Annotated in this window: 47 protein-coding genes and 1 pseudogene (1 of these 48 running past the window's edge); 42 read left to right on the top strand and 6 right to left on the bottom strand. The window is 39.6% G+C overall.

Annotation, left to right across the window (positions count from 1 at the left end; genetic code table 11):
* From AB2B50_RS07790 to AB2B50_RS07735, 12 genes are all read left to right on the top strand, one after another.
* Positions 1-358 carry the 3' portion of a shikimate kinase gene (locus tag AB2B50_RS07790; protein ID WP_320692913.1) on the top strand. It extends 119 nt beyond the left edge of the window, so the window shows 358 of its 477 coding nt (coding positions 120-477); its start codon lies beyond the left edge, outside the window; its stop codon occupies positions 356-358.
* Positions 355-1,203, top strand: coding sequence for a prephenate dehydratase (gene pheA / locus AB2B50_RS07785; protein WP_320692914.1), 849 nt, complete (start codon positions 355-357; stop codon positions 1,201-1,203). The genes AB2B50_RS07790 and pheA overlap by 4 nt, the downstream gene beginning before the upstream one ends.
* Entirely contained in the window at positions 1,200-2,519 is a 1,320-nt protein-coding gene (locus AB2B50_RS07780; protein ID WP_320692915.1) for an LCP family protein, read from the top strand. Before pheA ends, AB2B50_RS07780 begins: the two co-directional genes overlap by 4 nt.
* A 140-nt stretch (positions 2,520-2,659) precedes the next feature.
* Positions 2,660-3,496: a LicD family protein gene (locus AB2B50_RS07775; protein ID WP_320693316.1), complete on the top strand. Its 837-nt coding sequence runs from the start codon at positions 2,660-2,662 to the stop codon at positions 3,494-3,496.
* Positions 3,493-4,464 carry a glycosyltransferase family 2 protein gene (locus AB2B50_RS07770; RefSeq protein ID WP_320692917.1) on the top strand — a complete coding sequence of 324 codons (972 nt, stop codon included), beginning with the start codon at positions 3,493-3,495 and terminating at the stop codon, positions 4,462-4,464. Before AB2B50_RS07775 ends, AB2B50_RS07770 begins: the two co-directional genes overlap by 4 nt.
* Positions 4,465-4,485: 21 nt before the next feature.
* Entirely contained in the window at positions 4,486-6,642 is a 2,157-nt protein-coding gene (locus AB2B50_RS07765; RefSeq protein WP_320692918.1) for a LicD family protein, read from the top strand.
* A 43-nt stretch (positions 6,643-6,685) separates the two neighbouring features.
* Complete coding sequence (locus tag AB2B50_RS07760) at positions 6,686-7,498, top strand: LicD family protein (RefSeq protein WP_320693315.1); 813 nt, start codon at positions 6,686-6,688, stop codon at positions 7,496-7,498.
* Positions 7,499-7,537: 39 nt separating this feature from the next.
* Complete coding sequence (locus AB2B50_RS07755; protein ID WP_320693314.1) at positions 7,538-10,048, top strand: MBL fold metallo-hydrolase; 2,511 nt, start codon at positions 7,538-7,540, stop codon at positions 10,046-10,048.
* A gap of 295 nt (positions 10,049-10,343) precedes the next feature.
* A protein-coding gene (gene prfB, locus AB2B50_RS07750) for a peptide chain release factor 2 (RefSeq protein ID WP_320692921.1) occupies positions 10,344-11,439 on the top strand; the annotation gives its coding sequence in 2 pieces (ribosomal slippage) (positions 10,344-10,415 and positions 10,417-11,439; 1,095 coding nt in all).
* A gap of 15 nt (positions 11,440-11,454) precedes the next feature.
* A complete protein-coding gene (gene ftsE / locus AB2B50_RS07745; protein ID WP_000022259.1) occupies positions 11,455-12,147 on the top strand; it encodes a cell division ATP-binding protein FtsE in 693 nt (230 codons plus the stop codon).
* Positions 12,140-13,066, top strand: a complete 927-nt coding sequence (gene ftsX, locus AB2B50_RS07740; RefSeq protein ID WP_070459836.1) for a permease-like cell division protein FtsX — start codon at positions 12,140-12,142, stop codon at positions 13,064-13,066. Before ftsE ends, ftsX begins: the two co-directional genes overlap by 8 nt.
* A 398-nt stretch (positions 13,067-13,464) precedes the next feature.
* Positions 13,465-14,619: an MFS transporter gene (locus AB2B50_RS07735; protein WP_320692922.1), complete on the top strand. Its 1,155-nt coding sequence runs from the start codon at positions 13,465-13,467 to the stop codon at positions 14,617-14,619.
* A gap of 227 nt (positions 14,620-14,846) precedes the next feature.
* Here AB2B50_RS07735 and AB2B50_RS07730 read toward each other — a convergent pair whose 3' ends face one another.
* Positions 14,847-15,467: a TVP38/TMEM64 family protein gene (locus AB2B50_RS07730; RefSeq protein WP_045763499.1), complete on the bottom strand. Its 621-nt coding sequence runs from the start codon at positions 15,465-15,467 to the stop codon at positions 14,847-14,849.
* 136 nt (positions 15,468-15,603) lie between these two features.
* On the opposite strand from AB2B50_RS07730, the gene AB2B50_RS07725 reads away from it, so the two are divergent.
* The 24 genes and pseudogenes from AB2B50_RS07725 to dtd all read left to right on the top strand — a co-directional run bounded on the left by AB2B50_RS07725 (position 15,604) and on the right by dtd (position 44,613).
* Positions 15,604-18,258, top strand: a complete 2,655-nt coding sequence (locus AB2B50_RS07725) for a DEAD/DEAH box helicase family protein (protein ID WP_320692923.1) — start codon at positions 15,604-15,606, stop codon at positions 18,256-18,258.
* Positions 18,259-18,413: 155 nt separating this feature from the next.
* On the top strand, positions 18,414-21,476 hold the full coding sequence (locus AB2B50_RS07720; RefSeq protein ID WP_320692924.1) for a type I restriction endonuclease: 3,063 nt from the start codon (positions 18,414-18,416) through the stop codon (positions 21,474-21,476).
* Positions 21,476-23,079 (top strand): annotated as a pseudogene (locus tag AB2B50_RS07715) (HsdM family class I SAM-dependent methyltransferase). The gene AB2B50_RS07720 and the pseudogene AB2B50_RS07715 overlap by 1 nt, the downstream one beginning before the upstream one ends.
* Complete coding sequence (locus AB2B50_RS07710) at positions 23,072-24,367, top strand: restriction endonuclease subunit S (RefSeq protein ID WP_320692925.1); 1,296 nt, start codon at positions 23,072-23,074, stop codon at positions 24,365-24,367. Before AB2B50_RS07715 ends, AB2B50_RS07710 begins: the two are co-directional and overlap by 8 nt.
* Before the next feature lie 16 nt (positions 24,368-24,383).
* A complete protein-coding gene (locus tag AB2B50_RS07705) occupies positions 24,384-25,361 on the top strand; it encodes a hypothetical protein (protein WP_320692926.1) in 978 nt (325 codons plus the stop codon).
* Positions 25,361-25,936, top strand: coding sequence for a hypothetical protein (locus AB2B50_RS07700; RefSeq protein WP_320692927.1), 576 nt, complete (start codon positions 25,361-25,363; stop codon positions 25,934-25,936). The genes AB2B50_RS07705 and AB2B50_RS07700 overlap by 1 nt, the downstream gene beginning before the upstream one ends.
* A 127-nt stretch (positions 25,937-26,063) precedes the next feature.
* Entirely contained in the window at positions 26,064-26,402 is a 339-nt protein-coding gene (locus tag AB2B50_RS07695; RefSeq protein ID WP_320692928.1) for a type II toxin-antitoxin system RelE/ParE family toxin, read from the top strand.
* Positions 26,395-27,480, top strand: coding sequence for a HigA family addiction module antitoxin (locus AB2B50_RS07690; RefSeq protein WP_320692929.1), 1,086 nt, complete (start codon positions 26,395-26,397; stop codon positions 27,478-27,480). The genes AB2B50_RS07695 and AB2B50_RS07690 overlap by 8 nt, the downstream gene beginning before the upstream one ends.
* 151 nt (positions 27,481-27,631) lie before the next feature.
* On the top strand, positions 27,632-28,036 hold the full coding sequence (locus AB2B50_RS07685) for a YbgA family protein (protein WP_320692930.1): 405 nt from the start codon (positions 27,632-27,634) through the stop codon (positions 28,034-28,036).
* Positions 28,020-28,385, top strand: coding sequence for a TIGR02328 family protein (locus AB2B50_RS07680; RefSeq protein WP_320692931.1), 366 nt, complete (start codon positions 28,020-28,022; stop codon positions 28,383-28,385). The genes AB2B50_RS07685 and AB2B50_RS07680 overlap by 17 nt, the downstream gene beginning before the upstream one ends.
* 155 nt (positions 28,386-28,540) lie before the next feature.
* Entirely contained in the window at positions 28,541-28,906 is a 366-nt protein-coding gene (locus tag AB2B50_RS07675; RefSeq protein WP_320692932.1) for a type II toxin-antitoxin system RelE/ParE family toxin, read from the top strand.
* Positions 28,896-29,189, top strand: coding sequence for a helix-turn-helix domain-containing protein (locus tag AB2B50_RS07670; RefSeq protein ID WP_000797748.1), 294 nt, complete (start codon positions 28,896-28,898; stop codon positions 29,187-29,189). The genes AB2B50_RS07675 and AB2B50_RS07670 overlap by 11 nt, the downstream gene beginning before the upstream one ends.
* Before the next feature lie 259 nt (positions 29,190-29,448).
* The gene (gene metE, locus AB2B50_RS07665; protein ID WP_320692933.1) at positions 29,449-31,698 is read left to right on the top strand and encodes a 5-methyltetrahydropteroyltriglutamate--homocysteine S-methyltransferase; all 2,250 of its coding nucleotides are present in this window, start codon (positions 29,449-29,451) and stop codon (positions 31,696-31,698) included.
* A gap of 62 nt (positions 31,699-31,760) precedes the next feature.
* The gene (metF, locus tag AB2B50_RS07660; RefSeq protein WP_320692934.1) at positions 31,761-32,627 is read left to right on the top strand and encodes a methylenetetrahydrofolate reductase [NAD(P)H]; all 867 of its coding nucleotides are present in this window, start codon (positions 31,761-31,763) and stop codon (positions 32,625-32,627) included.
* A gap of 586 nt (positions 32,628-33,213) precedes the next feature.
* Positions 33,214-35,436 (top strand): polyribonucleotide nucleotidyltransferase, encoded by a 2,223-nt coding sequence (gene pnp / locus AB2B50_RS07655; protein WP_060955473.1) that lies wholly within the window; start codon positions 33,214-33,216, stop codon positions 35,434-35,436.
* Between the two features lie 15 nt (positions 35,437-35,451).
* A complete protein-coding gene (cysE, locus tag AB2B50_RS07650) occupies positions 35,452-36,069 on the top strand; it encodes a serine O-acetyltransferase (RefSeq protein ID WP_060955474.1) in 618 nt (205 codons plus the stop codon).
* A gap of 11 nt (positions 36,070-36,080) precedes the next feature.
* Positions 36,081-36,947 (top strand): GNAT family N-acetyltransferase, encoded by an 867-nt coding sequence (locus AB2B50_RS07645; protein WP_320692935.1) that lies wholly within the window; start codon positions 36,081-36,083, stop codon positions 36,945-36,947.
* 3 nt (positions 36,948-36,950) lie between these two features.
* Positions 36,951-37,712 carry a nucleoside phosphorylase gene (locus tag AB2B50_RS07640; protein ID WP_320692936.1) on the top strand — a complete coding sequence of 254 codons (762 nt, stop codon included), beginning with the start codon at positions 36,951-36,953 and terminating at the stop codon, positions 37,710-37,712.
* A 228-nt stretch (positions 37,713-37,940) separates the two neighbouring features.
* Complete coding sequence (gene cysS, locus AB2B50_RS07635; RefSeq protein WP_060956361.1) at positions 37,941-39,284, top strand: cysteine--tRNA ligase; 1,344 nt, start codon at positions 37,941-37,943, stop codon at positions 39,282-39,284.
* On the top strand, positions 39,277-39,663 hold the full coding sequence (locus AB2B50_RS07630; protein WP_060955477.1) for a Mini-ribonuclease 3: 387 nt from the start codon (positions 39,277-39,279) through the stop codon (positions 39,661-39,663). The genes cysS and AB2B50_RS07630 overlap by 8 nt, the downstream gene beginning before the upstream one ends.
* 2 nt (positions 39,664-39,665) lie before the next feature.
* Positions 39,666-40,535 (top strand): PucR family transcriptional regulator, encoded by an 870-nt coding sequence (locus AB2B50_RS07625; RefSeq protein ID WP_320692937.1) that lies wholly within the window; start codon positions 39,666-39,668, stop codon positions 40,533-40,535.
* A gap of 113 nt (positions 40,536-40,648) precedes the next feature.
* Positions 40,649-41,779, top strand: coding sequence for an ABC transporter ATP-binding protein (locus AB2B50_RS07620; RefSeq protein ID WP_320692938.1), 1,131 nt, complete (start codon positions 40,649-40,651; stop codon positions 41,777-41,779).
* Positions 41,780-41,923: 144 nt separating this feature from the next.
* Positions 41,924-44,140 carry a RelA/SpoT family protein gene (locus tag AB2B50_RS07615; RefSeq protein WP_320692939.1) on the top strand — a complete coding sequence of 739 codons (2,217 nt, stop codon included), beginning with the start codon at positions 41,924-41,926 and terminating at the stop codon, positions 44,138-44,140.
* Positions 44,141-44,169: 29 nt separating this feature from the next.
* A complete protein-coding gene (dtd, locus tag AB2B50_RS07610) occupies positions 44,170-44,613 on the top strand; it encodes a D-aminoacyl-tRNA deacylase (protein ID WP_320692940.1) in 444 nt (147 codons plus the stop codon).
* 43 nt (positions 44,614-44,656) lie between these two features.
* On the opposite strand, the gene AB2B50_RS07605 is transcribed toward dtd, so the two are convergent.
* The 5 genes from AB2B50_RS07605 to AB2B50_RS07585 form a co-directional block, all read right to left on the bottom strand.
* Positions 44,657-45,307: a metal-dependent transcriptional regulator gene (locus AB2B50_RS07605; protein WP_320692941.1), complete on the bottom strand. Its 651-nt coding sequence runs from the start codon at positions 45,305-45,307 to the stop codon at positions 44,657-44,659.
* Positions 45,308-45,396: 89 nt separating this feature from the next.
* Entirely contained in the window at positions 45,397-45,891 is a 495-nt protein-coding gene (gene tpx / locus AB2B50_RS07600) for a thiol peroxidase (RefSeq protein ID WP_061863530.1), read from the bottom strand.
* Positions 45,892-46,009: 118 nt separating this feature from the next.
* Positions 46,010-46,939 carry a metal ABC transporter substrate-binding protein gene (locus AB2B50_RS07595; RefSeq protein ID WP_126419902.1) on the bottom strand — a complete coding sequence of 310 codons (930 nt, stop codon included), beginning with the start codon at positions 46,937-46,939 and terminating at the stop codon, positions 46,010-46,012.
* 31 nt (positions 46,940-46,970) lie between these two features.
* Positions 46,971-47,819 (bottom strand): metal ABC transporter permease, encoded by an 849-nt coding sequence (locus AB2B50_RS07590; protein WP_000559796.1) that lies wholly within the window; start codon positions 47,817-47,819, stop codon positions 46,971-46,973.
* Positions 47,816-48,538: a metal ABC transporter ATP-binding protein gene (locus AB2B50_RS07585; protein ID WP_320692942.1), complete on the bottom strand. Its 723-nt coding sequence runs from the start codon at positions 48,536-48,538 to the stop codon at positions 47,816-47,818. Before AB2B50_RS07585 ends, AB2B50_RS07590 begins: the two co-directional genes overlap by 4 nt.
* Positions 48,539-48,717: 179 nt before the next feature.
* Here AB2B50_RS07585 and AB2B50_RS07580 point away from each other — a divergent pair, with 179 nt between their 5' ends.
* The 6 genes from AB2B50_RS07580 to AB2B50_RS07555 all read left to right on the top strand — a co-directional run bounded on the left by AB2B50_RS07580 (position 48,718) and on the right by AB2B50_RS07555 (position 57,542).
* Positions 48,718-50,610, top strand: coding sequence for a M13 family metallopeptidase (locus AB2B50_RS07580; RefSeq protein ID WP_320692943.1), 1,893 nt, complete (start codon positions 48,718-48,720; stop codon positions 50,608-50,610).
* Positions 50,611-51,047: 437 nt separating this feature from the next.
* Positions 51,048-51,926: a glycosyltransferase family 2 protein gene (locus tag AB2B50_RS07575; protein WP_320692944.1), complete on the top strand. Its 879-nt coding sequence runs from the start codon at positions 51,048-51,050 to the stop codon at positions 51,924-51,926.
* A gap of 18 nt (positions 51,927-51,944) precedes the next feature.
* Positions 51,945-52,937 (top strand): sugar transferase, encoded by a 993-nt coding sequence (locus AB2B50_RS07570; protein ID WP_320692945.1) that lies wholly within the window; start codon positions 51,945-51,947, stop codon positions 52,935-52,937.
* A 12-nt stretch (positions 52,938-52,949) separates the two neighbouring features.
* A complete protein-coding gene (locus AB2B50_RS07565) occupies positions 52,950-54,698 on the top strand; it encodes an SP_1767 family glycosyltransferase (protein ID WP_320692946.1) in 1,749 nt (582 codons plus the stop codon).
* Positions 54,698-55,585, top strand: coding sequence for a glycosyltransferase family 2 protein (locus AB2B50_RS07560; protein ID WP_320692947.1), 888 nt, complete (start codon positions 54,698-54,700; stop codon positions 55,583-55,585). Before AB2B50_RS07565 ends, AB2B50_RS07560 begins: the two co-directional genes overlap by 1 nt.
* A 64-nt stretch (positions 55,586-55,649) precedes the next feature.
* Entirely contained in the window at positions 55,650-57,542 is a 1,893-nt protein-coding gene (locus AB2B50_RS07555; RefSeq protein ID WP_414169914.1) for an accessory Sec-dependent serine-rich glycoprotein adhesin, read from the top strand.
* Positions 57,543-57,671 lie beyond the last annotated feature (129 nt).

Raw genomic sequence — 57,671 nt, 5'->3', positions numbered from 1 at the left:
TCGTTTCTTTGAAGTAAAAGGAGAAACAGCCTTCCGTCAGCTAGAAGAAGAAGTACTGGCTGAACTGCTGAAGACAGATAAAGTTATTTCCACAGGAGGAGGAGTAGTCATTTCTCCGCGTAATCGGGCCTTGCTCAAGCAAAATGCTGATAATATCTACCTAAAAGCAGGTTTTGAGACTCTTTACCAGCGAATTTCAGCCGATAAGGACAATCAACGTCCACTATTTTTAAAGAATAGCAAGGAAGATTTGGCTGAGATTTTTAAAGAAAGACAAGCTTGGTATGAGGAAGTAGCTAGTCGAGTTGTAGATGTGTCCAAGCTAAGCCCAGAAGAAATTATAGAGGAACTGAGATGAAAATTGCCTATCTAGGTCCCAAGGGATCTTTTTCGCACCATGTTGTGCAAACGGCTTTTCCTCATGAGGAACTGGAGCCATTTTCAAGTATTACAGACGTTATCAAGGCCTATGAACAAGGTTTGGTAGACTATTCAGTAGTGCCAGTTGAAAATTCTATTGAAGGTAGTGTTCATGAGACCTTAGACTATCTTTTCCATCAAGCTCGCATTCAAGCTGTGGCAGAGATTGTTCAACCAATCCATCAACAGCTGATGGCGGTACCAGGACAGTCTAAAATAGAGAAAATCTTTTCTCATCCGCAGGCATTAGCCCAAGGGAAGAAATTTATTGACGAGCATTTTCCAGATGCTCAACTAGAAGTCACTGCCAGTACAGCCTACGCTGCGCGCTATGTTTCCGAACACCCTGATCAACCATTTGCGGCCATTGCCCCAAGAAGTTCTGCAGAGGAATATGGTTTAGAACTGATTGCTCAAGATATTCAAGAGATGGAAGCCAATTTTACTCGTTTTTGGGTTTTGGGACCTAAATTACCACAAATCCCCTTGAGTCCAGGTTCTGAAAAGATGAGTCTAGCTTTGACCTTGCCAGATAATCTTCCAGGTGCATTATACAAAGCACTTTCTACCTTTGCATGGCGCGGGATTGACTTGACTAAAATTGAGAGTCGTCCCCTAAAAACAGCCTTGGGCGAATACTTTTTTATCATTGATGTCGCTTATACTGATAAAGAACTGGTCCACTTTGCTCAAAAAGAACTAGAAACGATTGGAATCCAGTATAAAGTACTAGGTGCTTATCCTATCTATACCATACAGGATAAAGGAAAGGAGAAGGAATGACTAGAGAGAATCCTTTGACACACCATGAAAAACTGAGATATGACTATCTTTTGAAAAATATTCATTATTTGAATGAAAAAGAAAAGAGAGAATTTGACTTTTTACATGCTAAGTTAGAAGGTCAAAAAGGTACAGAGGAAGTTTTCAATCCAGAAGCCAAAGAACAACTTCTTTCAGACTCTGGTATCGACCTGCCAACCTATGCTAATCGTAGCCGTTCTAGTCGCCGTAGTGGCGGGGCTCAACTGGAAACGAAGGTTCCAAAAGCTAAGAAGCAAAAGAAAAAAAGAGGTTTTCGTTTTAAACGCTTATTTGCTTGGTTAGGGATGTTATTCCTTTGTGTAGCAGTTGGAATGATCGTTATGTTCTTAAAGGGATTCCAATCGGCGAATCCTAATAGCTCAAATGGGCCCAAAGATGCCAAAGCTGCTCAGGTTGAAGTCTTCAATGGACAAGATACGCGTGATGGGGTTAATATTCTTATTTTGGGTACGGATGGACGTATCGGACAGAATAGTGCAGAAACACGGACAGATTCCATTATGGTTCTGAATGTAAGTGGCAAAGATAAAAAATTGAAGCTCGTTAGCTTTATGCGTGATAACTTGGTCTATATTGATGGATATAGCCAAGTCATCAATGGTCAAAAACAGACCGACCATAAATTAAACTTAGCCTACGAATTAGGGGAACAAGAAGGTAAACAAGGAGCTGAAATGGTCCGCAAGGTCCTCAAGGATAATTTTGATCTAGACATCAAATATTATGCCCTTGTCGATTTTCAAGCCTTTGCGACAGCCATTGATACGCTTTTCCCTGATGGTGTGACCATTGATGCTCAGTTTTCAACTCTAAACGGGGTCCCAGTTACAGAAGCGACTGTAGGAGATGACTTGCACGCAACGGAAACTGAGTCACCGACTCAAACCATTCGAGCTGGGAAACAACAGATGAATGGTTCGACTCTTCTCAACTATGCACGTTTCCGTGATGATGATGAAGGGGACTATGGCCGTACTCGTAGACAGCAACAAGTCATGACTGCTGTTTTACAACAAATTAAAGATCCGACAAAACTTTTCACTGGTTCGGAAGCTCTTGGTAAAGTATTCGCCATGACCTCTACAAACCTTCCATATACTTTCTTATTGACCAATGGCTTATCAGTCCTTGAAGGTGCGCAGAATGGTATTGAAAGATTGACAGTTCCAGAACTTGGAGACTGGGTAGACGACTTTGATGTATACGGTGGTCAATCCCTTCGAGTGGACCAAAAAGCTTATCAAAATAAATTGGCCCAGATGGGATTTAGATAAAATGTAAAATGAATCAGAGCTTGAGGCACCTATGAAAATAGGTATCTCAGGCTTTGATTTTTCACATGGTCAGATGGATTTATAAACTATTTTTATGGTATAATAGAATGATGTATTCTATAGAAGAGGAAGAGAATAAGATGAGTGATTTAAAGGCAATTCAAGCTCGTAGCCTAGAGATGGCTGAATATTTTGTCGCCTTTTGTAAAGAACACGATTTACTCTGTTATTTGTGTGGTGGAGGAGCTATTGGAGCTCTACGAAATAAAGGTTTTATTCCTTGGGATGATGATTTAGACTTCTTTATGCCCCGCAAGGATTATGAAAGATTAGCAGAGTTATGGCCTCGTTTCGCGGATGAGAGATATTTCCTATCAAAGAGTGATAAAAACTTTGTCGATCGCAATCTATTTATCACTATTCGAGACAAGGCAACAACTTGCATAAAGCCTTACCAGCAGGATTTGGATTTGCCACATGGATTGGCTCTGGATGTTCTTCCATTGGACTACTACCCTAAAAATCCAGCTGAACGTAAGAAACAGGTACGTTGGGCTTTGATTTATTCGCTCTTTTGTGCACAAACCATTCCAGAAAATCATGGAGCTCTCATGAAATGGGGCAGCACTATTTTATTAGGATTAACTCCTAAAGCCCTTCGTTATCGTATCTGGAAAAAGGCTGAGAAAGAAATGACCAAGTATGGTCCAGCTGAAAGTGATGGCATCACAGAGTTATGCTCAGGTCCAGGCTACATGAAGAAGAAGTATCCAATTCAGGCCTTTGAAGATAGCATTTTCTTACCATTCGAAGGAACAGAAATGCCTATTCCAGTTGATTATGATGCCTATCTCAGTACAGCATTTGGTGACTACATGACACCACCACCAGCTGACAAGCAAGTGCCTCACCACGATGCCCTTATAGCAGATATGGATAAGAGCTATACAGAATATAAGGGAGAATATGGGGCATGATGAAAGAAAAAATTAGCGTTATTGTTCCAGTTTATAATGTAGAAGCTTATTTGGAACGATGTGTTGAGTCGATTTTAAAGCAGACTTATACCAATTTTGAATTGCTTCTTATTAATGATGGTTCGACAGACCAGAGTGGTGACTTGTGTGATCAGTTGGCATCTAAAAATGAAAATATCAAAGTTTTTCATATTAAGAATGCTGGAGTTTCAAATGCTAGAAATGTAGGTATTCAACATTCAAGAGGAGAATGGATTACTTTTATTGATAGTGATGATTTTATTACACCAGATTATTTGGAAACTTTAATAAGTGTAGTTGATAGTGACGATTCTATCGGCTTTAGTATAGCGCGTCTCCATCATATAAAAAATGGTCAAATTACAGAATTACCAGTTTTTTCAGGAAAGAAAGAAAAGTGGTCGACAGAGGAGACAATGAGAGAATTATTGATAACAACCCGGACTTCTTTTTTCCCTGTTGCAAAATTGTTTAAAAGGGAGATTATTTCAGGTTTTATATTCAATACAGACTATCATTTGGCTGAGGATGCATTGTTTTTAACAGAAGTTTTACTAAAAACCAAATGTACAAGCGTATTTATTGATAAACCAATCTACTATTATGATCATCGACAGGGGAGTGCGACAACTTCTGTCAACAATCATGTATTTGATACCATAGAGGTCTATAAGATTATTATTTCTGAAGTTTTTCAAATATTTCCAAAACTCAGAACTGAATTAGTGAATAGAGAATGTTGGTCCTATATCACAGTGTATGATAAAATAATTTTTACAGATTCAAGCCAATATCGAACAGAAAAAGTTAAGTTGAGAAAGTGGATTATTAATCATTTATCTGAGATATTAAAAGACCCTTATTTTACTAACTTTCGGAAAATTGCCGTTTTGTCGCTCCTTGTTTCTCCATGGATCTATAGACAAATTGTCGGCTTGAATAAATAATGTCATTTAAAGGAGTTGAAGATGAATTTTTCAAAAACGAATGAATGCTTTGAAAAATCAAAATTTTGGATTTCATATCTGTTTGTTTTTATTTCGATTTTAAGCATGAGTTCACTAGTTTATAAAGTAACAAATCCGATTTATAAAGGGCTTTCAGCAATTGTTGTTCTTTCTATTTGTTTAACTTTATTTTTTAATTGGAAACGAATAGAGATAGATAAGAAGTTTCTTTCACTATTTGGTCTTTTAGTAGGCAGTCACTTTTTATCAGCACTCGTTAATCGTTCTGGACACCTGTTCGGAAATATGGTTGAAATTTTCTTTATGCTAACTTATGTTTTGTTATTTACCATGGTAAAACCAGAGCAGTTAAGGAAGTTATTAGGAATGATTGCAGGAACCATACAGATTGTCTCATTTACTTCGGCCTTATTTGCTTTTGGTTTATTACTTTCAAGAGTTTTAATATTATTTAAAATTGGAGAACAATCCTATTACTATGGTGTTATGAATGGACGCTTGTGGGGAATTGTTAATCCAAATGCAAGTGCTATTTTTTCTTATATCAGCATTGTTTTTGCTTTGTACCTCATTCATAAAGGAAGTAAATACTCAGTTTATCTAAAGATAAACAATCTGATTCAGTTAATCTATTTTGCAACCATGCAGAGTAGAGGAGCACTCTTATCAGTCATTTTGATGCTTGGGATTTATTGTCTTTTTATTTCTAGAGGAAAATTACTCAAAAAATGGCTTACTTTTCTAGTAGCTAGTATCTTACTCACAGGTAGTAATATTGGTATTAGTTATGTAACTTCGATATATATTTCAGCAGCCAAGGCAACTGTAATTGACTTAAATAAAGGCAAATCATATTCAGAGACAGATTCGGACGTAGCCAAGAAAAACGGGGAACTTCATTTAATTGAGACGACACCAAGTGGACGTACTTATATTTGGAGAAATGCTATTAAAATGGGAAGTGCAAAACCGTTATTTGGCTATGGTGTTCGAAATGTTACCGATTACTATACAGAGTACTTTAGTAAATTTGAAATTCAGAATTCGCTGATTGGTGGGAACTTCCACAATATCTTTGTTACCATTTTTGTGAGTTCTGGATTCTTAGGTCTCTCTTCTTTCATACTCATCATTGCTTATGTAAGTTTCCGCTTTGTTTCTTACTTGATTAAATCAAAGAGAAATAGTGAAAAACTAGTCATGATTCTATTCTTTGGAATATTATTTGGACAATTGTTTGAAAGTCAGATCATGTATTCGACAAACTTTATCAATATCATTTTCTGGTTAGTGGTAGGATATGGTCTAATGATCTGTGAAAAAGAAAAAAACATTCGTTACAAGGAAGTAACTGATATTTCTGAAATTCAACAGATGGAGTTAGGAATCATGGAGTATATCCATGAAGTGTGTCATAAAATTGGTGTCAAATATTTCTTGTCCTATGGTAGCTTAATTGGTGCAGTTCGTCACCAAGGTTTTATTCCATGGGATGATGATATGGACATTTGTATGTTACGAGACGATTATGAAAAATTACAAAATTATCTGATTGCACATCCAGACGAGCGATACGAAGTCATGTCTTATAAAAATAATGTCAATTATGTCTATCCTTTCATGAAGATTCAAGACAATCAGACTTACTTAGTTGAAGAGGATGTGCGAATTGATTCGAATATGGGTATCTATGTAGATATTTTCCCTGTAGATGGTTATGAAGATGATCAGGCGTTTAAGGATAAAATGACTAAAATCATCAAGAAACGCCAGTTAAGTTGTTATACTTTCAAAGGAATTACGAATACTAAAAGTGTAGTCAATTCAATGATCCGCTATATTTCTGTTATTATCTTTTATTTCACTAACACAAATAAGTATGTTTCTCAGATTGATGAATTAGCTAAATCCAGAAAAGTAGAAGATTATGAATTGGTGGACTATGTTGTCTATAAGGATATGAATAAGCCCGTTTGGAAACGTGAATGGTTAGAACAAGTTGAAGCTGGTAGCTTTGAAGGTAAGGAATTTATGATTCCAAAACATTATCATGAAATTTTAACTTCAGATTATGGAAATTATATGCAGTTACCACCAGTTGAGCAACAAGTTTCGCATCATGACTTCAAATTGTGGAAGATTACTGAAAACCAATAGATTATTATTTAAACAAAGAAGTAGAGATTAGGAGTGACAAATAATGTCTGAAAAAATCTTAAGCCTTGAAGAAATCAAGCAAATTGAGCTTGGAATTCTAGAATACTTACACCAAGTTTGTGAAAAACACGATATCAAATATTTTATCGATTTTGGAACCTTATTAGGAGCCGTTCGTCATAAGGGTTTTATTCCTTGGGATGATGATACAGACATTTCGTTAGCTAGAGATGAATTTGAAAAGTTATACGCTGTTCTAAAAAACGATAACCACCCATACTATAAGTTGATTTCTTTTAGAGAAACGAAGGGATATCCATATAGTTATATGCGTGTTTACGATATTCGAACAAGGAGAGACTCGAATCTTTTAGATCCAAGTGTTGTTCTTGGAACTTGTGTAGATGTCTTCCCGTACGATGGTCTTGTTACAGATGAACAAGATCGTAAGAAAATGAAGCTCTATAAGCAATTAATTCGTCTATCGTCGTTAAACTTTAAGGGAATTAAGTACGAAAACGGAGGGATTAAAAATCTTCCTCGTTATATTGCGTCAGCAATATTCAGATTTACATCTCCTCAATTCTGGAATCAAAAACTTGAACAACTTGCTTTAAAATACAGTGTTGAAAATTCTTCAGATTTAGTTTGTTCGACTTATGACTCTTACTATCCAGCTGGTATTAAGACAGAATGGTTGTATGATACAATTGATATGCCATATGAAAATTTAATCCTAAAAGTACCGAGAAGATATCATGAGATTCTTGTCTATGAGTTTGGTGAGGAGTATATGACTCCACCTCCTATTGACAAACAAATTCCAGGAAATGAAAAGAATTATTGGATTGATTAACAAAATAGTATAAAATTAATTAAGAAAGTTGAATGCCTTATGAAAAGTTTAAAAAAATCAATATTGCTTAGTGCCTTGATCTTATCGGCATCAATAATTCAAGCACAAACAGTGAATGCAGATACTATTTCAACAGGTTCAGGGAATCGTATCCACTTTATCAATACAAAAGCTAACTCTGGAAGTGATGCTATTTTACTAGAAAGTAATGGCCACTATGCTTTGATTGATATGGGAGAGGATTATGATTTTCCGGATGGAACGGATACACGTTATCCAAATCGATGGGGAATTTCTATTAACAATTATCAAGTTTTGGAAGATCGGTTGATTCGCCATCTTGATCAATTAGGTGTCAAGAAATTAGATTTTATATTAGGAACTCATGTTCATAGCGACCATATAGGTGGAGCAGATGAAATTATTAATCGCTACCAAGTCGATAAATTCTATTTGAAAAAATATTCGGACCAACGAATTACAAGTACTTGGGGATTGTGGGATAACCTCTTCAATTATGATAATGCTCTTCGTGCTGCACAGAATAAGGGTGTTACACTTATTCAAGACATAAAAGATGAAGATAGCAAGTTCAAATTTGGGGACATGGATATTCAGCTTTATAATTATAAAAATGAATATGATTCTGATGGGAACTTAAAAAGAGTTCTTGATGATAATTCCAATTCAATTGTTGCAGTAGTAACTGTAGCAGGAAAAAGAATTTATCTTGGTGGTGATTTGGATAATGCTGAGGGAGCTGAAGATAAATTAGGGCCTGTTATTGGAAAAGTAGATATGATGAAATGGAATCACCACTACGATGCCAAGATTTCTAATACAATTGGTTTCATAGATCACCTTTCTCCTAGTATGATTATCCAAACAACTGGAGGAGATATTAACCTCGCTTCAACGAGAGACTATCTAAAAAATAAAAATATTCAAGTGATTCATGCATCAAGTAAAACTCAGGATGCAACTGTATTTGATATTAGTGATAAAGGCTTTACAAATGTTTCAGGAGATTTTCCGAATATTCCTACTGTTGATGAGAAATGGTATCAAGAAGGTGGTTACTGGAAGTATCGTTTAAAAGATGGTCAGATGGCTATCGGTTGGCAAGATATTGCTGGTGCTACATATTTCTTTAACGGAAAAGGTCAAATGCAGAGTGGTCGTTGGCTCCGTATCACTGATGAATGGAATGGAGAACCAAAATTTAATGACTACTATCTAAACAATGATGGTAAAATGCAGACGGGTGGTTGGTTCTATCATGATAATACTTGGTACTACATCCAGTCAAACGGTGCAAGACGTTACAATGAACTAGCTGAAATAGGTGGCAAAAAGTACCTATTTGATAAGGATGGTAAAATGCTGACTGGCTTACAAGTCTTTAATGGCAAAAAGATGTTCTTTGCAAGTAGTGGTGCTTTACAGTCAGATGAGACAGGATCTGGTTGGCAAAAAATTGAATCAAATTGGTACTACTTTGATGAAGATGGAAAACACATAGTTGGTAAAAAGGAAATCAATGGAGTACACTACTACTTTGATAATAAGGGAATTATGCAAACAGGTTGGGCCTTGATTGAAGGGCATTGGAGCTATTTTGCAAGTTCCGGAGCAATGAAAATAGGTTGGATCAAGGATGGTAACACTTGGTATTACTTAGATAAAGAAGGAATAATGCTGACAGGCCTTCAAGAGATCGAAGGTACTCACTATTATCTAAATGCAAGTGGAGCCATGCAAACAGGTTGGAAGTGGTTCGATAATCATTATAGCTACTTCACAAGCAGTGGAGCAATGAAGACAGGTTGGCTCAAAGATAAGGGTCTTTGGTACTATTTAGATAAAGAAGGTATCATGCAAACTGGCCTACAAGAAATTGAAGGTGCTCACTATTATCTCAATGCAAGTGGTGCTATGCAGACCGGTTGGAAATGGTTTGATAATCATTATAGTTACTTCACAAGTAGTGGAGCAATGAAGACAGGCTGGCTCCAAGAAAACGATCTTTGGTATTATCTAGATAAAGAAGGTATCATGCAAACTGGCCTTCAAGAAATCGAAGGTACTCGCTACTATCTAAATGCAAGTGGCGCTATGCAAACTGGTTGGAAATGGCTGGACAATCATTACTACTACTTTGCAACTAGCGGAGCAATGAAGACAGGCTGGTTCAAAGATAAGGACACCTGGTACTATCTAGACAAGGAAGGCATCATGCTAACAGGTCTTCAAGAGATTGATGGCTCTCGTTATTATCTCAATACTAGTGGCGCAATGGAGACTGGTTGGAAACAGTTGAATGGCAACTGGTACTATTTCCAAGCAGATGGTTCACTTCTAAGAAATGGAACAACACCTGATGGCTACAAGGTCAATCAAGATGGTATTTGGAGCTTAAATCCTGTAAAAGAGGAAGAGGTTCAGGGAAATCAAGAAGATCCTAAGAAGGATTCTGATAAGTCAGTAGATAAGGAAGAAAAATCAGCAGATGCCCAAGAAACTTCGACTTTGAAGGCAGATAAAGAATAAGTGCTTTCTACCTCATACTAAGTCTTTGAGAAAGTTCCCTATGTGCTAGTATTTCAGTCATTACCTAGCTTTCTCATGAAATAGTATTTATATACATCTCAAAGAATTGATCAATGTTTTTAGGATGAGAATGTTGATCAGCTTTGGGATGTTTTTTGATTCTTTACCCCTAAATTGTTGAAAACATTCTCTTAGTCTTCAAATCGAAATATTTTGATAAGAAATTTTAAAAAACACCGATTAGATAAATAAGAAAAATTATGGTATAATAAAACGATACAAAAAAGGAGTATATATGGACATTTCAGAAATCCGTCAAAAAATTGCCGCCAATCGTGAAAAATTAGCTTCTTTTAGGGGGTCTCTTTGACCTCGAAGGGTTAGAAGAAGAAATTGCCATTTTGGAAAACAAAATGACAGAACCTGATTTTTGGAACGATAATATTGTGGCCCAAAAAACGTCGCAAGAATTAAACGAACTAAAAAATACCTACAATACCTTCCATACCATGGAAGAGTTGCAGGATGAGGTTGCAATCTTACTAGACTTTTTAGCAGAGGATGAGTCTGTTAAGGATGAGTTGGTGGAGAAGCTAGCTGAGCTAGATCAGATGATGACCAGCTACGAGATGACCTTGCTCTTATCAGAGCCTTATGATCATAATAATGCTATTTTAGAGATTCACCCAGGATCTGGTGGAACAGAAGCCCAAGACTGGGGCGATATGCTCCTTCGTATGTACACTCGTTATGGTAACGCTAAAGGCTTTAAGGTTGAAGTCTTGGACTATCAAGCTGGTGATGAAGCAGGAATTAAGTCGGTGACCTTGTCTTTTGAAGGGCCAAATGCTTATGGACTTCTCAAGTCAGAAATGGGAGTTCACCGTTTGGTACGTATCTCACCATTTGACTCAGCTAAGCGTCGTCACACCTCGTTTACTTCTGTAGAAGTTATGCCAGAGTTGGATGATACTATTGAAGTTGACATCCGAGAAGATGATATCAAGATGGATACTTTCCGCTCGGGTGGAGCAGGTGGACAAAACGTCAACAAGGTTTCAACAGGTGTCCGCTTGACCCACATTCCAACAGGGATTGTTGTTGCATCGACTGTTGACCGTACTCAGTATGGAAACCGTGACCGTGCGATGAAGATGCTTCAGGCAAAACTCTATCAGATGGAGCAGGAAAAGAAAGCTGCGGAGGTAGATGCCCTTAAGGGGGATAAGAAAGAAATCACATGGGGAAGCCAAATCCGTTCCTATGTATTTACCCCTTATACCATGGTGAAGGATCACCGTACCAGTTTTGAAGTTGCGCAGGTAGATAAGGTCATGGATGGAGACTTAGATGGTTTCATCGATGCCTATCTAAAATGGCGTATTAGTTAAAAGAAAGGAAGTCACATGTCGATCATTGAAATGAGAGATGTTGTCAAAAAGTATGACAACGGGACAACAGCCCTACGTGGCGTCTCTGTGAACATTGAACCAGGAGAGTTTGCCTATATCGTAGGTCCTTCAGGTGCAGGTAAGTCAACTTTTATCCGTGCCTTGTACCGTGAAGTTAAAGTTGAAAAAGGAAGTTTGCAGGTTGCAGGTTTTAATCTTGTTAAGATTAAAAAGAGAGATATTCCGCTTTTGCGTAGAAACGTAGGCGTCGTCTTTCAGGATTACAAACTTTTGCCAAAGAAAACCGTTTATGAGAACATTGCTTACGCAATGGAGGTTGTCGGTGAAAGCCGTCGCAATATCAAAAAACGTGTTATGGAAGTTTTGGATCTTGTTGGTTTAAAACACAAGGTTCGTTCATTCCCTAATGAATTGTCAGGTGGTGAGCAGCAACGTATCGCCATTGCTCGCGCTATCGTAAACAATCCTAAAGTTTTGATTGCGGATGAACCAACAGGTAACTTGGACCCAGATAATTCATGGGAAATCATGAACCTTTTGGAGCGCATCAATCTTCAAGGGACAACTGTTTTGATGGCCACTCACAACAGCCAAATCGTAAATACCTTGCGCCACCGTGTCATTGCCATCGAGAATGGTCGTGTGGTTCGTGACGAAGCGAAAGGAGAGTACGGATACGATGATTAGTAGATTTTTCCGCCACCTATTCGAAGCTTTAAAGAGTTTAAAACGTAATGGGTGGATGACCATTGCTGCTGTCAGTTCAGTAATGATTACCTTGACCTTGGTTGCTATTTTTGCCTCAGTTATCTTTAATACTGCAAAATTGGCAACGGATATCGAAAACAATGTACGTGTCATGGTTTATGTCCGTAAAGACGTTGAAGACAATAGTGAAACCATCGTCAAAGAAGGCCAGACAGTTACTAACAATGACTACCACAAGGTTTATGATGCCCTCAAGGCTATGCCAGCCGTTAAAAATGTAACCTTCTCAAGTAAAGAAGAGCAGTACCAAAAGTTGACTGAAACCATGGGTGACGAGTGGAAGGTTTTTGAAGGAGATGCCAATCCACTTCATGATGCCTACATTGTCGATACCAATTCACCAAGTGATGTGAAACCAGTCGCTGAAGAAGCTAAGAAAATCGAAGGAGTTTCTGAGGTTCAAGACGGTGGTGCCAATACGGAGCGTCTCTTCAAGTTGGCTTCCTTCATCCGTGTTTGGGGATTGGTCATTGCAGGACTCTTGATTTTCATCGCGGTCTTCTTGATTTCAAATACCATTCGTATCACTATCATTTCACGTAGTCGTGAAATTCAAATCATGCGTTTGGTTGGTGCCAAAAATAGCTACATTCGTGGTCCATTCTTGCTAGAAGGAGCCTTCATTGGGCTATTAGGAGCAACTATTCCATCAATCATGGTTTACTTTATCTATAACCGAGTCTACCAATCAGTTAACCCATCTTTGGTTGGACAAAATCTATCTCTGATTACCCCAGATGCTTTTATTCCATTGATGATCGGTCTCTTGTTTGTCATCGGAATCTGTATCGGTTCTCTTGGATCAGGAATCTCCATGCGTCGATTCTTGAAAATCTAAGTAAGATAGTTTACTAAAATCTATAAAAGTAGGATACCATCAGGCTTGACCGAGTCTGATGGTCCTACTTTTTATGTTGAACTTATAAATCATACTCTTCAAAAATCTCTTCAAACCACGTCAGCTTCCATCTGCAACCTCAAAATAGTATTTTGAGCTGACTTCGTCAGTTCTATCCACAACCTCAAAACAGTGTTGTGAGCAACCTGCGGCTCGCTTCCTAGTTTGCTCTTTGATTTTCATTGAGTATCAGTTGCTTGCCAATTTTTGGGAAACAGTGTATGATAGGAAAGGACCTTTTTGATAAAAGAGTGATAGGGACTAGATAAAAGATAACTTTTATCTCTACAGTAATATCTAGCTCTTTTGACTTAACATAAATAATGAATGAGGATAAAATGAAACAATTTTTGGAAAAAGTGAGTATACTTTCCCTGTCGTTAGTATTGATCACATCATTTTCAATATCAAGTGCCCTACCAGCCATGTTTGACTATTATCAGGGCTATTCGACCGGTCAGGTCGAGCTCTTGGTCAGCCTCCCTTCCTTTGGAATTATGGTCATGCTCCTCTTAAATGGAGTTTTAGAACGACTTTTTCCAGAACGTCTCCAATTAACCTTGGGACTCTTGATTTTATCAATCAGTGGAACAGCTCCTTTCTGGTATCAGGGTTATTACTTTGTTTTTGCGACACGCTTGCTATTTGGGATTGGTGTGGGGATGCTAAACGCCAAGGCTATCTCTATCATCAGTGAACGATACCACGGCAAAACTCGTATCCAGATGCTTGGTTTTCGTGGCTCAGCTGAGGTGGTGGGAGCCTCTATCTTGACCTTGGCAGTCGGTCAACTTTTGGCCTTTGGGTGGACCGCAACCTTCCTAGTCTATGCAGCAGGTCTAGTGGTTCTTGTACTCTTCCTTCTCTTTGTCCCTTATAACAAAGAAGAAGTTCATGAGTCCAAGCAAAAGACAGAAGAAGCAGCGAAACTAACTCGCTCTATGAAACAGTTGATTTTCTTTCTAGCCATCGGGGCTGCAGTCATTGTATGTACCAATACAGCCATTACCTTCCGTATTCCTAGTCTCATGATTGAGGCAGGCTTTGGAGATGCTCAATTGTCAAGCCTGGTACTCAGTGCCATGCAGTTGATTGGGATTCTGGCGGGAATTAGCTTTTCTTTCCTCATCTCTGCCTTTAAGGAAAAATTGTTATTGGTTACGGGTGTAACCTTTGGTATCGGGCAAATCATCATTGCTCTCTCACCTTCTCTCTGGGTAGTCGTTGCAGGTTCGGTCTTAGGAGGATTTGCCTACAGTATTGCTCTTACGACAGTCTTTCAATTGATATCTGAAAGAATCCCAGCAAAACTCCTCAACAAAGCAACTTCCTATACTGTTTTGGGATGTAGTTTTGGTGCGTCATTAACACCTTTTGTTCTTTCAGGGATTGGCTTGGTAACAACGAATGGTCGAATGACTTTTATCATTCTAGGAGCATGGATGATTGTGACATCAGTCCTTGTTTCTCTCCTATTGAAAAAAGAAGGTTAACAAAAAGTTATTACAATCAGAAAAACGCATAATATCAGGTGTTGAAAAGCCTTGATACTATGCGTTTTATTTTTTTCATTTTTTGATAATACTCTTCGAAAATCAAATTCAAACCACGTCAGCTTCGCCTTGCCGTACTCAAGTACAGCCTGCGGCTCGCTTTCTAGTTTGCTCTTTGATTTTCATTGAGTATAAAATTGAGGTTTTGATCAACCTTTTTTTAGTGGTCAGGCGAACATTTGCCAAAAGTAATCAATGATGTAGGTCAATCCATAAGTGTAAACAACCAGGGTAAAGGGCTTGGTCAAGATGATGATGGTCATGTAGCGCTTGAAGCTCATCTTGGTCAGAGCAGCCAGCATACAGAGAAAGTCCGCTGGGCTAACTGGCCAAATCATCATAAAAATAAAGAAACGGTCAAAACGATTGCCCTTATCCAACCAGCCAATGTACTTATCATAGGTGCGCTTGCTGACGACAGACTGAACAAAGGGGGCTCCGTAGAGACGTACCAAGTAAAAGATAATGGCGCAACCAATAACAATACCAATATAGTTGTAAATCGTCCCCACGATATGCCCGTAGATAAAGACACCGGCAACGGATGTCAGAGCACCAGGAATGATAGGAACAACCGTCTGCAAAATCTGTAAAAAGATAAAGAGTGGTGGCCCCCAGATACCGGCCTGTTGGATAAAGGCAGATAGGGTTTCCTTAGAATGCAAGACTCCAGCCTGATAGGCCCAGATACAGAAAATCAAAGTACCAACTCCACCGATGATGGAAGAAATATTGATTGCTTGCTGTAGAAGGGGAGAAACAGCTTTCATTTCTTTATCGTGTGACATGTAAACTCCTCTTGTGTAGTATGATTCTACTATACCATATTTTAAGGAGAAAGACTATATGGGAAACTTCGTGTGACTTAGTCTCAAGTATGGTAAAATGGGAATAAGAAAATGACAGCTTAGAATGAGGAAAATCATGTTAGGATTGAAGTTTAATGGTACTTGGCGCAACTATCAAAAGCAGGTCTTGGATAAGTTCCAAGAATACCAGGCAGATGGCCATGTCCACTTGGTAGCAGCACCAGGTTCTGGTAAAACAACCATTGGGATTGAGTTGATTGCCCGCTTTGATAAGCCTGCACTCGTTTTGGTACCGACGGTTACCATTCGGGAACAATGGGTGGATAGGATTCGCCAGGCCTTTTTAGAGGATGAGAACCAAGTCACAAATCTTGTGTCTCAAAATCTCAAGGACATGAAGCAAATCACCATCGCCACCTACCAAGCCTTTCACAGCGCTATGCAACAGGTACAATCTCAAGAGGATAATGGCGAGGTTGAGGACTATGTCGGATTTGACCTGCTTGCCAGACTCAAAGAAAGGGGTGTCGAAACCCTCTGTCTGGACGAATGTCATCACTTGAGAAATGAATGGTGGAAAAGTCTAGAAGACTTCCGTAAAAACTACCAGCAACTGCAAGTCATCTCTCTCACTGCGACACCGCCTTATGACAGTGAACCAGAACTCTGGGATCGCTATCTCCAGATGTGTGGCGAGATTGACCAAGAAATCACAGTGCCAGAACTGGTCAAGGAAGATACCCTCTGTCCTCATCAGGACTTTGTCTATATCTGTTTTCCGACTAAGGAAGAGGACAAACGCTTGGAAGAGTTTGAAGACACTAAGTGGCAGTATGTCAGCCAACTAGTCGTTGATCCTGACTTCCAAGAGTTGATTCGGACTTCCAAGGTTCTCAAAGGGGAAAATTCTGCGGATATGCTCCTTGAGGATCCCAAGTATCTCTCAGCTCTCCTCATTTATCTACAAGCACAAAAGCAGGAAATCCCCAAGCATCTACGAGATTTACTGGGAGCGAAAGGCTTGCCTGCCCTCAATTACTATTGGTTAGAAGTTCTCTTGCAAGGCCTTCTTTATCAGACACCTGACTGGTATGAGGATCCACAGGAGACAAAGAAAAAGATAGAAGCAGAACTGAAATCGAGAGGACTGATTGAAAAACGTCAGGTCTTCTTGGTCAAATCCAAGGCCAATGACCAAATCCTCAACCAATCATTGGGGAAATTATCTGGAATTGCTGATATCTTTGCGACCGAATATGCTAGCCTCGGAAAAGACTTGAGACAACTAGTCCTAGCTGACTATATTCGTAAGGACTTTGCTAACTATCTAGGGGATGATCAGGCACCCATCACCCAATTAGGTGTCCTCCCTTACTTTGAAACCATTCGCAGAAGTGCACAAAAGCAAGGTCTTTCTGTCCCTATAGCAGTCCTTTCTGGTAGTGTCGTGATCATACCTGCCAGTGTCAAGGCTGAACTCGAAGCACTCATCCCAAACACTAGCTTGACCTTCTCTACCATCGGAAAACTTGACCAAGGGACCTATCTCCAAGTAGGTTTTCCATCCAACTTTAAGGGGATGGTCGCAGCAGTGACCGAGCTTTTCCAACGTGGTTCTATCCAGGTCTTGGTCGGAACCAAGTCTCTCTTGGGAGAAGGATGGGATGCGCCTTGCGTCAACTCTCTCATCCTCGGAAGTTTTGTCGGAAGCTTTATGCTCAGCAATCAGATGCGTGGCCGTGCCATCCGTATCTGGCCAGGACATCCAGAAAAGACCAGCAATATCTGGCATCTGGTCGCTATCAAACCCTATACAAAAAATCTTTTCTTGAGGGAAAAGGAAAATGAAGAGGAAGTAGATCAGGATAATTCCTATCAAGATTTACTCAATCTAACTCGCCGGATGGAACACTTTCTAGGTTTATCCTATAAGGAAGATACCATTGAAACAGGTCTGGATCGCTTGAACTTTCCTAAAGCTCCTTTTAAGAAAAGTAAGATTAAAGCCTATAATCAGAAAATCAAGGAATTGTCCAAGGACCGTAGCTCCCTTCGCAAAAAATGGCAGGAGGCGTTAGTAGTTGCGGATAAACTAGAGATTGTCAATGAGGTAGCAACCGATCGCAAGCAAATCCCTCTCTTGACACTGGTTGATGCTGAAAAGTGGGTTCGCTATTCTTTCTTATTGATTGCAGTTAATCTCCTCCTCTATCTTTTTAAAACAAATGGTATTCGTCTTGCTTGGTTAACGACTATTAGTCTTGTCTTGCTTACTATTGCTTTGGTCCGTTATTTCTTTTACAAGAGTCCTTATGTACGCCTACGTCAGGTAGGTGAAGGTATTCGTAATGCCATGCTAAAGATGGGGCATCTTTCCGATGATCAGTCGCGCGTGCAGGTGGAAGAAGATAAGGATAGCTATTGCATTTTTGCCTATCTCAAGGGTGGCAGTATGCGAGACAAGGAACTCTTTTCTCAGACCTTAGGAGAATTCTTTACACCCGTGGATAATCAACGCTACCTCTTAGTAGCAAAAAAAGCACCAGCAGGTCAATCCAAGTATTTTGTAGTTCCTAGCCTCTTTGAAAAGCGCAAGGAAGAAGCTCAGCTCTTTCTAGACGCAGTCGCCCCTCAGCTAGGTGATTACCAGCTAGTCTACACCCGCAACGAAGCAGGCAGAAAAGTCTTACTCGAAGCCCGACTCAAATCCCTAGCTAACAAAAATGACCGCATCATCACCAAGAAGAAGGTCAAAAGTGCTTTGAAGTAGGGAGAAGCGAGCGTTTTCTACTAGGAATATGATATAATAATAGGGATAGTAACCTTTTATGAAAAGGGAAAATAGATATATTTGATAGTGATGACAGACAATCTGAAAATACTTGTGTGAATAGATGGTTCTGTATACAGAAAAAGGAAGGTTTTATGGCAAAGGGAAAAGATTTTTCTGAACTAACCAGGGTACAAATCCCAGCCGCTCTGCATCTCATGCGTATGGGCTATACCTATCTTCCACGCAATGGGAAGGAAATTGCAGAAAGAGATCCAGATACCAATATCCTCGTATCTGTTTTTAAGGAGCATTTTTTAAAATTTAACAACTACTTGACTGAGGATGATTTTGAGAGAGAACTGGCCAATATCAAGTTGGAACTAGATCAAAACGACTTGGGACGGGCATTTTACAAACGAATCAGTGGAGAAACAAGCACGACCTATATTGATTGGGAAAATCCTGAAGCCAATACCTTCCATCTGGCGCTTGAAGTTACTTGTCAAAATGGTCAGGATGAATTTCGCCCTGATATCGTTATTTTTGTCAATGGTCTGCCTCTTTCTTATATCGAAGTGAAACAGCCCAATGCGATTCGTGATGGCAAGACTGGAATTCAGTCAGAGCAGGACAGAACCAGATACCGTTTTGAAAACCGTAAGTTCCGTCGTTTTAACAATATCACCCAGTTGATATCCTTATCTGATAACTTAGCGTATATCAGTGGACAAGGTCAGCAAAAACAGGGTTCTTATTATGGTTCAAACGCCTATTCAAAAACTAAATTTAATGCTTTCAAGGAAGAAAGAGAAGAAGATTTCCTTCATTCCCTTGCCACGCTAACCGAGGACCAAATCGACTTTGTCCTAGAAGACATGAAGCGCTTTGCCCTCAAGTCCCAGCCAGAGTTTACAACAAACCTAAACCATGATACACCTTGCAATGCCTTCCTGTCTTCTTTGTACCAGAAGGAACGCTTGCTCTTTATGCTTCGTTTTGGTCTTGTCTATGTAGAAGAAGAAAGTAAGGACGGTCAGATGCAACTGCAGAAGCACGTCATGCGCTATCCTCAGTATTTTGCGACACGTGCTATCGAAGAAACAATTGCAAAAGGTGTCAAGAAAGGGGTTATCTGGCATACCCAAGGTTCAGGTAAGACTGCCTTGGCTTTCTTCAATATTCGCTATCTAACCAACTATTTCTCAAAAGAGGGAATCGTTCCTCAGTTTTACTTTGTCGTCGATCGTTTGGACTTGGCAGACCAGGCCTTTAAGGAATTCACCAAACGAGGCCTCAAGGTTAAGCGCATCAATAACCCACAAGAACTCAATCAAAAACAAGACGGCTATGATGTCGCTGTGGTTAATATACAGAAGTTTAAGGATGATTCAGATCTGACAGACCGCTCTGGCTATGATCTCAATCGTCAAAATATCTACTTTATCGATGAAGCCCACCGTTCTTACAATGAACGAGGTTCCTACCTGCCAAATCTCTATCAGGCAGATACCAAGGCCATTAAGATTGCCTTGACTGGAACCCCCTTGATCACATACAAGAAAGATGGCAAGACCAAGGAAAGTCATGCGACCACGCGTGATATCTTTGGGGATTACATCCACAAATACTACTACAACCAGTCTATCGATGACGGCTTTACCCTACGCCTGATGCGAGAGGATATCGAGACCTCCTATAAGGACAATCTCAGATCCATCAATGAAGAGATCCAACGAGGTGACCTGTCCAAGGAGGATATCTTTGCCCATCCTCACTATGTGGAGCCTATGCTAGACTTCATCATCGAGGACTTCAATCGTGCTCGTAATTTGGTCTTTGATGACCAGACCATTGGTGGCATGATTGTCTGTGACTCGTCCAAGCAGGCGCGTGAGCTTGAAAAGCAATTGGAAGAACGTCGTCAAGCCGGCTCAACCAAGTTGACTTCGGCTCTTATCCTCCATGACGAGGGAGACAAGGAAGAGAAGAAGGACAAAGTAGACGCCTACAAGGAAGGCAAGATTGACCTTATCATCGTCTATTCTATGCTCCTGACAGGTTTTGATGCACCTCGTCTCAAGCGCCTCTATCTAGGGCGCAAGATCAAGGCTCACAACCTATTACAAACACTAACCCGTGTCAATCGTCCTTACAAGGACTACCTCTTTGGCTATGTCATTGACTTTGCGGATATTTCCAAGGAGTTTGACAAGACCAATCGTGCCTATCTGGAAGAACTCAATCAAGAGTATGATACGACCCTGACTGGGGAAAATGGCGAGAATGTTTTTGGCTCCCTCTTTGTGTCAGCAGATGAGATTTCTCATGAGTTAAAGAAGACTGAGCATATCCTCATCGACTATCCAACGGATAATCTGGAGTTCTTCTCCCAAGCCATCAATGATATCAAGGATAAGAAGCAGTTAATTGATCTTCGTAAGGCCTTGGAGTCTATCAAGCAGTACTACAATATCGCCCGTCTCCTAGGCTACCAACACCTGCTCCAGCAAATTGATATCGCTCAGATTGCAACCCTGCTCAATGTCCTCTCTAGACGCATGCTGACACTGTCTCTGATCGATAAGCCAGACGACTTCTCTAGTCGGACGCTCTTAAATCTTGCCATGTCTGAGACTAGCTTTAGCTTTGTCAAGATTGCAGAGGAAGAACTCCGTCTAGCAGCCAATGACCTGGAAGATTTGAAACGTCGAGTTGCAAGTGGTATTAAGAACCAACGTGATGAGAAAGATCCTGAGTGGCTCTCTCTCTACGAAGAATTCCAGCGCATCATGAAAAAACACCTGATCCATGGCCAAGAAGGCTTTACCATGGAGAATATCAAAGAAACCCAAAAAGACTACGAAGAACTCTTTAAGTCCGTGGAGGACTATCATACTCGTATGAGACGTCTAACCATGAACTTTAATGGAGATGAGATGGCAGCTCGTTCCTACAAACACGTGACCAACTCAACCATGGTCAGCGAGTTTCCTGCTATTTACCATGTCATCAAGGGTTCTAAAGTTAGACTAGACCGTAAAATCGGTCAAAATCAAGGAGTACTCGATAACGAGGACTTTTTTAAGAAGATGATTCGAGAAGAAGCTCGGATTGAAATGAAAACCAACCAATCTGCAAGTAGTTTGACAAGAGAGGATTTTAATTATATCGTCGAGTCACTATTTGAAGGATATGAAGAGGAATACCAACACTAATGAATGAAACATACAAAGTCCAAGTCCAAGGCTTGGTAGATGATTTAAAAGCCGTCTTTACCCACGCGGGACTAGGAGGAGAAGCGGGTGAGTACAAACTCCTCACCCAGTCCTTCCTCTACAAATTTTTAAACGACAAGTTTTTGTATCAAGCCAAGGTCCTAGATGAGTCCAACACCTATGAAAACTTGTTGGCTATGAGTGAGGAAGATTATGACTGGCTCTTGGAGGATATCGGTACTAGCACGGCTTGGCTCAAGCCAGACCAGTTGATAGAAACCCTCCACCGTCAGCAAAATGAGCCGACTTTTTATGAGACTTTTGAGAACACTCTCAACCAAATCGCCATTGACAATAACGATATCTTCTCTGTCCATACGGAAGGAGATACGGCTATTCGTCTCTTTGATGAGCGTTTGATTACTGATACTATCTCGGATAGCAGTAAGCGTAATGAGGTCGCAAAGGCCATCATCAATCTTCTTGCTCGCGTCAAGTTTGATGAAACTATTTTTTCACAAGGTTTTGACTTTTCTCTACCCTTTTTGAGTATATAATCAAGGACTACAACAAAGACGGCGGTGGCAAGTACGCTGAGTACTACACGCCTCACTCTGTGGCCAAGATTATTGCGGATATCTTGGTGGGAGATGATAAACCTCAAAACGTGCGGATCTATGACCCGTCAGCAGGTTCTGGCACCTTGCTGATGAACCTGGCTAGTCGTATCGGTGTGGATAAGACTACAGTCTATAGTCAAGATATCTCACAAAAGTCATCGAATCTCCTCCGTCTGAATCTGATCTTGAACGGACTGCAGCATTCCATTCATAATATCGTACAGGGAAATACTATCATTGCTAACCGTCATCCAGAAAAGATGGACTATATCGTATCGAACCCTCCTTTCAAGCTGGACTTTTCAGAGTGGCGTGACCAAGTGGAGACCTTGCCAGAAGCCAGTGAACGTTTCTTTGCAGGTGTGCCAAAGGTTCCAGCCAAGTCTAAGGACAAGATGGCGATTTATGAGCTCTTTGTTCAGCATATCATCTACTCCTTGAAGCCAGATGGTAAAGCGGCTGTTGTTTTACCGACAGGATTTATCACAGCCCAGTCAGGGATTGACAAGACCATCCGTCAACACTTGGTGGATAATCAAATGCTGGCAGGTGTTGTCTCTATGCCGTCCAATATCTTTGCGACGACAGGTACCAACGTCTCTATTCTCTTTATCGATAAGAAAAACAAGGGTGATGTCGTCCTCATCGATGCCTCAAACCTTGGAACCAAGGTCAAGGAAGGCAAGAACCAAAAGACCGTTCTCTCTCCTGAAGAAGAGCAGAAGATCGTAGAGACCTTTGTCAAGAAGGAAGCCGTCGAGGACTTTTCTGTCACCATCTCTTATGAGGACATCAAGGAGAAAAACTACTCTCTCAGCGCAGGTCAATACTTTGATATCAAGATTGACTATGTAGATATCACAGCAGAAGAGTTTGAAGCCAAGATGACCGCCTTTCAAAATAAACTCACAGACCTCTTCCAGAAATCGCATGCCTTGGAGCAGGAGATTGAAGAGCAAATGAAGGGGTTGAAGTATGAGTAAGTGGAAAGAAGTAAGTCTATCAAAAATAGGGAAAACGATAACGGGGAAAACACCATCGTCTCAATATCCAGAGGATTTTGGAGATGAAATGCCTTTTATTACTCCTTCCGACTCCTTTGAAAAAAAGTACATGAATAAGTCAGATAGATTCTTATCACGTTCAGGTTCAGACCGTCTAAAAGATAAAATCATTTCTCCTAATAGTATTATGGTCACCTGTATAGGTTCTGCTATGGGAAAAGTGGCCAAAAATAGTTTGCCTTCTGTTACTAATCAGCAGATAAATTCTATTATAGTTAATGAGAATTTTGATTCTGACTATATATATTATCTTTTAAAAAATAACTATACTGTATTAAGAAATGCTGCATCAGGAAGTACAGCAATTCCAATTCTAAATAAAACTGATTTTGATAATTTAAGATTCAAAGTCGAGTTGGATTTAAACGAACAACGTAAAATGGTTTCAATACTTTCAACAATTGATGACAAGATTGAAACCAACAACCAAATCAACCAAGAGTTGGAAGCCATGGCCAAGACCCTCTACGACTACTGGTTTGTCCAGTTTGATTTCCCAGACCAGAATGGCAAACCCTACAAATCATCAGGCGGAAAGATGGTCTATCACCCAGAACTCAAACGCGAAATCCCAGAGGGGTGGGGAGTGACCACATTTTCAAGCTGGATTTCAGACAATAAAACGGGAGATTGGGGGAAAGAGACTAGTGAAGGAAATTATACATTAGAGGTTGATTGTATTCGTGGTGCTGATATAAATGGCTTGTCAGGAAATGGGAAAACAGATATGCCAACACGTTTTATCCTAGAAAAGAACAAAAATAAACTGTTGACAGATTTTGATATTGTTATTGAAATATCTGGAGGAAGTCCCACTCAATCTACAGGTCGTATAGTAGGTATCAGTGAAAATGTATTAAATCGATTTGATTTACCTTTAATCTGTTCAAATTTCTGCAAGGCGGTTTCACTAAAAGAACAAGAAACCTTCTATAACTTTGTATATGAATGGAAAAATCTATATGACAATGGTGTTCTATTTAGTTGGGAAGGAAAGACAAGTGGGATAAAAAACTTATTGTTTGATTCCTTTGTTACTAACTATCACATTGCACAACCACCAATTGATTTAATGAAACAATTTTTTGATTACGCATCTTCGGTAGATAAAAAAACACAATTATTATTAAAACAAAACCAAGAACTCACCCAACTGCGCGATTGGCTCTTGCCAATGCTGATGAATGGACAGGTGAAGGTGGAGTAGGAAAAAGAGGCATAAATTGATTCCAATAAATATTAATGATGAAAAAAACGGGTTGGCTTCTTTTAGTCAACAACCAGATTTTGATGAATTTGTTAAGATTTTTCTAATTAAAATTAAGAAAAATGAGATTTTTTTATATAAACAAGATGCTGATAAGAAAACTAAAGAAACTGTGATAAAATCAATTATTGAAAGTATGGGTCAATCTATTTTTAGTAATCGAGAAATAAAACCATATGATCCGGTTGTAACGTATAAGAATGTACATGAGCAAGTAGAGGTGTCGAACTACGGAAATATTCAATCTGTAATTTCAAAATTTAATGATGAACAACAACATCTACTTAGTTCGAGTAGTGAAACTGAAAAAACATTACACAATTATTTGGTTGTCATAAAAAAGGATGATTTAATTAATCTTAAATTCATTGGTTCGTTTGTAAATGCATTTCAGTTAGAAAAAAAGTGGATTATTGGTAATTTTACGGATAATAAAATTAATCTACGTAATCAAAATAACCTATTTGGTTTGAATAAGAAGATTGATTTGATGATTGTCAATGATGAAAAAATTTTAATTAATCAAGCAGAATCAAAATTTGATTCTATATTTGGAATGAATCAAAAATTTGCTGAGCAAGCAACAGAAATTCTAAATACTGATGTAAATATAAAAACTATATTTGAACAAGCTTCAATTAATTTTTTGAAAACAAAAGTGATCAATGGTAAAAGACTTGCTACGAGGCTAATTAAAATTGTTTCTGATACGAATCGTTTTACAGAAACAGTTAGACATATTGACAAAATACAAACTATAAAAAATAATCCTAATCATAAATTTTATAAAGAAATTGAAGATGTTACGTTCAGTAATGGAAAGTTAAGTATTACTGATGAGAAAAATTGTGTTCAATTGATTAATGCTATATCAGATGCATTTGTGAAAGCTTACATTTCTGAGATTGAAACTGTTGAAGAAGGACGTATGTAATGCAACGAGATCTTTTTTCTAAGTGGACATTGTTTATCACCTCCTATCTACCACTATATTTATGGCTTCTTTTTAGTAACATTAATTATTCAAAATTTTCATTAGATAGATTAATAGCTTTTGATTTTGATCATAAAATAATAAGAATTGTTTTTGTTGTTTTAATTTTTGTATCAATTATCAAATTATGGATATTATTTAAGTTTGACGGTAAGGAAAGTCTCAAAATACCGAGAGAAATGGAAATATCACCGGAAAGTGACTCATTGATGAACTACATTGTTACGTATTTTACTCCGTTACTGTCTTTTGATATGAATAATACAACTAGTATTTTCATGAATTCATTGTTATTTCTTTTGATTGGATTAATGTATGTTGGTAGTAATGCAAGTTATCTAAACCCTGTTCTAGGAGTTTTTGGGTTTAAGATATTTGGAGTTACAGGTTTTCCTCACGCTCATCATATCATAACAAATCTCTCGTTTGATGATATAGAAACAGCGAGAGCAACAGATGTAGAATTAACTAGTTATAGATTAGGTGATGGAATTTACATTTTAAAAAGAAAATAGGTAACATTTCTTATTCTAAATTAATAACTATAATCCCAGCCCAATCAACCTTTGGCTGGTTTTTATTTAAAAGCTATGATATAATTAAATTACCTAAAAGGTAATTTAATTTAAAAGAAAGGTACTTATGAAGCTTATCTATACAAACAAAACTGTTGAAAAGCAGTGCACAGAGCTGAGGCGAGCGAAAAAGGATTTTTCGGATAAGATTGCGGTAAAGTTGCATTTCTTGATCAACTTTTTGGAAGCGGCAGATTCTTTGGCTAGTGTGACAGCTTTTCCTAAATATCACTTTCACCAACTCAAGGGAAAGAGACAAGGTCAGTTTGCTTTGGATATAGATGGTCGGAAAAGTTCCTATCGGTTGATTGTGGGTTTTCGTGAAGAGGATGTTGAAAAGGTCTTTTCCAGTCCTATTGAAATCGAAATCCTAAAAATAGAGGAGGTCAGCAATCACTATGAGTAATAAAATTGTTGAATACAAAGACCTGATTGCTTTTCATCCAGGTCAGTATGTTGAAGAGTTGATTGAAGATTATAATGTGACGCAGAAAGAATTTGCGGAGCGTTTAGGAGTTTCAGCAAAGACTGTCAGCAAGCTCGTCAATGCTGAGGAGTCTATCAGTAAAGAAACGGCACATAAGTTAGCAAAGTTAAGCGGAGTTTCCATGCAAACCTGGCTCAATCTTCAAAATGCTTATGATGTACAAGTTGCAGAGATTTTAGAACAAAAAGAGTTAGAGGAAGGTAACGAAAAAGAAATCTGTGAGATGATTGATTTCAAGTATTTTAAGGAAAAAGGCTACGTTCCAGACAAACGCTATAGCTTGAAGGAAAAGATTATCGAGCTTCGCAGGATTTTAGGTGTGTCAAGTTTAGAAAACCTTACAAATTTTAACCATCTAGTCAGCTATCGGAATACGCGTGAGTTCACGACTAAAAGCATAGTCAACTCCAATATCATGCTGGAGTTAGCGTCTAAAAAAGCACGTGATACAACAACTACCAAGCTCAACCGCAAAAAGCTAGAGAGAAACTTGTCTGCTTTGAGAAAGTTGACCAGACAAGACCCAGAAGTCTTTCCTCAACGCTTATATGATATCTTGCTAGATTGTGGTGTTGTCCTAGTAGGTCTACCAGCGTTACCAAATGCCAATTTGAATGGAGCGACTAAAAAATTCAGCAATGGTAGTGCCTTGCTTTTACTCACGGATAGAAACAAAGCATCAGATATTTTCTGGTTCTCACTTTTTCATGAGATAGGACATATTCTAGAGAACGAGTTTTCATCTGATGATGGAAATAGTGAGTCATACTTTCGTTCTGAGGAAAAGGCAGATCAGTTTGCAAAAGATTGCTTGATTAGACCAGAAGACTATCAGAATTTTATCAAAAAAGGAAATTTTGATAAGTCGGATATTCTAGATTTTGCAGAGGAAATCGATATTCATCCCAGCGTCGTTTTAGGTAGACTACAAAATGATGGCATTCTCAGTTTTAACCGTTTCCGAGAACTAAAAGAAAATTATTACTTTGTTTCATGAGTCGCAGGAAGTTTTTAAAGATGAAAAAAGCATCATACGACCAGTACTTAGAACTCCTTTTTTCGCTAATATTCCGCTAATAATTCGCTCATTTTATAAAAATAACTTTGTTTCCGTATTTCCTGGGAACTAGTAGAAGTTAAGGAGAAATATGGAAAATAACAACCAACGTGCCCTTTGTCAGCAACTCTGGGCGGAAAATAAATACCTTGTTTTGAGCCATTCCAGCAATATTTACAAGGACATTCGCCAGTATCTCAAGCAAGAAGTGGTGGAGGTGAGTCAGGTTCAAGAGATGATTGACCGTGCCTGCCAGATTCCAGAACATAGGGGTCAGGTTTGCAATGCTTTTCAGCATATTTGGGGCTATTTTAAAAAGCAAGCTAGCCTTGACGAACGCAAAGACTATATGCTCTTGTTGGATCGCTATCGCTTTGGTCAAGCTTCTAAGCAAGACTTGATTGCTAAGACTCGAGATTTGCTTGACCACTACCCAAATAGCTATTTGCAACATTCGACCTTGCTGAAAGGAGACTCCCATGAGACTTTGGCATGAGGCTTTGATCCCACAACTGCCCCGTCCTCAGCTCTTGGGACAACATCGAGAGTGTTGCGCTCTGCGTGGCAATGGCTGGGGCAGAAAGCATGCGACGGTGGACTATGTCTTTACCCACTCGCCTTATCGTCTCTATGCCTATCATGACTTGATCATGGAGGAGATGGCTCGTCGTGGTTACAAGGTCAGTCCAGAGTGGCTGAACAAGAACTACCGCGGCAAGACCTGTCCTCCTTACCAAGACTTAGTAGAGGAAAAACTGAAAAGTCCAATCTATAGCGAACATGATGCTAGCTACTATGAGGAGTGTCTGGCAAATCTCCGTGACAAGGGGATAGAGCTGGAGTAAGAGTCAGGATTAACTCTAATTTAGAACTCTTTTCGTAATTTTTTCGAACAATTAAAATGAGACCTTTAGAATTTTCTAAGGTTTTCTTTTTATAAGTATTTGAATTTACTTTTAATAACTTTTGAGTTATAATTTAATTGAAAAGAGGTTGCTTGGTGCACACGATTTACTTCTATAAGGACAAAAATGGAAATGAGCCAGTCTTGGATTATATGAGAGAATTGGCCTGTCGTAAAAGTAAGGATAGTCGCATAAAACTCAATAAACTAAACGACTATATTGAGTTGTTGAGTCAGTATGGGACTAGAGCTGGTGAACCCTATATTAAACATTTAGAAGATGAGATATGGGAACTAAGACCTCTTCGGGATAGGATTTTATTTGTAGCTTGGCTTGATGGGAGTTTTGTTCTTTTACATCATTTTGTCAAAAAGACTCAAAAGACTCCTAGAAGAGAAATTGAAAAAGCCAAGCGTGAACTGAAAGACTTAAAAGAAAGAGGGTTAAGTGATGAAGAATAGTGCTATTGGAAGTAACTGGAAGGATGTCCGGTCTCAACTCTTTACCAAGGAGGAAATCCTTGAAAGTGATATGCGAGTGGCTATCATGAGCGAGTTGATTGAGGCTAGACATGAGCAAGGAATCAGTCAGAAAAAGCTAGAAGAACTCAGTGGAGTGAGTCAGCCTGTTATTGCTAGGATGGAAACAGGAAAGACCAGTCCTCAGTTGGATACGGTCTTAAAAGTTTTAGCCAGTTTAGGCAAGACACTAGCAGTCGTTCCACTTGAACAGGAAAAAAGTTGATTAAACTGACCTATAGTCTTTTCTAATAACAAGCCATAGTCAGACTCCTAATTGCGAATCTAGGACTGTGAACGTTGTTTGTGTGAAAGGCTGTCAATCTTTATCTATCAAAGGATTTGGGGAATTTTCTCTAAATCTTTTTTTGTGCTCGAAATAGCGATATAGTTTCAAACTATATCAAAGCCTAATTTTTTACAATTATACAGACGCTTTCTTTTCTGTTAAGATAGTTTCAACAACAATTTTTGGAGGACAAAACATGTCAACTACAATTATCGGTTTCCCTCGTTTGGGTGAATTCCGCGAATTAAAATTTACAACTGAAAAATACTTTAGAAAAGAAATCTCAGAAGAAGAACTCTTGGCTGCGGCTAAAGAATTGCGTGCAAAACACTGGAACATCGTCAAAGAAAAAGGCATCACTGAAATTCCATCAAATGACTTTTCTCACTATGACAACTTCCTTGATGCTGCTTTCCTTTTCAACGTAGTTCCTGCATCAGTACAAAACTTGGACTTGTCAGATCTTGAACGCTACTTCGCTTTGGGACGTGGTTACCAAGGAGAAAAAGGGGATGTTCGTGCTCTTCCAATGAAGAAATGGTTCAACACCAACTACCACTACATCGTTCCTAAATTTGAAAAAGACACTCAAGTAAAATTGGCTGGACACAAGATCTTTGATGAGTTCCAAGAAGCTAAAGAACTTGGTCTCAACACTCGTCCTGTCCTTGTAGGTCCATTCACTTTCCTTCAATTGTCAGACTTTGAAGAAGGTGTGAAAGCAGAAGATTTCGTAGATAGCTTAGTAGCTACTTACCAAGATGTTTTTGCTAAATTGTCTGAACTTGGTGCGACTCGTATCCAACTCGATGAAGCTGCTCTTGTCAAAGACTTGACAGAAGAAGAAAAAACTCTCTTCTTGAACCTCTACAATAAACTTTTGGCTGATAAAAAAGGTCTTGAAGTCTTGCTTCAAACTTACTTCGGTGACGTTCGTGACGTTTACGCTGACCTTGTGAAATTGCCAGTAGATGCGATCGGTCTTGACTTCGTTGAAGGTAAGAAAACTCTTGAACTCGTTAAAGGTGGCTTCCCAGCTGACAAGACTCTTTATGCAGGTATTGTTAATGGTAAGAACATCTGGCGAAACAACTACGAAAAGAGCTTGGCTGTTCTTGAGCAAATCCCAGCTGAAAATATCGTTTTGACTAGCTCATGTTCACTTCTTCATGTGCCATTTACAACTGCTAACGAAGAATTTGAACCAGCTATCTTGAACCACTTTGCTTTCGCAGTTGAAAAATTGGATGAGATCCGTGACTTGGATGCTATCCACAACGGTCAAGGTGCAGAAGCACTTGCAGCAAACAAAGAACTCTTTGCGACTGAACGTGTTGGTGAAAATGCGGAACTTCGTGCTCGTATCGCTGGATTGACTGACGCAGACTACACTCGTTTGCCAGCCTTTGCAGAACGTGAAGCTATCCAAGAAGAAGCATTCAAACTTCCAGCTCTTCCAACAACAACTATCGGTTCATTCCCTCAAACCAAGGAAGTTCGTGCTAAACGTTTGGCCTTCCGTAAGGGTGAATTGACTCAAGAAGAATACGATGCCTTCCTTGCTGAAACCATCGACGAATGGATCAAGTGGCAAGAAGAAGTAGGATTTGACGTGCTTGTACACGGTGAATTCGAGCGTAATGACATGGTTGAGTACTTCGGTCAAAACTTGTCAGGTTACCTCTTCTCTAAAAACGGTTGGGTACAATCATACGGTATGCGTGGTGTTAAACCACCAATCATCTGGGGTGATGTCACTCGTCTCAACCCAATCACTGTTAAATGGTCTAGCTACGCACAAAGCCGTACTGACAAACCTGTTAAAGGTATGTTGACTGGACCTGTTACCATCCTTAACTGGTCATTCCCACGTGAAGACATCTCTATCAAGGATTCTACTCTTCAAATCGCTCTTGCTATCAAGGATGAAGTTCTTGACCTTGAAGCTGCAGGCGTGAAAATCATCCAAATCGACGAGGCTGCTCTTCGTGAGAAATTGCCACTCCGTCGTAGCGACTGGTACGAAGATTACCTTGACTGGGCTATTCCAGCCTTCCGCTTGGTACACTCAACAGTAGCACCAGACACACAAATCCACACTCACATGTGTTACTCAGAATTTACAGATATCATCCCAGCTATCGACAACTTGGATGCAGACGTTATCTCATTTGAAGCTAGCCGTTCAAACCTTGAAATCTTGGACGAACTCAAAGCGAAAAACTTCCAAACAGAAGTTGGACCTGGGGTTTACGATATCCACTCACCTCGTGTGCCTAACGAAGGCGAAATCGACCACACCATCGAAGCCATCCTTGCTAAAGTACCAAGCAGAAAAGTTTGGATCAACCCTGACTGTGGTTTGAAAACACGTGGTATTCCAGAAACTAAAGAAAGCTTGATCCGCCTTGTAGAAGCTGCTAAAGCTGCGCGTGAGAAATTGTAAGAAAAGACATTTCTCCATACATGGTTGATCAGTAAGAAATCAACTAGAAAAGGTTCATACATATGTCACGTCAAACACCGTCCCTCTCATTTGAAGTTTTCCCTCCAAACCCAGCAGTAGGCAATGACAAAATTATTGCAGCTCTGCAAAACATGCAAGATTTGGCTCCACACTTTATCAGTGTGACTGCCAGCAATAATAAATTTAATATCAAAGAGACGACGGTTCGTTTGGCTGATTATATCCAAAATGACTTGGAGATTCCAACCATTGCTCACTTGCCAGCCATTTACTTGACCAAGGATAAGGTTGCTGAGACAATTGTAGATTTGGATAAGGTTGGAGTACAGAAAATCTTGGCTCTTCGTGGAGATATCATTCCAGGTGTTGAGCCACAGAAGGATTTCCGTTATGCGACAGACTTGATTGAGTTCATCAAGGAACAGGCCCCACACTTTGATATCATTGGTGCTTGTTATCCGGAAGGACACCCTGATTCGCCAAACCAAATCTCAGATATCCAAAATCTTAAGAAAAAAGTGGATGCAGGATGCTCTAGTCTAGTAACGCAACTCTTCTTTGACAATGAGCGTTTCTATGATTTCCAAGACAAGTGTATCTTAGCTGGAATTGATGTGCCTATTCATGCGGGTATCATGCCAATCCTCAACCGTAACCAAGCTCTTCGTCTTTTGAAGACTTGTGAGAATATCCATCTCCCACGTAAGTTTAAGGCTATCTTGGACAAGTATGAGAATGACCCTGAGTCACTCAGAGCAGCAGGACTTGCCTATGCCGTAGACCAAATCGTGGACTTGGTAACGCAAGACGTAGCAGGTGTGCATCTTTACACTATGAACAATGCAGAAACTGCCCAATATATCCACCAAGCAACTCATGCCTTGTTCAATCACCAGTCTTTAGGATAATAAAAAGCAAACCATTCTTCTTTTCATGGAGGAATGGTTCCTTTTTAATAGAAAAGCCCGCACTTTTTAAGAAAAATATGATAAAATAGACTCTGTACGTACTTGATACAAAGATGAGGGTATTAAATAATACAATGCATTCAAACTGCAAGGTTTAGCGACACGAGCGAGTCAAATCGATATTATTTGACGAGGGAGTTAGTAAATCATTTAGCTAATCGCTTAATAGCGGTTAACGTGAAAGGTTTAGATGTTTTAGCATCAAACCTTTCAGATGACTGACGGTAGGAAAGAGCGACACGAGCGAGTCAAATCGATGATATTTGACGAGAGAGTTAGTAAAGCATTTAGCTAATCGCCTAATAGCGGTTAGCGTGAAAGGTTTAGATGCTTTAGTATCAAACCTTTCTAATGATTTGTATCTTGAGAATTGAACACGCCTACAACTCTGTGGAAAAAGATAAATCTACCTAGGAGCATTCGCTCCGTCGTTTGATTTCCTATTTTCCTTTGAGTTGCTTAACGGCTTAGTATCTTGATTTTTGTAGGCAAGGCGTATAATTTTATCAATCCAAAGGGGATTAAAATGACAAAACATGTGTTTCAAACGACTTTTGCTGGTCGTGAGTTGATCGTAGAGACTGGTCAGGTTGCTAAGCAAGCAAATGGCTCTGTTGTCGTGCGTTACGGTGAGTCAACTGTCTTGACTGCTGCCGTTATGTCTAAGAAAATGGCAACTGGGGATTTCTTCCCGCTTCAAGTAAACTACGAAGAAAAAATGTATGCAGCTGGGAAATTTCCTGGTGGCTTTATGAAACGTGAAGGACGTCCTTCAACAGATGCGACTTTGACAGCGCGTTTGATTGACCGTCCAATCCGTCCTATGTTTGCGGAAGGTTTCCGTAATGAAGTGCAAGTCATCAATACTGTTCTTTCTTACGATGAAAATGCATCTGCACCAATGGCGGCTATGTTTGGTTCATCTTTGGCCTTGTCTATCTCAGATATTCCATTTGATGGTCCAATCGCTGGAGTACAAGTAGGTTATGTCGATGGGGAAATCGTCATCAACCCAACGCAAGAACAAGCAGAACGCTCTCTTCTTGAATTGACAGTAGCTGGTACCAAGCACGCTATCAACATGGTAGAGTCTGGTGCCAAAGAATTGTCAGAAGAGATCATGTTGGAAGCTCTTCTTAAAGGGCACGAAGCAGTTAAAGAATTGATTGCTTTCCAAGAAGAAATCGTTGCTGCTGTTGGAAAAGAAAAAGCAGAAGTAGAATTGCTTCATGTAGATGCTGCATTGCAAGCTGAAATCATCGCAGCCTATAACAGTGACCTTCAAAAAGCTGTTCAAGTTGAAGAAAAATTGGCGCGTGAAGCTGCAACTCAAGCAGTTAAGGACCAAGTGACTGCTGTGTATGAAGAAAAATATGCAGACCACGAAGAATTTGACCGTATCATGCGTGATGTAGCTGAAATCTTGGAACAAATGGAACACGCAGAAGTGCGCCGTTTGATCACAGAAGACAAGGTGCGTCCTGATGGTCGTAAGGTCGATGAAATCCGTCCTTTGGATGCGGTTGTTGATTTCCTTCCTCGCGTACACGGTTCTGGTCTCTTCACTCGTGGACAAACGCAAGCTCTTTCTATCTTGACTTTGGCGCCAATGGGTGAAACTCAAATCATCGATGGTTTGGATCCAGAGTACAAGAAACGCTTTATGCACCACTATAACTTCCCACAATACTCTGTAGGGGAAACTGGTCGTTACGGTGCACCTGGTCGTCGTGAAATTGGTCACGGTGCTCTCGGTGAGCGTGCCCTTGCTCAAGTATTGCCAAGCTTGGAAGAATTCCCATATGCGATTCGTCTAGTAGCAGAAGTATTGGAATCAAACGGTTCTTCTTCTCAAGCCTCTATTTGTGCGGGAACACTTGCTCTTATGGCTGGTGGTGTGCCAATCAAGGCGCCAGTAGCTGGTATTGCTATGGGTCTTATCTCAGATGGAAACAACTATACAGTATTGACAGATATCCAAGGTTTGGAAGACCACTTTGGAGACATGGACTTCAAGGTTGCAGGTACTCGTGATGGGATTACAGCCCTTCAAATGGATATCAAGATCCAAGGGATTACTGCAGAAATCTTGACAGAAGCTCTTGCTCAAGCCAAGAAAGCTCGTTTTGAAATCCTTGACGTCATCGAAGCAACCATTCCAGAAGTTCGTCCAGAATTGGCTCCAACTGCTCCGAAAATTGATACCATCAAGATCGATGTGGACAAGATTAAGATTGTCATCGGTAAAGGTGGAGAAACCATCGATAAGATTATCGCCGAAACAGGCGTTAAGATTGATATCGACGAAGAAGGTAACGTGTCTATCTACTCTAGCGACCAAGCTGCCATTAACCGTGCCAAAGAGATCATTGCTGGATTGGTTCGTGAAGCTAAAGTGGACGAAGTCTACCATGCCAAAGTTGTTCGTATCGAGAAATTTGGTGCCTTTGTCAACCTCTTTGATAAGACAGATGCCCTCGTACACATCTCTGAAATGGCTTGGACTCGTACTAACAATGTAGAAGATTTAGTTCAAATTGGTGATTTTGTAGATGTGAAGGTTATTAAGATCGATGAAAAAGGTCGTGTAGATGCTTCTATGAAGGCACTCTTGCCACGTCCGCCAAAACCTGAACGTTCAGAAGAAAAAGGGGACAAAGGTCCTCGTCATGGAGATCGTCCTCGTCACCACCACAAGGACCACAAACCTAAGAAAGAAACTACAGAAACACCAAAAGACTCAGAATAAGAAAAGGAGAAATGTATGGGATGGTGGCGTGAAACCATTGATATCGTAAAAGAAAATGATCCAGCGGCTCGCACCACTTTAGAGGTTTTATTGACCTATCCTGGTGTCAAAGCCTTGGCTGCTCACCGTCTCTCTCATTTTCTCTGGAAACATGGCTTTAAGCTTTTAGCTCGTATGCACAGCCAGTTTTGGCGTTTTTGGACGCAGATAGAGATTCACCCTGGAGCTCAGATTGAATCAGGTGTCTTTATCGACCATGGTTCAGGTCTTGTAATTGGGGAGACGGCTATCGTTGAAAAAGGGGTTCTTCTCTACCACGGGGTAACTCTTGGCGGGACAGGGAAGGATGTTGGCAAACGCCATCCGACCGTTCGTAAAGGAGCTCTCATCTCTGCTCATGCTCAAGTCATTGGACCTGTAGAAATCGGTGAAAATGCCAAAGTCGGTGCTGCAGCGGTTGTCGTAGCAGATGTTCCTAGTGATGTGACGGTTGTCGGAATTCCAGCCAAGATTGTCCGAGTGCATGGACAAAAGGATGAACCAACCATTCACGAAGTTGAAGTAAAACGGGAATACTACGTCAATAAACTTGAGCAGGCGAGAGATGCCAGTCATAGATCGTCAGGTTTATAGAGGATACCTATATGATTCAAGCAAGAAACAAGTTAAGCCAAGAGGGGCTATCTGAGGCGAAAAAACTAATTAACTGTTGCCAAGCCTATGACGGAACTTTTCGGGAGCCTTATCTCTCCAATATGCTCAATTTTGACCCCAACATGCCCGCCTTTTTTCTTTATTACGAAAAAGGTGAACTTGTTGGCCTATTAACCGTCTACGCAGATGACCAAGATGTGGAAGTAGCGATACTGGTCCACCCCAATCATCGCCGTCAAGGAATTGCGCGGGCTTTGTATAGAAGTTTTGAGAAAGAAACAGCTTCTTTTCCGATTCATTCAGTGACTTTTCAGACAGAACGTATTTTTCTAGACCGTCATCCTGATTTTGTCAGCAACTGGGGACTAATTGAGGATGAAGAGACAGAAACTTGGTTAGGTAAGGATAGAAGACCTTACCCGTTAGCAAACGTTTCTAATCTTGAAGTTTTGTTAGCAGATCGTTCCTATCAGGAGCAAATTAGTCAGTTAAAATTTCAGGCATTTTCAGAGGAACATGAATCTAGAGAAGTTGTGGATAGATATGTTGCTAAAGCTCTGAAGGATCCAGAAAGTCGCCTATATATTTTACTAAAGAATGATCAGGTTATTGGAACTTGCACAGTTGATCTATCGAGTAATACGAATTACCTCTATGGTTTAGCAATAGCTGAGCTTGAACGTGGGCAAGGCTACGGAAGCTATCTAGCAAAATCCCTAGTCAACAAACTGATTGAGCAAAATGACAAGGAGTTTCAGATTGCCGTGGAAGATAGCAATGTAGGTGCCAAACGTTTGTATGAAAAGATTGGCTTTGTTAAACAGACCCAGGTGGTTTATCTGAATGCGAAAGAGTAATAAATGCTATTAGAAGAATTTGAAAATGTACCTGCTGTTATAGAGCCAACTGATCGAAGCCTCCTTAGTGGTGGAGAAATCTGTGATACCATTATCTTGTCTTTTAATGGAGAGATCCTTGAACGAGTAAAGCAGATAGATAGTGTCTACGAAGGTGGCTATCTTACCAATCTAAATGGTAAACTGCCATGGTATATCTATGAAAAAGATGGGAGTAAAGTAGCAGTTGCTATGGCTCTTATTGGAGCTCCAATGGTTGTTGGACTCTTAGAAGAACTCAAAGTAAGAGGATTCAAGAACTTTATCATTTTAGGATCTTGCGGAGTTCTAGACCAGTCTATTCAAGCAGATAAGATTATCCTACCAAGCTCGGCTTTACGTGATGAAGGTACTAGTTATCACTATGCTCCAGCAAGTGATGAAATAGTCTATGAGCAATCTCTACTCTTAACTATGGAAAAAGCCTTGGATAAAGCTGGCATTGAGCATATTCGAACAAAGTCTTGGACCACAGATGCCTTCTATCGTGAGACAGCTGCTAAAGTCAAACGAAGACTAGCAGCAGGAGCTAGAGTTGTAGATATGGAAGCTTCAGCTATCATGGCCTGGGCCCAATATCGACTAGCCAATGTCTATCAGTTTTTCTACACAGCTGACTATGTCGACCATCAAAATCACGAATGGGATGCTAGACGCGAGGATAGAAAAGCGGATGCTATGACTTTCTTTGAGATAGCCCTAGTTATTGCTCGAGAGTTAGTTTAGACTAGTCTTTACGATAAATTCGAAATAAGAAAGGAAGGGAGCCTAACGGAAAACATAGCAATAAAACTTCCGTAGTGACTCCCTTCATCTTTTTACTGTATTCTTCTTTTATGTTTAGAAAGGAGCAAGGAAATCCGATTTGTGACAGGCAATCGGACTAAAATTTAGTTGAACAGTTAGTTATGAAAATATCTGTTTATGAATTTTAGCTTTCCTGACTATTATTTTATGATTAAAATCTATGACACCATGTCTCGTGATTTACGAGAATTTGTCCCGATTACAAAGGGAGAGGTTCTCATGTATGTCTGTGGGCCAACGGTATATAATTATATCCACGTGGGGAATGCCCGCTCGACAGTAGCCTTCGATACCATTCGTCGCTACTTTGAGTACCGTGGTTATGAGGTTGCCTACATTTCCAACTTTACCGATGTAGATGACAAGATTATCAACCGAGCCAAGGAAGAAGGCATCACACCTCAAGAAGTAGCGGACAAGTACATTGCTGCCTTTCGTGAGGACGTGACGGCTTTAGGCGTGAAGCCTGCAACTCGTCATCCTCGTGTAGTCGAGTTTATGGATGATATTATTCGTTTTGTTGTTGATTTGATTGAAAAGGGCTATGCTTATGAGAGTCAAGGAGATGTCTATTTCCGTGTGGGAAAATCTCATAACTATGCTAAGTTAGCTAATAAAACACTAGAAGACTTGGAACTAGGTGCTTCAGGCCGTACCGATGAAGAAACGGCTCGCAAGGAAAACCCTGTAGACTTTGCTCTTTGGAAAGCTGCTAAACCAGGTGAGATTTCTTGGAACAGTCCTTGGGGACCTGGACGTCCAGGCTGGCATATCGAATGTTCGGTCATGTCAACGGAGATTTTGGGTGATACCATCGATATTCACGGTGGTGGAGCTGACCTTGAGTTTCCTCACCATACCAACGAAATTGCCCAGTCTGAAGCTAAAACAGGCAAGACCTTTGCCAACTACTGGATGCACAATGGTTTTGTCAATATTGACAATGTCAAGATGTCTAAGTCTTTGGGAAACTTCATTACGGTACACGATGCTCTCAAAACTATCGACGGTCAAGTATTGAGATTCTTCTTTGCGACTCAGCACTACCGTAAGCCTATCAATTTTACGGAAAAAGCAGTGCGTGATGCGGAGACAAATCTCAAGTATTTGAAGAACACCTATGAACAACCATTTACTGGAACAGTAGATGCTCAGGAGTTACAGGCATTTAAAGATAAGTTTGTAGCGGCCATGGATGAGGATTTCAACTCTGCCAATGGTATCACAGTTGTCTTTGAAATGGCCAAATGGATCAACTCAGGCAACTATGATGCAACCGTTAAGGAAGCTCTTGCGGCCATGTTAGAAGTCTTTGGAGTAGTCTTTGTCGAAGAAGTTTTGGATGAAGAGATTGAAGCCTTGATCCAAAAACGCCAAGAAGCGCGTGCTAATAAAGACTTTGCGACAGCTGACCAAATCCGTGACCAACTAGCTGCACAAGGGATTAAGCTACTTGACACCAAGGATGGAGTGAGGTGGACACGTGATTGATGTCAATCTCATTAACGGGATTGCGCTAGCCTTTGAAGGGGATGCGGTGTATTCCATGTATATTCGTCGCCATCTCATTCTCAAAGGCATGACCAAGCCCAATAAACTTCACCAAGAGGCAACCAAGTATGTGTCGGCCAAGGCTCAGGCATATTTGATTTCCCTCATGCTGGAAGAAGAAATCCTAACGGAAAAAGAAGAAGAAATCTATAAACGGGGGCGCAACACAAACAGCCATACTAAGGCTAAGAATGCGGATGTGGTAACCTACCGTATGTCCACGGGTTTTGAAGCGGTCATGGGCTATCTTCATATGACTGAAAATGTGGAGCGCCTCGAAACCTTGATTTCTTGGTGCATCCAAAAAGTGGAGGGCTAGAAATGATTGCAAAAGAACTACTGGATTGGTTTCCTGATGGTAAAATCTTAGATCAGCCAGTTGATAAAGAGGGTTATCTAAGTCTACCTCTGTCAAATTATCAGTGGCTTTTGCTTGAGGAAGCTAGTCTTAGCGAGCGTGAAAAACAACTGGTGGCTCTCTTAACCAAACAGGAGCAAACCATTTCCCTCAATCCCTGGTATAGTTATCTCATTGAAGGCAAAGGACAGGCACCGCAAAACTTTAAAAAATTGCAGCTTGTCTATTGTCACCTATCTTATTTTCAACAGGAGAATTTAACGTCTTGGTTAGAGATGACGGGAACCCTCTTTCCAAATTGTCAAACAGTGCTTCAGGTGGGAGCGCAGGATTACATTTTTGTTCTCCAACAGGATAAGTACACATCCGTTCGCTCTATCTTGATGGATACCTTGGAAGCTGTAGAATATGACTTTGGAGTACGTTTATCCATCATGTTAGGTCAGGTCTGGTCACAGACAGGATATCAGGCTCTGTCAGATCTCATCAAAGCAGAACGGGAATTGTTCAAAAACTGGTGGCGACAAGGGCATCAAGGGTTTCATACTTTTTCTCAACTTTATCTGTGGAGTATGGGTGAAAGAATCGTGGATCTCCGAGTTGTCAAGGAATATCTGCATCAGATGATTGTGGACCAGGATCAGATTCAGGAAATCATCCTTTCACTGTGGGAAAACAGTGCAGTCCTGACAAAAACAGCTCAACAACTGTATCTGCATCGCAATTCTCTCCAGTACAAGATTGATAAATGGGAAGAATTGACCGGTCTTCAGTTGAAAGAATTGACTGACCTCACCTTGTGTTATCAGTTGATTTTACCAGATATCATCTAAAGTTTTGTGCAAGTTGCACAGAACTTTTTTATTTTTTTGGTCACCTTGCCATAGAAAAGTAAAACGTTTTCATCTATAATAAAACTATCAAATGACAAAAGGAGTTCTCCACAATGGTAGAATTAAATCTTAAAAATATTTACAAAAAATATCCAAACAGCGAACACTATTCAGTTGAAGATTTCAACTTGAACATCAAAGACAAAGAGTTTATCGTTTTCGTAGGACCTTCAGGATGTGGTAAATCAACTACTCTTCGTATGATTGCTGGTCTTGAAGACATCACAGAAGGTACTGCATCTATCGATGGCGTGGTTGTCAACGACGTAGCTCCAAAAGACCGTGACATCGCGATGGTATTCCAAAACTACGCTCTTTACCCACACATGACTGTATACGATAACATGGCCTTCGGTTTGAAATTGCGTAAATACAGTAAAGAAGACATTGACAAACGTGTACAAGAAGCAGCAGAAATTCTTGGTTTGAAAGAATTCTTGGATCGTAAACCAGCTGACCTTTCAGGTGGTCAACGTCAACGTGTTGCCATGGGTCGTGCAATCGTCCGTGATGCCAAAGTATTCTTGATGGACGAACCTTTGTCAAACTTGGATGCTAAACTTCGTGTATCAATGCGTGCTGAAATTGCTAAAATCCACCGTCGTATCGGAGCTACAACTATCTACGTAACTCACGACCAAACAGAAGCGATGACACTTGCAGACCGTATCGTTATTATGTCAGCAACTAAGAACCCTGCTGGTACAGGTACTATCGGACGTGTTGAACAAATCGGTACTCCTCAAGAAGTTTACAAAAACCCAGTTAACAAATTCGTAGCAGGATTCATCGGAAGCCCAGCTATGAACTTCATCAACGTTAAATTGAACGGTGACCACATCGTTGGTGACGGCTTTAACTTGAAAGTTCCAGAAGGTGCTTTGAAAGTTCTTCGTGAAAAAGGTTACGAAGGTAAAGAATTGATCTTCGGTATTCGTCCAGAAGATGTGAATGCAGAACCTGCTTTCCTTGAAACATTCCCAGAATCAGTTGTGAAAGCAACGATCTCTGTATCAGAATTGCTAGGTTCAGAATCTCACCTATACTGCCAAGTTGGTAAAGATGAATTCGTTGCAAAAGTTGACGCTCGTGACTACTTGCAAGCTGGTGCAACAGTTGAACTTGGATTTGACTTGAACAAAGCTCACTTCTTCGATGTAGAAACTGAAAAAACAGTTTACTAAGATAAATTTGAATCAATGAGCACTACTAGATTTTTTCTGGTAGTGTTTTTTTATTAAGTTTAGCAAACTCTTACAGAAGAGGCTTTTCTAGTTTTCATATCCTCAAAAAAGTGTTAAAATGGTAGGAAGAATTGGAGAGTATGCATGCCAAAAGAAGTAATTTATTCAGGCGATGAAGTCGTCGCTTTAACGCAAAAATATTTATCGAAAGAAGATGTGGCTTTTGTACACAAGGCCTTGGTTTACGCTGTAGAATGTCATAGTGGCCAATATCGTAAATCAGGTGAGCCTTACATTATCCACCCTATTCAGGTAGCAGGAATCTTAGCTAAACTCAAGCTAGATGCTGTCACTGTTGCCTGTGGTTTTTTGCATGACGTGGTAGAAGACACAGAAGCTACCTTGGATGACTTAGAACGCGAATTTGGTCACGATGTTCGAGTGATTGTAGATGGTGTTACCAAGCTTGGTAAGGTTGAGTATAAGTCTATCGAGGAGCAGCTGGCTGAGAATCATCGCAAGATGCTCATGGCTATGTCAGAAGATATCCGTGTTATCTTGGTCAAACTATCTGACCGCCTGCATAATATGCGCACCCTTAAGCACCTTCGTAAGGACAAGCAGGAACGTATTTCCAGAGAAACCATGGAAATCTATGCACCGCTTGCTCACCGTTTGGGGATTTCAAGTGTGAAGTGGGAACTGGAAGATCTCTCTTTCCGCTATCTCAATCCAACTGAATTTTACAAGATTAGTCACATGATGAAGGAAAAACGTCAAGAGCGTGAAGCCTTGGTCGATGAAGTTGTGACGAAACTCGAGGAATACTCATCTGAGCGCCATCTTACAGGAAAAATCTACGGTCGTCCAAAGCATATCTACTCTATCTATCGTAAGATGCAGGATAAGAAAAAACGTTTTGAAGAGATCTACGACCTGATTGCCATTCGCTGTATCCTAGACACTCAGAGTGATGTCTATGCGATGTTAGGTTACGTTCATGAGCTTTGGAAGCCAATGCCGGGACGTTTCAAGGACTATATTGCCAATCGTAAGGCCAATGGTTACCAGTCTATCCATACGACTGTTTATGGACCAAAAGGGCCGATTGAGTTCCAGATTCGTACTAAGGAGATGCACGAGGTTGCTGAGTACGGGGTTGCGGCTCACTGGGCTTACAAAAAAGGAATCAAGGGTCAGGTTAATAGTAAGGAATCTGCTATCGGGATGAACTGGATTAAGGAGATGATGGAACTCCAAGATCAAGCAGATGATGCCAAGGAATTTGTAGATACTGTCAAGGAAAACTATCTGGCTGAGGAGATTTATGTCTTTACTCCAGATGGGGCGGTTCGTTCACTTCCAAAAGATTCAGGTCCGATTGACTTTGCTTATGAAATTCATACAAAGATTGGGGAAAAAGCGACTGGAGCCAAGGTTAATGGCCGTATGGTTCCTTTGACGACCAAGTTAAAAACGGGTGACCAGGTTGAAATCATCACCAATCCAAATTCATTTGGACCAAGCCGTGACTGGCTCAATATGGTCAAGACCAGCAAGGCACGCAATAAAATTCGTCAGTTTTTTAAAAATCAAGACAAAGAATTGTCCATCAATAAAGGCCGTGAATTGCTGATTAGTCAGCTTCAAGAAAACGGCTATGTGGCCAATAAATTTATGGACAAGCGCCACATGGATGAAGTCCTTCAAAAAACCAGCTACAAGACAGAAGAAGCCCTCTTTGCGGCTATTGGTTTTGGAGAAATCGGAGCTATCACTGTCTTTAACCGTTTGACTGAGAAGGAACGTCGTGAAGAAGAGCGGGCCAAAGCTAAAGCAGAAGCTGAAGAATTGGTCAAGGGTGGCGAAGTCAAGGTGGAGAACAAGGACACGCTTAAGGTTAAGCATGAGGGTGGAGTAGTCATCCAAGGTGCTTCTGGGCTCTTGATCCGGATTGCCAAATGTTGTAACCCTGTTCCAGGTGATGATATCGTCGGCTACATTACTAAAGGTCGTGGTGTTGCTATCCACCGTGTTGACTGTATGAATCTTCGTTCGCAGGAAAACTACGAGCAACGTCTACTCGATGTTGAATGGGAAGACCAATTCTCAAGCAAGGAATATATGGCGCATATCGATATTTACGGTCTCAATCGTACTGGACTTTTGAACGATGTTTTACAGGTCTTGTCAAATACAACTAAAAACATCTCAACGGTTAATGCCCAGCCTACAAAAGATATGAAATTTGCCAATATTCACGTTTCATTTGGGATTTCTAACCTTTCAACTCTGACAACGGTAGTTGATAAGATTAAGAGTGTACCAGAAGTCTACTCTGTTAAACGGACCAATGGTTAAGTTGGGGCGATAGATCTAGAAAGGCTATTATGAAAATCATTATTCAGAGGGTCAAAAAAGCCCAAGTTAGCATTGAAGGTCAGGTATATGGACAAATCCAGCAGGGATTATTACTCCTAGTTGGTGTTGGCCCTGAGGATCAAAAAGAAGATTTGGATTATGCAGTGAGAAAACTTGTCAACATGCGTATCTTTTCAGATACCGAAGGCAAGATGAATTTATCAGTCAAGGATATCCAAGGAGAAATCCTCTCCATCTCTCAATTCACTCTTTTTGCTGATACCAAAAAAGGGAATCGCCCAGCTTTTACAGGTGCTACTAAGCCTGATGTTGCAGAGGCTTTCTATCAAGATTTTAACCGAGAACTAGCCAAGGAAGTTCCTGTGAAAATAGGTATTTTCGGAGCAGATATGCAGGTGGAACTGGTCAATGATGGACCGGTAACAATCATTCTTGACACCAAAAATAGATAAGAAAAACCAAGCTAGCGGGCTTGGTTTTTTGCTGATAAAGACTTTAGTTCATTTTTTCAACATAGAGTTGTTTAGCGATTTCGAGGCTGACTTGAAGTTCTTCATTGTTGTGAATCAGGGTAAAAGTATTAGAGAAGCCATCGAACTGCTTGACTTGGAGTTGGTCTCCAATATGGATGGCATGTTTATCCAAATATTGGAGGATTTCAAAGCTGTCATGAACTCTTGTCAGAAGGTAGTTTCCTACTTCTTTGATATCAGAAAGTGGCAGGTTATTAACCTCAACTAGAAGCTCACCCTTAGCAGGAATAGTTCCTCCATGGGGACAGGTCTTTGGAAAGCCTAACATACTCTCCAGTCTCTCCACAAAAAGGTCTGAAACTGTATGCTCTAATACCTCAGCCTCATCGTGAATCTGATTGCTGGTATAGTCTAGATGGTGAACTAGAAAGACCTCTATCAGTCGATGCTTACGATAAAGCTCAGAGACCAGCTTTAAACCAATATCCGTTAGTATATAGCCATTTTCTTTATTCTTTAATATAAGATTTTCGGATTGCATGCGCTTGATCATCTCAGTTACCGCAGGAGGTGATACCTGCATCCGAGTAGCTATTTCCTTGTTGGTAATCTTAGGAACTTCCATGCCAATCTCATAAATACATTTTAAGTAATCTTCTTTATTTGGTGTCATTCGTATTTCCTTGTTTATTATCTCCATCTAGTATACCAAAAAAAGCTAGATTTCTCTAGCTTTCTGTCTTGTTACAAGTGGGCTTTCTTTTAGTCAAGCGACTTTGCTGCTTCAATGGCTGCTTCAAAGTTTGGCTCGCTGTTGATATTGTCCACATACTCAACATAACGGATAATATTGTCAGCATCAAGGACAAAGACCGCGCGAGCAAGCAGATGCCATTCATTGATTAAGAGGGCATAATCGCGTCCAAAGGAGTGGTCGAAGTAGTCTGAGAGCATGATGGCATTTTCAATTCCTTCAGCACCACACCAGCGTTTTTGAGCGAAGGGGAGGTCCATAGACACAGTTAGAACAACAGTGTTGTCTAAGCTAGCCAATTCTTGGTTAAAGCGACGAGTCTGTAGCGAGCAGATACCTGTATCGATAGAAGGGATGACGCTCAAAATCTTTTTCTTGCCTTCAAAATCAGCTAGTGTTTTTTTAGAGAGGTCAGTCGTTGTGAGAGAGAAATCAAGTGCCTTGTCGCCTACTTGTAATTGTTTTCCCGTAAAAGTAACAGGGTTTCCAAGGAATGTAGTCATAAGCTACTCCAATCTTTTTTCTTTCATTCTACATTAAATGTTCAGAGTTTTCCAATAATTTGACCGGATTTTGAATCAAAAAAACGCCAATTCATGCTGACTGACGTTTTTTAAATGATTATTTAGCTAAACCTTCAGCAATCTTGTCAAGGTTGTATTTCATCATGTTGTAATAGCTATCGCCTTCTTTACCTTCTTCAGCGATAGAGTCAGTAAAGATTTGTGCGTAGATTGGGATGTTTGTGTCTTGTGAAACAGTCTTCATTGGACGGTCATCCACACTTGATTCTACAAAGAGGGAAGGAGTTTTTGTTTGGCGAAGTTTTTCAACCAAGGTCTTGATTTGGTCAGGAGTTCCTTCTTCTTCAGTGTTGATTTCCCAGATGTAGGCACTTGGGACACCGTAGGCTTTAGAGAAGTATTTGAAGCATCCTTCGCTGGTTACGATGAGTTTTTTCTCAGCAGGGATGTTGTTAAATTTCTCTTTAGCTTCTTTGTCAAGTTTGTCTAGCTTATCAGTATATTCTTTGAGATTTTTTTCGTAGAATTCCTTGTTGCTAGGGTCTTTAGCGCTCAATTGTTTTGCGATGTTTTTAGCAAAGATCATACCGTTTTCAAGGTTAAGCCAAGCGTGTGGGTCTTCTTTGCCTTTTTCGTTTTGGCCTTCAAGGTAGATAACGTCAACACCTTCGCTGACTGCAAAGTAGTCTTTGTTTTCAGTTTTCTTAGCATTTTCTACCAATTTTGTAAACCAAGCATTGCCACCAGTTTCAAGGTTGATACCGTTGTAGAAAATCAAATCAGCTTGAGAAGTTTTCTTGACATCTTCAGGAAGTGGTTCGTATTCGTGTGGGTCTTGTCCAACAGGCACGATACTATGAAGATCAATCTTGTCTCCAGCAATATTTTTAGTAATATCAGCGATGATTGAGTTTGTGGCAACAACTTTTAGTTTTTGACCAGAAGCTGCATCTTTCTTTCCACTAGAACATGCTACAAGAGCAATGACGGAAAGAAAGAGAATCAGCAATGTACCTAATTTTTTCATTAGATCCTCCAATTTATTGGGGTTTTGCCCCTTATTTTAACAAATGTTTATTTTTCAGTTTCAAATATCGTTGTTTTGGAGCGATAAAGAAGCTAATAAGAAAGAAACTAGCGGCTGTTAGCACGATACTAGAACCTGCCGCAACGTTAAAGCTATAGCCGATAAAGAGTCCCAAAACTGAAGCTGTAGCTCCAAAGGTTGAGGAAAGGAAAATCATACTTTTCAGGCTATTAGCATAGAGATAAGCAGTTGCTGCTGGGGTAATCAGCATGGCTACAATCAGGATAGTTCCGACACTTTGCATAGCTGTCACAGACACGAGAGTTAGGAGTACCATGAGTAAGTAGTGATAGAAATTGACAGGCATTCCCATGGCCTTAGCCAAGAGTTCATCAAAGGAAGTGATCAAGAGTTGCTTGAAGAAAATCCAGATTAACAAGAGAATGGCTGCTCCTACACCCATAGTAATAAACATATCCGTATCTTGGACTGCCAGGATATTACCAAAAAGAATATGGAAAAGGTCAGTTGAACTTTTAGCGACACTAATCAAGATGATACCGAGGGCTAAGAAAGAAGAAAAGGTAATGCCGATGGCGGTATCGCTTTTGATAATCGAGTTCCCCTTGATGTAGGTAATGATGATAGCAGCTAGTAGTCCAAAGACAATGGCTCCGATAAAGAAGTCAAGGCCCAAGATGAAGGAGAGGGCTACACCTGGCAAGACAGCATGTGAAATGGCATCTCCCATGAGTGACATCCCGCGTAGAATGATGAAACATCCTACAGCTCCAGCTACGACCCCGATAACAATAGCTGTTATCAAGGCATTTTGGAGAAAGTGGAAGTTCTGCAATCCATCTATAAATTCTGCAATCATAGGTCACCTCCATTGAAAAAGAGTTGATTACCGTAAGCTTCTTTAAGATTGGCTTCGGTAAAGGTTTCTTTGGTCGGACCAAAAGCAATCACTTCTCGATTGACAAGCAAGACTTGATCGAAGTAGTGGGGAACCTTGCTGAGGTCGTGGTGGACGATGAGAACCGTCTTCCCAGCTTTTTTCAGATCTCTCAGCGTATTCATGATGATTTCCTCACTGACTGAGTCAATCCCAACAAAGGGTTCATCCAAGAGGATATAGTCGGCTTCCTGCACCAAACATCTGGCAATCAAGACCCGCTGGAATTGACCTCCAGACAGTTGACTGATTTGCCGTTCAGCGTAGTCAGCTAGGCCGACGATTTCAAGGGCTTCTTGCACTTTCTTCCAATGTTTAGCATTTAAACTTCGAAAGAGAGGAATAGAGGGAAATAGTCCTAACGAGACGCATTCCTTGACCTTGATGGGAAAGTTGTAGTCGATATTGATTTTTTGTTCGACATAGGCGATTCGATGTAAGGATTTTTTAACTTCCTTGTCATCGAGAAATGCCTGACCTTGATGTGGGATAATTCCCAGCATACCTTTTAATAAGGTTGATTTTCCAGCGCCGTTTGGGCCAATAATTCCGGTAATCGTTGGTCCTTGGAGCACTAGTGAAATATCCTTTAGTGCCAACGTTTCTTTGTAGGAGACACTGAGGTTTTCGATACGTATCATACAGTTATATTCCTCCTATTTTTTAATATACCTTAATTTTATTTTTAAGTCAAGTTAATTTTTGCAAAAATTTAAAATATTAATGATTAAAATAAGAAGGCAACTCGGCATTTTTAATTGCAATCCCAAGGGAATTTTGCTAAGCTAGGAATAAGTGAAATTAGGAAAGTGAGAACAAGATGACACGTTATCAAGATGATTTTTATGATGCTATAAATGGTGAGTGGGAAAAGACTGCAGTCATTCCAGCTGATAAATCAAGAACAGGTGGTTTTATCGACCTTGACGAAGAAATTGAAGAGTTGATGCTAACAACAACTGACAAGTGGTTGGCTGGAGAAGATGTTCCTGAAGATGCCATATTAGCAAATTTTGTCAAGTACCATGCTATGGTCAGAGATTTTGACAAACGAGAAGCAGATGGAATCAAACCAGTCCTTCCTTTGCTTAAGGAATACCAAGATTTGAAAAGTTTTGCGGATTTTGCAAGTAAATTGGCTGAATTTGAGCTAGCTGGCAAACCCAACTTCCTTCCATTTGGAGTATCACCAGACTTTATGGATGCTAGAACCAATGTACTCTGGGCTAGTGCTCCAGGAACAATCTTGCCTGATACGACCTACTATGCGGAAGACCATCCACAGCGTGAGGAATTATTAAACCTTTGGAAAGAAAGTACTGGTATTCTCCTCAAAGCCTATAACTTCTCAGATGAAGAAATCGCAGATTTGCTTGAGAAACGATTGGAATTGGACCGCCGTATCGCAGCTGTCGTCCTTTCAAACGAAGAAAGTTCAGAATACGCCAAACTCTACCATCCATATTCTTATGAAGATTTCAAGAAGTTTGCACCTGCTCTACCTCTCGATGACTTCTTCCAAGCTGTGATTGGACAAACTCCAGATAAGGTTATCGTAGATGAGGAACGCTTCTGGCAAGCAGCAGAGCAATTCTATAGTGAAGAAGCTTGGCCTTTGCTCAAGGCAAGCTTGATCTTGAGTGTGGTCAATCTTTCAACGAGCTATTTGACAGATGAGATTCGTATCTTGTCAGGTGCTTATGGCCGTGCCCTTTCAGGTGTTCCAGAAGCCCAAGACAAACGCAAGGCTGCTTACCACTTAGCGCAAGGACCATTCAAACAAGCTCTCGGACTTTGGTATGCCCATGAAAAATTCTCTCCAGAAGCCAAGGCAGACGTGGAGAAAAAAGTAGCGACCATGATTGACGTTTATAAGGAACGCTTGGCTAAGAACGACTGGCTGACACCTGAAACACGAGAAAAAGCTATCGTCAAACTCAATGTCATCAAGCCTTATATCGGTTATCCAGAAGAATTGCCAGCTCGCTACAAGGATAAGGTAGTAAACGAAAACGCTAGCCTCTTTGAGAATGCCCTAGCCTTTGCGTGTGTAGAAATCAAACACAGCTGGAGCAAGTGGAATCAGCCAGTTGATTACAAGGAGTGGGGCATGCCTGCTCATATGGTCAACGCCTACTACAATCCACAAAAGAACTTGATTGTCTTCCCAGCCGCTATCCTACAGGCTCCATTCTATGACTTGCATCAGTCATCTTCTGCCAACTACGGTGGAATTGGAGCGGTTATTGCCCATGAAATCTCTCATGCCTTTGATACCAACGGAGCTTCCTTTGATGAAAATGGTAGTCTCAAGGACTGGTGGACAGAGAACGACTATGCAGCTTTCAAAGAGAAAACGCAGAAGGTTATCGATCAATTTGATGGTCAAGAATCTTACGGTGCAACCATTAACGGTAAATTAACCGTATCAGAAAACGTTGCCGACCTAGGAGGAATTGCTGCTGCCCTTGAAGCTGCCAAGAGAGAACCTGACTTCTCAGCCGAAGAATTCTTCCATAACTTTGCGCGTATCTGGCGTATGAAAGGCCGCCCAGAGTTGATGAAACTCATGGCCAGTGTCGATGTGCACGCGCCAGCTAAACTCCGTGTCAATGTCCAAGTGCCAAACTTTGATGATTTCTTTACAACCTATGATGTCAAAGAAGGCGACGGAATGTGGCGTTCACCAGAAGACCGTGTGATTATTTGGTAAAAGAGTTGATATTTTAATCATATTGTTTTCTTGAGAATAAATTCTATGCTAATTGTTAACGACTATCGATTTTTTACAGTTTAGAGATTTATAAGTGAACAATCAGCTTTTATTTACTCCATTGTCAATTTTCTAGTGATGAAACAAGCAAAGCTTTTCTATTATCAATAGTTGGCCTTTTGTTAGTTAGGTTAAGGATAGTGTTAATTTTGAATGCATGTTTAGTAGAGAAACCTTAAATCTCTTATAAAATCATAAAATGAAATATACGGTTTGCTATACTGGAGCAAGCCGTAAAACATATTGGATCGTAAATGAATGATGTTACTATAACAAATTCAACTAGCGTATTTCTTTGATACAACAGTAGAAAATAAATTAATACTACGGTAAAAAGAAATATAATAATAAATTATATTGAAAAAATTTAGAGGATTATGGAAAAAATAAGTGTAATAATACCTGCATATAATGCAGAAAAATATTTAGAACAATGTGTAAAAAGCGTACAATCTCAGATATATGATAATATAGAGATTATTATCATTAATGATGGTTCAACAGATCGTACAGCTGAAATAATTGAACGATTGAAAGAGAAAGATTCTCGGATTAGAACCTTACATAAAAGGAAGAACGAGGGAATCGGTGCCGCAAGAAATAGTGCTCTTGAGCTTGTCACTGGACAGTATGTTTTGTTTTTAGATAGTGACGATTGGATTGATCCCAATCATGTCAGTGACCTCTACGATTTATTAGTGAGAACAGAAAGTGATGTGTCAATAGCAAATTTTACTCGCTATATTGAATCTGAAAATAGGTATGAAATTCATATTACTGATGACGATTATTATGAACGGATATTTACTCCCCAAGAGTGGTTTGCTTATCAGTATGGAAAACCCCATTATTTAAGTGTGTGTTTTACTGTCCCGTGGTGTAAACTATATAAGCGCTCTCTGTTTGAAAACATTTTATATTATACTGGATCGTTTGGTGAAGATGATCGTACAACTTGGAAATTATACTTAGCAGCAGATAAAATTGCTTATATGCACCGACCAACTATGGTTTATCGTGTAAATAGTGGAAGTTTGACTCAGACTACTGAACAAAGTACAGTATTTTCCGTTGAACCTGTTTTAGAGCGTCTAGCACTATTATCGATGTTAGGATTCAATCTTGAGAATGAAATTGCTGCTTTTGATTGGCGTGCAAACTTTGTTAAAAACACTTCTTTATCTAATGGAAATATAGAGTTGTATAAAGAACTGAAGTTTCAATTGGATATGATAGAGAAATATCGAAAACATTAAGGAAATGTGAGGCGAAAGATGCGCGTTTATATTACGAATATTAATGGTCAGTCTGGGCAGAGTACAGCTCAGTTGTGTCAAAATACGGTTACAGATGTGGCTATTTCTTTAGGATATCGTGAATTAGGAATTTATTGTTATCAAATCCATACAGATACTGAAAGTGAATTGAGTAAACGTTTGGATGGAATTGTGTCAGGATTACGAAATGGAGATGTCGTAATTTTTCAAACCCCAACATGGAATACAACGGAATTCGATGAGAAGTTAATGAATAAATTAAAATTATACGATATTAAAATCGTACTATTTATTCACGATGTAGTTCCCCTTATGTTCTCTGGGAATTTTTACCTAATGGATCGAACAATCTCATATTACAATAAAGCAGATGTAATAATCGCTCCAAGTCAGAGAATGATCGATCAGTTGAGAAAATTTGGCCTAAATGTTGCGAAAACAGTAATTCAAGGAATGTGGGATCATCCAACTCAAGCTCCTATGTTTTCAGCAACTTTGAAAAAAGAAATTCATTTCCCTGGGAATCCCGAACGTTTTAGTTTTGTGAAAGAGTGGAACTATGATATTCCTTTAAAATTATATACATGGCAAAGTACTGATTTGCCACAGAATGTTCATAAAATGAATTATCGACCAGATGAACAACTTCTAATGGAGATGTCGCAGGGAGGATTTGGTTTGGTATGGATGGATGACAAAGATAAGGAGTACCAATCACTGTATTGTCCATATAAGCTAGGAAGTTTTCTAGCGGCAGGAATTCCTGTTATCGTGCAAGAAGGAATTGCTAACCAAGAATTGATAGAAAAAAATGGTCTCGGTTGGGTTGTTAAGAATATAGAAGAAGCTATTGTTAAAATCCAAAACGTGACTGAAAATGAATATGCAGAATTAGTTAAAAATGTAAGAAGTTTTAGTCCTATTTTGAGAGAGGGTTTCTTCACAAGAAAGTTGCTAACAGAATCTGTATTGAAAGCTATGTGTGACTAGAAGGAGTGAATAGTGGAGAGATTATCAGAAATTAAAGTACTTCCTATCTTGGAAAGTCTTACTTATATTAAACAAAATCATGCTTCTGTTGTTCGGTTTGGGGATGGCGAAGTTGATTTGATGACAGGGCACTCTATTCCATATCAAAAATATGACGATAATTTAGCAAAAAAATTAAAGCAAATTTTACAGACGAAGAGTGATGAAAACCTTCTTGTTTGTTTACCTGATGTTTTTTCAAATATGGAGCGTTATAATCAAAATGCTCGTGTTTTTTGGGAAGGCCATTTTTTTAAGTATTCTAATTTTTATTTAGATAATTGTAATTCCCCATTTTATGGTTCAACATTTATTTCTAGGCCTTATATTGATTTGGTTGACAAATCAGTTTCAGGAACTTATTTTGCATCGTTAAAAGAATTGTGGAAAGGAAAAGATATTTTAATTGTTGAGGGAGCGACATCACGCTCAGGCGTTGGTAATGACCTATTTGCTGCTGCTTCTTCTGTTAAACGAATTATATGTCCATCAAAAAATGCATTTCAATATTATGATGAAATTTTTCAAGAGATTAAAAAATATGGGAAAGATCGACTAGTGTTGATTATGCTTGGGCCAACAGCAAAAGTTCTTGTTTCTGACTTAGCTTGTCAAGGGTATCAAGCAATTGATTTGGGCCACATTGATTCTGAGTATGAGTGGTATGAGATGGGAGCTACTCATAAAGTAAAATTAGCTAATAAGCATACCGCTGAATTTAATTATGATGAAGGTGTAGAATTGGAACTTGATCAGAACTATCAACGACAAATTATTACTAGAATTGGAGTTGATAACTTTAATGAAATACTAGTAAAAAAGGTAGAAAAGATGGGTATTAGTGAATTGATTAGTGTTATTGTTCCTGTTTACAACGTTGAACGATATTTAAAACGTTGCCTTGATTCCTTGCTGAAGCAATCGTATGAAAACTTTGAAATTATTTTGGTCAATGATGGTTCAACTGATAGTAGCTCATTGATTTGTGAAGATTATGCTAGAAGAGATGAGCGAATTCGTGTTTTGCATCAAATGAATGCGGGTCCCTCGGCTGCTAGGAATGCTGGTATAACCTTTGCAAGTGGGAAGTATATCACATTTATTGATTCGGATGATTTTGTGGAGGAAACTTATCTAGAACATTTATATCAAGCCTTAGTGAATAACGGTTCTGATATTTCTATTTGTAATTTTAATTCTTTTAACGAAGAACGACAGTCATTCCTTTTTTCTATTACGAAAGAAAAATATTTTAGCAAAAATTATACAGTTCAAGAATGGATGAATCTAGAAAGTTCTCCAAGTAACAATCTTTTTTTAACATTTACATTTTCACCAACAAAATTGTTCAAAGCAGAACTGTTTGAGGGAGTTCGATTTCCAATAGGGCGACTAAGAGAAGACGACGCAACGATTTATCGTCTTTATTTGAAAGCAAAACAAGTTACCTTTATCAATGAAGGTTCTTATTACTACTCTCAAAGAAAAGAGGGACTTTCTAGAACTCGAATGTTGGACGATATTTCTAGCATGATAACTAATGCAGAGGAGCGGATAGCTCTTCTTGCAGCAATGGGATATGATTTGACTGAGCAGATCAAGTCATATAAGGAACGCTTGAAGAAGTGTTGTGAAGATGCTCTACGAAATGGTCAGATAGAACTTTATCAACAGTGTTGTAACAAGCTGGACCTGATAGAAAATTTTCCGAAGGAGAAATGATGGAAAAAGTAAGTGTGATTGTACCAATATACAATGCAGGAGAATATCTTCGTCCTTGTTTAGAGAGTATCGTTAACCAAACTTATTTGAATCTTGAAATTATTTTAATTAATGATGGTTCAACGGATACATCAGCTGCTATTTGCGAAGAATATCGTCAGAAAGATTCTCGGATTAGAGTTATACACAGGAAATTAGGAGGAAGCGGAGTGGGTGCTGCTAGAAACTCTGCTTTACCAGTAGTTACAGGAGATTTTATCTTATTTGTAGATAATGATGACTGGTTAGAACTAAATCATATTGAAATATTATACAAGGATTTGAAGAATACAGGTAGCGATATTGCAGTCGCAAACTTTACAGAGTTTTTTGAAGAAAGACAAAGTTTTGCTTTTCATGTGGATGTGTCGGACCCTTATTTAGAGATTTATACACCTCAGGAATGGTTTGAAAAACAGTATGATGGTCGATTATCATTTAGTCAGTGCTTTACAGTTCCATGGGGGAAATTATATAAAGCAGAGCTTTTTCAGGATATTGTTTATCCTGAAGAAGAAAAAGTAGAAGATGATCTCACGACCTGGAAAGTATATCTAATGGCTGATCGTATTTCTTATCGTAATTTGGGGTTGTACTATCATCGTAAACGCTCAACTAGTGTGACAAGTGTGGTTGAAATAGAACATGTTTTTCCAATCAAGAGTATTGAAGAACGTGTGACGATACTTTCTCTCATAGGATTTGATATTTCTAATGAATTAAGAGCCTATCGATGGCGACTAGAAAAGCATATGGATAGTTATATTTCACGTGGAGATGCTTATAATTACAAAAAATGTCTGCAAAAGGTCAAGATTATAGCAAAATTTTTAGACAAAAATTCTTGAATCGCTCATTAAAAAAAGGTATAATAGAAAAAAAGTCCAGAGATGACGGAGGAAAGCAAAAAAAGTGAAAAAAATCGGTAAAAATATCGGGGAAACATCCAGGAAAACTAGAGTTAAGATGCATAAATCTGGGAAAAATTGGGTACGAACCCTTATTTCACAGATTGGCTTAATGCATTTTTTGGGGGGAGCAACTTCAGAACAAAGCGTTAATGTTGATATATATGAACAGAAGAATATTTCTGCAAGTACAATTCTGAAAGGTGCGTTAGCACTAGGAGCATTAACAGGTGCAACCGTAGTTACGGATAATGCTTTTGCAGATGATATTGTGTTAGCTAAAGAAACAACACTTTCAACTACTGATACTAATGAAGTTAAACTTTCTAGTGAAACTGACGATTCATCAATTGAGGAAGAAAAAAATAGTCTTTCACAATCAGAATCAACGTCAGAGTCAGCTAGTGAGTCGACGTCAGTCTCAACTAGTGAGTCGACGTCAGTCTCAACTAGTGAGTCGATGTCAGTCTCAACTAGTGAGTCGATGTCAGTCTCAACTAGTGAGTCAGTATCACAGTCGGTGAGTGAGTCCGTTTCAGAGTCAGTAAGCGAATCGGTTTCGGAGTCAATCAGTGAATCCGTTTCAGAGTCGGTTAGCGAATCAACTTCAACAAGTATTGTTTTATCTGAATCAGGTGTTGCTTCTGGAAATAAAGCTACATCAACAGGTACTGAAGAAAAACAGGACAGTGTTCGTGAAAATCTAGATAAAATGATTTCAGAAGCTGAAGTGTTGAACGATATGGCTGCTCGTCAATTGATCACACTAGATGCTGAACAGCAATTGGAACTGATGAAATTATTGGTAGCTACACAATCACAATTGGAAGCTACTAAAAATCTAATTGGCGATCCTAATGCTACTGTGGCAGATTTACAGATTGCTTATACAACTTTAGGAAATAATACCCAAGCGCTCGGAAATGAACTGATTAAATTAAGTCCAAATGGTCAAATTTATGCAGTTTTAAATAATACCGAAGCTACTCGAGCAGCGACCTTGCGCTCAACCACTACTGGGACAAAAACAACCTTTACCATTAGTGATTTCTCAAATGGTGGAACTCAGTACTACTGGGCTGGTGGAAATAAAAACAATCTTTCAAATCCTATTTCTAGTATCTCTGCTGTTTATGATTCGGCAACTGGAAAAATTTCGTGGACAGTAGAGTACGATCCGACGAAAATATTAACAGCTCCTGTTCTTAAAAAATCTGGAGTTTATACAGGGATTTATATCGACACTTCGGCGGATCCGAAATTAAGTAAACCAACAAATGTATTAATTGACGGGGCGGCAACAAACGAATTTACAAATCCTTATACCAACAGAAATTCTCAAGGGATACAGTACGTTACTAAAACAAAATCAAACGGGATTACGACTCACACAATTACTTTCGACACGAACTATAGCGGAACAAGTAGCGATCTTCGTGACTTGAAAATTAAAATGCTAGCTGCTTCAAGGCCGGCGGGAGGCACTTTTTATGAAGATGGCTATAGAGAAAATTATGGACGTTATAATGGTCAAGGGGCTCCTTATGTTGTACCCAATGATGGTGGGACAGCGATGGGTGGCTACCAAGTGGGTGGTGTGAATGCAGACTCTATACCTTCAGATACAACCAGTCAGTCAGAATCAGCGTCCAAGTCAGAGTCTACCTCAAAATCAATCTCAGAATCAGTAATTGAATCAATCTCAGAATCAGTGATTGGATCTGTCTCAGAGTCAGTAAGTGAATCAGTATCAGAGTCAGTTTCAGAATCAGTAAGCGAATCAATTTATGAATCAGTATCAGAGTCAGTAAGTGTATCAGTATCAGAGTCAGTAAGTGAATCAGGATCAGAGTCAGTATCAGAATCAGTAACTGAATCAATTTCTGTATCAGTATAAGAGTCAGTAATCGAATCAATATCTGTATCAGTATCAGAGTCAGTTTCAGAATCAGTAAGCGAATCAATTTCAGAGTCAGTATCTGAATCAATCTCTGAATCAGTAAGTGAATCAGTATCAGAGTCAGTA

The sequence above is a fragment of the Streptococcus fermentans genome (assembly GCF_040888305.1).
Lineage (GTDB): Bacteria > Bacillota > Bacilli > Lactobacillales > Streptococcaceae > Streptococcus > Streptococcus fermentans.
The sequence above is the reverse complement of the archived record's forward strand: the minus strand, read 5'-3'. Positions and strand labels throughout refer to the sequence as shown.

Excerpts from the sequence above, each read along its gene's own strand:
- metF (WP_320692934.1), top strand. The coding sequence starts at position 31,761 with ATGTCACGTCAAACACCGTCCCTCTCATTTGAAGTTTTCCCTCCAAAC.
- AB2B50_RS07695 (WP_320692928.1), top strand. The coding sequence starts at position 26,064 with ATGAAGCTTATCTATACAAACAAAACTGTTGAAAAGCAGTGCACAGAG.
- pnp (WP_060955473.1), top strand. The coding sequence starts at position 33,214 with ATGACAAAACATGTGTTTCAAACGACTTTTGCTGGTCGTGAGTTGATC.
- AB2B50_RS07645 (WP_320692935.1), top strand. The coding sequence starts at position 36,081 with ATGATTCAAGCAAGAAACAAGTTAAGCCAAGAGGGGCTATCTGAGGCG.
- AB2B50_RS07640 (WP_320692936.1), top strand. The coding sequence starts at position 36,951 with ATGCTATTAGAAGAATTTGAAAATGTACCTGCTGTTATAGAGCCAACT.
- AB2B50_RS07690 (WP_320692929.1), top strand. The coding sequence starts at position 26,395 with ATGAGTAATAAAATTGTTGAATACAAAGACCTGATTGCTTTTCATCCA.
- AB2B50_RS07735 (WP_320692922.1), top strand. The coding sequence starts at position 13,465 with ATGAAACAATTTTTGGAAAAAGTGAGTATACTTTCCCTGTCGTTAGTA.
- AB2B50_RS07560 (WP_320692947.1), top strand. The coding sequence starts at position 54,698 with ATGGAAAAAGTAAGTGTGATTGTACCAATATACAATGCAGGAGAATAT.
- AB2B50_RS07730 (WP_045763499.1), bottom strand. The coding sequence starts at position 15,467 with ATGTCACACGATAAAGAAATGAAAGCTGTTTCTCCCCTTCTACAGCAA.
- AB2B50_RS07775 (WP_320693316.1), top strand. The coding sequence starts at position 2,660 with ATGAGTGATTTAAAGGCAATTCAAGCTCGTAGCCTAGAGATGGCTGAA.
- AB2B50_RS07575 (WP_320692944.1), top strand. The coding sequence starts at position 51,048 with ATGGAAAAAATAAGTGTAATAATACCTGCATATAATGCAGAAAAATAT.
- AB2B50_RS07720 (WP_320692924.1), top strand. The coding sequence starts at position 18,414 with ATGGCAAAGGGAAAAGATTTTTCTGAACTAACCAGGGTACAAATCCCA.
- tpx (WP_061863530.1), bottom strand. The coding sequence starts at position 45,891 with ATGACTACATTCCTTGGAAACCCTGTTACTTTTACGGGAAAACAATTA.
- AB2B50_RS07765 (WP_320692918.1), top strand. The coding sequence starts at position 4,486 with ATGAATTTTTCAAAAACGAATGAATGCTTTGAAAAATCAAAATTTTGG.
- metE (WP_320692933.1), top strand. The coding sequence starts at position 29,449 with ATGTCAACTACAATTATCGGTTTCCCTCGTTTGGGTGAATTCCGCGAA.
- cysE (WP_060955474.1), top strand. The coding sequence starts at position 35,452 with ATGGGATGGTGGCGTGAAACCATTGATATCGTAAAAGAAAATGATCCA.
- AB2B50_RS07685 (WP_320692930.1), top strand. The coding sequence starts at position 27,632 with ATGGAAAATAACAACCAACGTGCCCTTTGTCAGCAACTCTGGGCGGAA.
- AB2B50_RS07780 (WP_320692915.1), top strand. The coding sequence starts at position 1,200 with ATGACTAGAGAGAATCCTTTGACACACCATGAAAAACTGAGATATGAC.
- AB2B50_RS07585 (WP_320692942.1), bottom strand. The coding sequence starts at position 48,538 with ATGATACGTATCGAAAACCTCAGTGTCTCCTACAAAGAAACGTTGGCA.
- AB2B50_RS07590 (WP_000559796.1), bottom strand. The coding sequence starts at position 47,819 with ATGATTGCAGAATTTATAGATGGATTGCAGAACTTCCACTTTCTCCAA.
- AB2B50_RS07605 (WP_320692941.1), bottom strand. The coding sequence starts at position 45,307 with ATGACACCAAATAAAGAAGATTACTTAAAATGTATTTATGAGATTGGC.
- dtd (WP_320692940.1), top strand. The coding sequence starts at position 44,170 with ATGAAAATCATTATTCAGAGGGTCAAAAAAGCCCAAGTTAGCATTGAA.
- AB2B50_RS07595 (WP_126419902.1), bottom strand. The coding sequence starts at position 46,939 with ATGAAAAAATTAGGTACATTGCTGATTCTCTTTCTTTCCGTCATTGCT.
- ftsE (WP_000022259.1), top strand. The coding sequence starts at position 11,455 with ATGTCGATCATTGAAATGAGAGATGTTGTCAAAAAGTATGACAACGGG.
- AB2B50_RS07770 (WP_320692917.1), top strand. The coding sequence starts at position 3,493 with ATGATGAAAGAAAAAATTAGCGTTATTGTTCCAGTTTATAATGTAGAA.
- cysS (WP_060956361.1), top strand. The coding sequence starts at position 37,941 with ATGATTAAAATCTATGACACCATGTCTCGTGATTTACGAGAATTTGTC.
- AB2B50_RS07680 (WP_320692931.1), top strand. The coding sequence starts at position 28,020 with ATGAGACTTTGGCATGAGGCTTTGATCCCACAACTGCCCCGTCCTCAG.
- pheA (WP_320692914.1), top strand. The coding sequence starts at position 355 with ATGAAAATTGCCTATCTAGGTCCCAAGGGATCTTTTTCGCACCATGTT.
- AB2B50_RS07625 (WP_320692937.1), top strand. The coding sequence starts at position 39,666 with ATGATTGCAAAAGAACTACTGGATTGGTTTCCTGATGGTAAAATCTTA.
- AB2B50_RS07615 (WP_320692939.1), top strand. The coding sequence starts at position 41,924 with ATGCCAAAAGAAGTAATTTATTCAGGCGATGAAGTCGTCGCTTTAACG.
- AB2B50_RS07670 (WP_000797748.1), top strand. The coding sequence starts at position 28,896 with ATGAAGAATAGTGCTATTGGAAGTAACTGGAAGGATGTCCGGTCTCAA.
- AB2B50_RS07580 (WP_320692943.1), top strand. The coding sequence starts at position 48,718 with ATGACACGTTATCAAGATGATTTTTATGATGCTATAAATGGTGAGTGG.
- AB2B50_RS07725 (WP_320692923.1), top strand. The coding sequence starts at position 15,604 with ATGTTAGGATTGAAGTTTAATGGTACTTGGCGCAACTATCAAAAGCAG.
- ftsX (WP_070459836.1), top strand. The coding sequence starts at position 12,140 with ATGATTAGTAGATTTTTCCGCCACCTATTCGAAGCTTTAAAGAGTTTA.
- AB2B50_RS07700 (WP_320692927.1), top strand. The coding sequence starts at position 25,361 with ATGCAACGAGATCTTTTTTCTAAGTGGACATTGTTTATCACCTCCTAT.
- AB2B50_RS07760 (WP_320693315.1), top strand. The coding sequence starts at position 6,686 with ATGTCTGAAAAAATCTTAAGCCTTGAAGAAATCAAGCAAATTGAGCTT.
- AB2B50_RS07710 (WP_320692925.1), top strand. The coding sequence starts at position 23,072 with ATGAGTAAGTGGAAAGAAGTAAGTCTATCAAAAATAGGGAAAACGATA.
- AB2B50_RS07570 (WP_320692945.1), top strand. The coding sequence starts at position 51,945 with ATGCGCGTTTATATTACGAATATTAATGGTCAGTCTGGGCAGAGTACA.
- AB2B50_RS07755 (WP_320693314.1), top strand. The coding sequence starts at position 7,538 with ATGAAAAGTTTAAAAAAATCAATATTGCTTAGTGCCTTGATCTTATCG.
- AB2B50_RS07620 (WP_320692938.1), top strand. The coding sequence starts at position 40,649 with ATGGTAGAATTAAATCTTAAAAATATTTACAAAAAATATCCAAACAGC.